We start from the raw sequence: 41,266 nt of genomic DNA, 5'->3' as shown, positions 1-41,266 counted from the left end.
CCCGAGCCACCATCTTAAATTTTATAATTTGCCGACTTAGCTCAATTGGTAGAGCAACTGACTTGTAATCAGTAGGTTGGGGGTTCAAGTCCTCTAGTCGGCACTCTTTAACCGGAGGGGTAGCGAAGTGGCTAAACGCGGCGGACTGTAAATCCGCTCCCTGTGGGTTCGGCGGTTCGAATCCGTCCCCCTCCACCATTTATTTATAGGGGCATAGTTTAACGGTAGAATAGAGGTCTCCAAAACCTTTGGTGTGGGTTCGATTCCTACTGCCCCTGCCAAATAATACTATAATGGCGGTCGTGGCGAAGTGGTTAACGCATCGGATTGTGGTTCCGACACTCGTGGGTTCGATTCCCATCGGTCGCCCCATTTAAATTATAGTAATGATTTCTCAAGAGAGTAATAAAATTAATATTAAATTGAATATAGTATAATAAGTTCTCAATTAATGGGCTATAGCCAAGCGGTAAGGCAACGGATTTTGATTCCGTCATGCCCTGGTTCGAATCCAGGTAGCCCAGCCATTATGCGGAAGTAGTTCAGTGGTAGAATACAACCTTGCCAAGGTTGGGGTCGCGGGTTCGAACCCCGTCTTCCGCTCCAAATTATGGCGGTATAGCCAAGTGGTAAGGCAGAGGTCTGCAAAACCTTTATCATCGGTTCAAATCCGGTTACCGCCTTTTAATTTACTTCTGCCGGGGTGGTGGAATGGCAGACACACAGGACTTAAAATCCTGCGGGGGTTGACCCCGTGCCGGTTCGAGTCCGGCCCTCGGTATCAAAAAAACCTCTTACAAATGTAAGAGGTTTTTGTTTTGTTTAGAAAATTATTTACTCTTTCTCTTGGAGCATATCGTACTGATACGAAGTTGTTGAGGAACGTTTCTAAACTCAAAAATAGGAACAATATTTGAACTATATTGATAAAGTTGTGAACTTCGTTGATATATTGCTTATTCTCGTTGATATATGCTCTATTCTCGTTGATAAACGTCATGATCTCGTTGATATACCTTTTTAGCCACTTAATTCTAGCGAAAACCGGCTTAATTATCGCAGACCCAGCTCAATTATCGTACCCCCGGCATAATTATTCGGGAACCCCAGCACAATTATCGCAGATCCGGCTCAATAATTGCCAGCTCTAGCTTTATTCCAGTTTTAGATTGGACAATTTCTCTTTCATATATTATAATTAATATATAAATTTTGGCGGTGTGGTGGAATGGCAGACACGCCTGACTCAAAATCAGGTATCTTCACGGATGTGCAGGTTCAAGTCCTGTCACCGCTATATTGAAAACAAAGAAAAGGGGTTTTGCAGAAATGCAGAACTCTTTTTTTGATTTAAAAAGTTTAATTAATGTAATACGTATAGATCAAACTCGCTTAAGCTGTTAATATCGCATTCACTGCAAAAAATAAGGCAGCGACTATCTCAATGGTCGCTGCCTATCTTTATTAATTTTTCTCTGCAGCTCACTGCATTTTAACAAATTTAGTTTTTTTCTTTGCATTGTACCAATCATAGTTATTTTCTTTTGTTTTTTTCTTATTCGCTAAAGCAACTACTAAACCAGTTGTTGCTACTAACAGGCTAGCTGCTGCTACTTTAAAAGTAAATTGCTTTGCATTTTTTAATTTCTCATTATTGTAGCGATCAAGCTCCATCAGTGTATCCTGTGTAAAATCAATTCTGTCATTCGTTTCTTCGATTAAACTACAGACCCCTTCTAAACTTTCAACTAACGGATCTTTTTCTTCAATTGCCATAGTATCTGTCATAACAACTCTCCTCCTATTTTTACCTTATAATAGAAGAATTCTATGGGATAATTGGCGATACCTTTATTCAAATTTCTACAAATCTTTCAAATCCCCTTATATAACCTCTTTAATTAAATAATGTTTTGATTAGTATTAGTTCATGTATTTGATACAATGTTAATTTCCGAGAAGAAATAGGATAGCAGATAATATATATCATGCCGTTTCGACAAATTTTGCATTTATTCTTGAATATATGAAATATTTATGATAAATTTAATTACAAGTTCATTAAAAACCTACTAAATACTTATTACATTTGTATTAGTAGCTTAGCACTTATAACTTGATAACAACGCAGTGTATTGATTCAATGAAGAACGATACATTGCGTTTTTTTATATTTAAAAAGAATTTTAAAGAAAGCTTTTGTGTCATAATTAGATAAATAATTAATTTTCTGACTAGAATAGAAAATATAATTTGTAAATTAACAGGCAGTTAGGTGATTCTTGTGAATATTAAAGAATTTCAAAAGGAATTGATTTCATATAGTAAGGAAATCGGAATAGATAAGATTGGTTTTACGACAGTTGATCCGTTTTTAACATTAAAGAGTCGTTTGTATAATCAGCAGGAATTAAATTTTCAATCGGGTTTTGAGACAAAGGATATTGAAAGAAGGGTAGATGCTAGAAAGATTATGACAGAAGCAAATTCAATTATTGCAATTGCTTTAGCATATCCTTCTAAGTTGAAAAATCCTCCTAAAAGCAAAAAAGGTTCTACAAGAGGAATATTTTGTAGAGCTTCTTGGGGCGAGGATTACCATATAGTAGTTAAAAAGAAATTACTACAGCTTGAGTCATTTATTTTATTGCATTATCCAAATGCAAAGGTCCAGTCAATGGTCGATACGGGTGAGTTAGTAGACCGAGCTGTAGCAGAGCGTGCGGGGTTAGGTTGGAGTGCTAAAAATTGCTCTATTATTACTCCTGAATTTGGTTCATATGTTTATTTAGGAGAAATGATTACTTCTTTACCTTTTGAGCCGGATACACCTATTGAGGACCAATGTGGGGAGTGCACAAAGTGTATAGACGTATGTCCTACAAGTGCTATTGTTTCACCAGGTCAATTGAATGCTAAGAATTGTATAGCTTTTCTAACTCAAACAAAAGAAATGATTCCAGTTGAGTTTCGAAAAGAGATTGGAAATCGTATATATGGTTGTGATACTTGTCAGACTGTATGTCCTAAAAATAAAGGCGTTAATTTTACTCATCATGCAGAGATGGAAGCAGATGCTGAGTCTGTTAAACCCTTATTACGTTCAGTATTAAATTTGAGTAATAGAGAGTTTAAAAGTTGGTTTGGTCAAATGTCTGGGTCATGGAGAGGGAAGAATCCTATTCAGAGAAATGCTATTTTGGCATTGGCTCATTTTAAAGACGAATCAGCAATAGAAGATTTAAAACAATTAGCAAAAAAAGATGTGCGACCTGTAATTAGAGGAACTGCTATTTGGGCTATTTCAGAAATAGAAGGAGAGGACGGTACTCCTTTTATCGAAAGTTGTTTACAATTTGAGGAAGACGAGATTGTTTTAAATGAAATTAATGCTATTCTTTCGAAGTAAAGAATAATGAGTGGTATAATCTCCTATTTTTCAACATCGTATAGAATATGAATAAATGTTGAAAAGGGGGATTATCTTGTTTAATCGCGACCTTTTAGAGCGTTATTTAAAAGAGAGATTCCAGCTTTATTTTGGTGAAGGACAAAGAAGCCATCTTATTCAAGAACAAGAGTATCAGACGATTCAACGTAAAGTTGAACTATATAATAAACGCAATGTTTCTTTAGTAAAGGTATATGGAAACCTCGAGGTTAGCAATCTTTGGAGCGAAAATGACATAACGTATATTAATTATACTTTGCATACTAGATATTTTTTAAAGCAAACTGATTTATATTTTGAAGAAGATCAAGAAGAAAGACAAATGGCGATTGAAAAAGAAGCGATTTTATATGATATTGCGTTTCCAGTTGATTATCATCTTGAACCCTTTGAAGTCGAGGAAGAAGAAGACATAGGTGAAAGTGAGTCAATTGATCGAAATAGTGGATATAACCGATTTAATGCTGTTAAATATGCTGAAACTTGGTGGGATGGCCATAATAAGGAATATCCTTTGTATGCCAATGATTGCACTAACTTTATATCCCAATGCTTAAGGGCTGGTGGAGTTAAAATGGTTGGAATGCCAAAACCTGGAGCAGGTTGGTGGTATAGAAATCATTCGAACAGTAGTTATAGTTGGAGAGTTGCACATGCGTTAAGGAGATTTCTGCCAAATGCTAAAAGTGAAATTAAGGCAGAAGAAGTGTCTTCTCAAATGCAGCTTTCATTAGGAGATATTATTATATATGATTTTGAAGGTGATGGAGTTTGGAATCATTGTACAATGGTCGTTGCTAAGGATGAAAATGGTGAGCCATTAGTGAATGCACATACTGTTAATAGTCGTAAAAGATATTGGTCATATTATGACTCAACTGCTTTTACAGAGAATATAAAGTACAAGTTTTTTCATATAATTGATGGATTTTCTAATCCTCCGATGGAATAATACCTTATTAATAATGAATTTGGTATAATAGAGAGCATTGAAACAATATAGAGGTGAAAGAGATGGGAATACACGTTGTATTATATCAACCACAAATTCCAGCAAATACAGGGAATATTGCACGTACTTGTGCAGGAACTGATACAAGTTTGCATTTAATTCGTCCATTAGGATTTTCAACTGATGATAAAATGTTAAAAAGAGCTGGACTTGATTATTGGGAACATGTAGATATTCATTATCATGATTCTTTAGATGATTTATTTGATAAATATAAAGATGGAAAGTTTTATTTTATTACTAAATTTGGCGAAAAAACTTATTCTAACTTTGACTATACAAATTTAGATGAAGAAATTTTCTTTGTATTTGGTAGAGAAACTACAGGTCTTCCAAAGGAATTAATTGAAAAAAATATGGAAACTTGTTTACGTATACCGATGACAGATCATATTAGATCTTTAAATTTATCAAACACTGCTGCAATTTTAATTTACGAAGCTTTACGTCAGCAAGATTTTCGTGAATTGCTAAAAGTAAAGGATTATACGAAATAATAAACAAAAGTCACCTTAAATGGTGATTTTTTTTGTTTGCATTTAATTTGATGTAACTTAATTAAAAGACTTATCAGCAAAAAAAGATGCTTCCATAAAAACGGCTAAAATAAATTAAGATCCGTTTTTAGAAGCATCCTTTGAAATATTATCGGTTTTTCAGTCCAGGTCTGTCATTATATCCAGCTGCGAAAATTGCTGTCAAGAATGATGCTGTAACTAATAAAATTAATACTAGTCTCATCAGTATGTATCCTCCCAATTGAAAAATTCCCAATACCCTAAACTTATTATACAAAAAAAACGTAGAATTATGAAAGGAAATTTATAAAACTAGAATTCAAATGAAGGACAATTACGCTTGCTACCAATTTTCTTTTAAAAAATCTAATAGCTTAGATATAAAAATAAGAATAGTCCATTCAAAATACTGTAAAGCAATTTACTATGATTGCTGTGTTAGAAAGGTACATCAAGCTCCCTAATAGTAGAGGTTATCCATGCTACTAATCGTAAGAAAGGAAGTGATCCGTTCTTAGAATCGTGTGACTTAAGTCATAATACGTTCAACAGATTAGAAATTGATAAAATATATTTTCCTAAAGAAAGATATAGCATGAGTACGGACATCCTTGCATATCCTTTAATAATCTCTCTTACAGATGAGAAGAAGGAGGTACTTGTCCATGGATATTTTAAAGAAACTTGAGCAGCACCGGGACATGGAACAAAGACTGAGATGGGAAGGCACTTTTGCTGAGTATCTTGAAATGTTAAAAGAAGAGCCAATGGTTGCACAAACTGCACATTCTAGAATTTATAATATGATTAAAGACGCAGGTATTGAAGAAGTTAATGGTAAAAAAACCTATAGTTTCTTTAATAACAACCTATATGGATTAGAAGAAGCCTTAGAGAGACTCGTGGAAGAATACTTCCATCCCGCTGCCAAGAGATTGGATGTAAAAAAACGTATTTTATTATTAATGGGACCTGTAAGTGGTGGTAAATCTACACTTGTAACGATGTTAAAGAGAGGTTTAGAATCTTACTCTAGAACAGATCAAGGTTCGATCTACGCAATTAAAGGTTGCCCAATGCATGAAGATCCATTGCATTTAATTCCTAACCATTTAAGAGATGATTTTTTCACTGAATATGGGGTTCGAATTGAAGGAAATCTTTCACCTTTAAATTTAATGAGACTTGAACAAGAGTTTGGTGGAAGAATTGAAGATGTTATGGTAGAAAGAATTTTCTTATCAGAGGATCGTCGAGTTGGAATAGGTACTTTTAGTCCATCAGATCCTAAGTCCCAAGATATTGCAGACTTAACAGGTAGTATTGATTTTTCCACAATTGCTCAATTTGGATCGGAATCAGATCCACGTGCTTATCGATTTGATGGTGAATTGAATAAAGCAAACCGGGGAATGATGGAATTCCAAGAGATGTTAAAATGCGATGAAAAGTTTTTATGGCACTTATTATCCCTGACGCAAGAAGGTAACTTTAAGGCAGGGCGTTTTGCATTGATTTCAGCGGATGAATTAATCATTGCACATACGAATGAAACAGAGTACAGATCCTTTATTAACAATAAGAAGAATGAAGCGTTACACTCGCGTATTATTGTAATGCCAATTCCGTACAATTTAAGAGTAAGTGAAGAAGAGAGAATTTATCAAAAAATGATCTCTGAAAGTGATGTTTCAAATGTTCATATTGCTCCACATACATTACGTGTTGCAGCAATGTTTACAATTCTTACTCGTTTAAAAGAACCAAAACGAGGAGATATTGATTTAGTGAAGAAGATGCGTCTATATGATGGTGAAATGGTAGAAGGCTATAACACGGTTGATTTAGAAGAACTGAAGAAGGAATATTTAGATGAAGGTATGCATGGTATCGATCCACGTTATGTAATTAACCGTATTTCATCTACAATTATTCGAAAAGAGATTCCATCTATTAATGCGTTAGATGTTTTACGTTCATTAAAAGATGGATTGGATCAGCACCCTTCAATTTCAAATGAAGACCGTGAAAGATATATGAACTTTATATCAATCGCAAGAAAAGAATACGATGATATAGCGAAAAATGAAGTGCAAAAAGCGTTCGTGTACTCATATGAGGAGTCTGCTAAAACATTGATGGATAACTATCTAGATAATGTTGAAGCTTATTGCAACAAGAATAAGCTGCGTGATCCTCTAACTGGTGAAGAAATGAATCCAGATGAGAAACTAATGCGTTCAATTGAGGAGCAAATCGGAATTTCTGAAAATGCGAAGAAAGCATTCCGTGAAGAAATCTTGATTCGAATTTCAGCATATGCACGTAAAGGAAAACGATTTGATTATAATTCACATGAAAGATTAAAAGAGGCAATTCAAAAGAAACTTTTTTCAGATTTAAAGGATGTTGTAAAAATCACGACATCCACAAAAACGCCGGATGAGCGTCAGTTAAAGAAAATTAATGATGTAGTAAGTCGTCTAATTGATGAGTATGGATATAACTCATCATCAGCAAATGAATTATTACGCTATGTAGGCTCATTACTAAACCGATAAAATGTTTAAGCGGCTATCTATTAGATAGCCGTTTTCTTTTGCAATTCAAATCGTTTATCCTATAATTATGATAATAAATAATAGAAGGGTGAGTAGCGTTTATGAAAAGAATTCAACTAACTGAAGATCTTGAGTTTTCACAAGTAATCCATGGTTTATGGCGTTTAGGCGAATGGAATATGACATCCGAACAATTAGTAGCGTTTATAGAAGAGTGTATCGAATTAGGCATTACAACTTTTGATCATGCCGATATTTATGGAGGATATACTTGTGAAGAAATTTTTGGGAAAGCTTTAGCATTAAAACCGGAGCTTAGAGAAAATATTCAAATCATTACTAAATGTGGCATCAAGTTAAAATCATCAAAATTTCCGGAATTGAAAATGAATCATTATGATACTAGTAAAGAACATATTTTAATGAGCGTTAACAACTCTTTGAAAAATCTTCAAACGGATTATATCGATTTATTATTAATACATAGACCAAATCCTTTTATGAATCCAAAAGAAGTAGCTGATGCATTTAATCAGCTTCGTGCAGAAGGTAAGGTTCGTCATTTTGGAGTATCAAACTTTTTACCATCTCAATTTAATGCATTACAAGCTCACCTTGAAATGCCTTTAGTAACTAATCAAATTGAAGTTTCACCGATGCAATTAGAGCATTTTGAAAAGGGAACAATTGATTTATTACTTGAAAAAGAGATTGCTCCGATGATCTGGTCTCCATTAGCAGGCGGTCAAATCTTTACAAGTCAGTCTGAGGCTGCGGTTCGTGTGCGAGCGATGCTTGAAGAAATTTCTAGTGAGATTGGCGCAAATTCAATTGATGAAGTAATGTATGCATGGCTATTAGCTCATCCTGCTAAAATGATTCCAATCGTTGGTTCTGGTAAAATTGAACGTGTTAAAACAGCTGTTGAGTCTACAAAATTGAATATGACAGCGGAACAATGGTTAAGAATTTATGTAGCTGGTATGGGACATAATTTACCATAAAAAAAATAAGTGGAGAACTTTTTCTAGTTTTCCACTTATTTTTTGTTTTTTTAGTTCAATATTGTGTAATTTTTCTGACAAAAATTGATTAAAATTTTTATATAAATATATTTAATTTTAAGGACTCGTCCTATTTTCTGAAAAAATGGGTGTAAAATTTAGAAGAAACATTGTCAATTATTGTGTCCTTCTGCATATGATAGAGTAATCCATAAAAAAGGGTAGAAAATCACCTACCGAATTAGTTTATGCAAATGTGTTTTACTGTGTGACGATTTTTTTATTTTTACAAATAAATCAAAACAAGTAAGGGAGGGAAAGAAAATGAGTAATGAAAATAATGAACATGAACAAAAGCATAATTTTACCATTTCACAGGAAGACTGGACCCTCCATCGTAAAGGACACGATGACCAACAGCGACACCAAGAGAAGGTACAAGAGGCGATAAAAAAGAATTTAGCCGATTTGATCACAGAAGAAAGCATCATAATGTCAAACGGACGCGATGTAGTAAAAATTCCAATTCGGTCACTAGATGAGTATAAGATTAGATACAACTATGATAAAAATAAACACGTTGGTCAGGGTACTGGAGACAGTAAAGTTGGCGATGTAGTAGCAAGAGATGGTTCACAAGGTGGCCAGCCGCAAAAAGGTGCTGGTAAAGGGCAAGGCGCAGGAAAAGAATCAGGTGAAGATTATTATGAGGCAGAGGTTTCACTAATGGAATTAGAGGAAGCTCTTTTTAGTCAGTTAGAATTACCTGATTTAAAAAGAAAAGAACAAGATTTAAATACTGTAGAAAATATTGAATTTAATGATGTTCGAAAAACAGGTTTAATGGGTAATATTGATAAAAAGCGTACAATGATGTCAGCATTTAAACGGAATGCCATGAGCGGGACACCGTCATTCTATCCTATATCACCAGAAGACTTAAAATTCCGTACATGGAACGAAATTAGAAAACCTGAGTCTAAAGCCGTCGTACTTGCAATGATGGATACGAGCGGAAGTATGGGCTTATGGGAAAAGTATATGGCACGTAGCTTCTTCTTTTGGATGACTAGATTTTTAAGAACAAAGTATGAGTCTGTAGACATTGAGTTTATCGCGCATCATACAGAAGCTAAAGTAGTTACTGAAGAAGAATTTTTCACAAAAGGAGAAAGTGGAGGAACAATCTGTTCATCTGCATATCGAAAAGCATTAGAAGTTATTGAATACAAATATTCACCTGAAAGATACAATATTTATCCATTCCATTTCTCTGATGGAGATAACTTAACATCTGATAATGCTCGCTGTGTAAAATTAGTTCAAGAATTAATGAAAGTAAGCAATATGTTTGGTTATGGGGAAGTAAACCAATACAACCGACACTCTACTCTAATGTCCGCATATAAAAACATTAATGATGAAAAATTCCGCTACTACATCCTAAAACAAAAATCAGATGTTTTCCATTCAATGAAGAGCTTCTTTAAACAGGAGTATGAGAAGGCAGCGAAATAATCGCATGATAATTCGCTTTAATGCAGTACGATTAAAATAGTAAGTGAAACCAGAAAAGCCCGGTAGAGGGTTTTTCTGGTTTTTTGTCTTATATATTTAGAGTTAAAATCAATAGTTAAGACAGAGTTCTTATTCAACATAATGGCAGGTTAGTTGAACAAGAAATAAAAGAGTTTCTATGGTATCTTAATAATAAATAGCTTCTAAGGGGATTATCAATGAGTTGGTCAAATTATGAAAAGGCTTTAGCACTATTGGAACAAGATAAAGTTAATAGTGAATATATTGGGGAATGTTCAGACCTTATAATTGAGAAGGCGGAAATAACTTTAGGTTTGAAATTTCCAAACATCTATCGTCATTTTATTAGAAAATATGGTTCAGGTGTTTTTGCAACATGGGATATATTGGGTATTACTAATGAAAACTTTTACGAAGCATATAATCCAGACAATCCAGATGCCATTAGGTTCACATTATCAAAAAGAAAAGAGAATAAATTACCTGATAACTTCATTTCTATTATTGATTATGATTACGAAATCTTATATTGTTTGGACTTAAATAAGCTCAATAACGAAGGTGAGCCAGCGGTTGTTTCTTTTAATATAGGAGAGGACTGGGGCAAACAAGAAATGATTGCTGAGGATTTTGGCGATTTTCTTTTAGAGATTATTCATGATGAGTTAGAAGCGTTAAAATTATCTCCAATTGAAATTATATATGATGTAGAGACTTTAAAAGGTACTTGTTATGTAGAAATTAAACCTGGAAAAGATACAGGAAGTCATTGGAATAAAGACTCTATTTACCTTATAGATGAAACTTTTACCTATTTGTCTCGTGCAATCGAGAAAGAGTATAAAGACTATAGCCCTTGGGGAGTTAGTGAAATAGATAAACATACTTGGAATTTAATTTTAAAACAATTAGAAAATGTAAAGCTCTTTTTAAAAGACATTCCAAAAGAAGAAGAGATAAAAACTATGGTCGGTTTTTTGTGGGAAGATACAGAATCAAAATTTAAAGAAAATATTAATCAAAATATTATTGACTTAATAAATCTAATAGCTGAATTTCAATCATGGATTTGCGATCAAAGCAAGAAACATGAGTTTATTACAATTTTAGGAATTTAGACATTAATTAAATAAATACTATTCAACTAACGCATGCGATTCTTCAATAACGAAGGATCGTTTTCTTATTCAAGTAAATGGCAGGATAGTCATATCGTAAAGGATGTGGTTTAGTATTAATAGCTGGGAGCCGGATCATAAGTAACTGAGATTTTTGTAATTGTTTGAGCTTTTCTAAACTGTCACAAAGGGTGGGAATATTACCAAAAGAAATCTTCCACAATCAGGCGCAATTCTGCAGCAAGAATTGTGCTCTTTCTCTATGTAAGAATAACTCTTTATGATTGGCTTGGAAAATTGTGAAGAATACTAGGATGAAAACCACTGGATTTAGCAATAATTTTCTGGAGAAGATTTCACCATAAAAAAACTGCCCCTCCAATTGTTCGACGTATCTAACAATTGGGAGGCAGTTCACCTTTTATAAAAAGGATACGGCTTTTTCTTATCTTTTTAATTCATACAACCTATTTCGTTTCAGGGATAGAGTCGGGACCTTTGACTAACTTGCTGCCTATCCAATAGAAAATGGCTGCAGATACAAGGCCAACAAAAGCTACTGAAAGATGTGGTGCGTAGAAGTTACAGTATACTGCGATGACCGAAGACAAAATCCAGACAACGAATCCCATTGGTCTCCAGCTTACTAAATTTGCCGAATCATTCTTTCGTAGAACCAAGCGGTCCATAATCATAATTGCTCCGATAGGCGGAATGATTACCCCAAGAAGAACGAGCCAGTTGAAAAAGTGATTATAAATTCCAGAAACTGCAACGATTAAACCGACTATACCAATAATAAGCGTGATAGGTCTCATTTTTTTACCAGTCATATGTGACCAGCCTACAGCGCCATTGTATAAGCAATGTGTACCGACAGAACCTAAATTGATAAAGACAAAAAGGATAGACAAGATGGTAAGCAATGGACCATGTCCTGCTAATACTGTCATGAAGTCCCCACCAGTTGAAGCTGGATTTGGGATAACTCCAGTTGCTACAATAATTCCTCCAACCAGCTCGGCAATCAAGTTCCCGATTGGAAAGGCGAAAATGGTTGATAAAATCCCTTCACGGCCACTTTTTGCCCAACGGGTAAAGTCCGCTGTCATTGTACCTGAATCGGCAAACCCAGCGAATACTAACGTTACAGCAGCTCCAAATGACATTGCATTTGAAACTTGAGGATGATAGTTTAAGATATCAGAGTTACCGGTTTTCATTGCCATAACAATTGCAATAATGGCAATTAGAAAATAAAATGGTGCTGCGATCCACCCTAAGAAAGATAAAGCCTTAATACCGATATAAGTTACTGCAACATAGAGAATTCCACCGATGACGGTCATTATTAACAAATTAGCACCAAATGATCCATGCATCGTAGCGCCAGTAAGTCCGACTTGAAGCGCAAACCAGCCGATTACAACTGTAGAAAGTAATCCGGAAATAATATAATAACCCGAGCGTCCAAATGTTTTTTGTGCGGTCAGAGAAAAGTTCAATCCAGAACGGCCGGCATCGTAGCTTAGTAAGCCTACCATAACGAAAAGGAGGAGATTACCAAGCAGCATTGCTAAGGCGCCGGCTTTAAAGCCAAGCTGTGCAGTAATTAGTCCGCCGATTACTGCACTTGTTAATACCATTGGGAAACCAAACCAAACAGCTGCAACGGATGATAATTTTTTGCGGTATTCTTTAGGAACAGGAGTGTGTTCAAACTCTGGATCCAATAATTTCTTTTCATCAACGCTGGTTGACATGAATGTTTCCTCCTAGTGAAACAAATTTTTGGTGAGTCTCCAATCCGATAACAAGGCCAAGAGAAAAGCCTGATTTGGATGAAACTCTTTTTTTTTATACGTACTTTAAAGCTGAAAGTCGGAACGAAAAATTGATGTATACTTTACCTAATAACGCCATTTTTAAGGTCATATAGCAGATATCAATAGTAAAAAGCTTACCTTTTTGTGAAATATTGTTAACGAGTCACATGGGCAATTAGGCAAATAAAAGTTGAATAATAAATAAGTCATCTCAAGAGGGCGTATCCCTTGTATTTAGACTCATTAGACCAATTTCATGATTGACCACATTTGACAAACTAATTTGTTCACTGGTGAGCAAAGAAGCGAAACATGGTGGATCTATGTATGATTGTCGTTTGTGATCCCCCCTTCTTTAATTTGTGAGGTGCATCTTTAATAAAGCGCTTTCATTTGACCGTGCAAGATTATTGTATGAGGTATTCCATTTAATGTAATTGTATAAAATAACCAAAAATGTGGGTTTTCTATTAGGCATTATGAATAAAGATAAAGGATTAATTTAGTAATAATGGAGATACAGAGGGAATTAGTAAATATTTTAGCCATTTAAGGACCAGATTGTTGAACAATGGATTGTAACATAATTCAAAGAAGTTACATTTACAACAGGTGATAATGTAAACCATGTTGTCCTTTATTTAGACGTAGATCATTCTAATAAGAATACTAAGAGTGATACCTATTTCGATAATTTACTATTTGAGGAAAGTGAATCTCTATCTAATCTTTAACAATATTATTTGTGGACCCGGTTTAGTCACCTTTTGTAATATTAGTTCATAAGGGTATATCTTAAACATCTTAATAGGATTTTTAAAAATTGAATACAAAAAACTCAGTCATATCAAAGGGTGTATCCTAAACAAGTAAACCAATACAATCGACACAGTACGCGAAAATATACAAACAAAAGATAAATTCTAGCGATAGTTAAACAAGAAATTCTTTTATAATTTTTGAAAAAAGTCAGNNCTGACTTTTTTCAAAAATTAATATAAAACCTTTGATATTTTCTGGGATAAATATTCAATTCTAGGCATCATTAATGAATCATCAACGGTTGAAAGTTTGTCTGGTTTAAATAGTTGTAGTTTCCTTAGCTGATAAAAATCCAAAAGCGCTTGTTCAATTGAAAATTGATTTTTCATTAAATACTTTAGATCTAGTATTGAAAATAACATCTGATCCTGTAATATCAAGAGTCTTCCATTGATATTATTAAAGACACCGTTTTTCATTCCTTCACTATAAAAAATAAGTAATTGCTGTTCACGAAATTGAATGATGTCCCAAACCTTATCATACATTAACGGATAGGTACTCTGAAGCTCATTAAGAAAATCATCCGTGATAAAAAGCGCGAGTGAAACAGATTGCTCAATGATTAGTTGAAATTTCGAAGCAAAGACTGTATCTTCATTGGGTATATTAGAGGTCATTTCTTTAATGTATTGCACAAATCCATCAGTAACTCTATGGAATAAATCTTCCTTTGCAGGAAAATATTTATACAATGTTGCTCTACTAATGCCAACGATTTTCGCTATTTCATCCATTCGTAGTGTCTGAAAACCATTTGTTCTAATAGTTGGCATCAGTTTTAAGATAATTTCTTCTTGTTTTTGTTTAAATTTTTCATTTGTATTATTTTCGTCGGTCACTATTGTTTCCTCCTCATTATGGGTATTATATCAAAAATCAATCATATCTAATACGTTTTATACACAAAAACTAAAATAGACAAAAAATATCTTTTTTGTTTAGTTTGTATGTTTTTTATGATAAACTGGCCAAGAAGTTAATCTCACTTGAAAGAGAGGAAATAAAATGAAAACAAGAAAGTTAGGAAATAGTGATTTAGAAGTTTCAGCTATTGGACTAGGTTTAATGGGAATGTCACCAGGAATTTATGGTTCCATCAATGATATAGAATCAATTAAAACGATACATCGTGCGATGGACCTCGGCGTTACTTTTTTAGATAGTGCTGACACTTATGGGAATGGGCATAATGAAAAATTACTTGGAAAAGCATTAGCAGGAAGACGTGATAAGGCAATTGTTGCAACTAAGTTTACATTCGGACCTAATTGGGAGTTCATTGGTGGACATCCGGATTACGTAAAAAAAGCAATAGACGAGAGTCTTCTACGCTTGGGTCTGGACTATATCGACTTGTATTATCAACATCGAGTTGATCCTAATGTACCAATTGAAGAAACTGTTGGAGCAATGGCTGATTTAGTTAAAGAAGGTAAAGTTCGCTATCTTGGACTTTCTGAAGCAGGAGCAGATATTATTCGTCGAGCAAATGCAGTACATCCAATCGATGCATTACAAACAGAATATTCACTTTGGAGTCGTGATATTGAACAAGAGATACTTCCAACAGTAAGAGAACTTGGTATCACACACGTGGCATATAGTCCACTGAGTAGAGGATTCATTTCTGGAGAACTTCGAAAGTTTGATGACCTTGAACCAAATGATATTCGCAGACATTTACCAAGATTCCAGGGTGATAATTTCAAAAAAAACGTTGATATTGTTGATAAACTTAATGAAGTTGCGAATGAAAAAAATGTAACTGTTTCCCAACTAGCAATCGCATGGACTATTGCTAATGGTGCGTTGCCAATTCCAGGTACAAAACGAGTTAAATATTTGGAAGAGAATATTGAAGCACTTAACATAGAACTTACAGAAGAAGATTTAAAACACCTTGAAGAAGTCAGCCCTGAGAACTCGGTTCATGGTGGACGTTATTGACGGTAATCTTATGATCAAATTATAAAAATGAATCGAACCTTTAAGGAGCTAATTAAAATGAAAGAAAATATTTCATTAGAAGAAAGAATACAACGTCTAGAAGATATTGAAGCCATTAAGAAACTTCAGGCAATATACGGACACTATGTGGATAAAGGGTGGAATGGTAAAGAAGTTAACTTTGCAGAACTTCCTACTCTATTTACTGAAGATGCGACTTGGGAGTCTGAAGCAATGAAGGTTAACGTTAAAGGCATTAACAACATTATAGACATGTTAAAGAAAGCAACTGCCCATGGTGAACTTGGCATGCATAGCTTTACTAACCCAATTATCGATATCAATGGTGACAGTGCAACAGGAAAGTACTTGCTATGGGTCGGTGTAAAAGGTGGGGGTGTGACAAACCTTGTCTATCAGAGTGAAGATGTCGTCTATTTAAGAACTACTAGTGGGTGGAAAATTAAAGAAATTAAGCTTTATTTTGCTCAATTATTAAATTCTTAATCTTGTTGTGAATTGAGTAAGCAATTCAAATTGTATTATGGTATTTATAGATAATAAAAAAGGATCTTCTGTAGAGATTCTTTTTTTAATGTCTTTAAAATTCATTATAAATAAAAGAGTCTATTGCAGACTCTTTTTTAATGCAGTTTTGACTATTAAAATCAAATATTAGTTGTAGATCTTCTTTTACTTAAATTAAGTAAAATTTAAGTTAAGTACATTACTAAAACATAGTGCATAGGATAGTTTTAATAGCTGTGAAGGGATAGAGAAAATGTATTATGCTCTTGTCTAAAACAGATTAGACAAAGCATTAACGACATCATATGTTAGTTGAATATCATAAAATTTATCACGAATTAGTTGAATATGTGATCCGATCAATTCACAAATTCAAATACTGATAATATTTGGAAGGGATTTGAAAATTGTGTCTAATGAGGAATTGATTTGTAAGGAGTTTGCTAGAATTATCGGTGGCCAAGAGGGGGTTGCGGGTGGTAAATGTGTGGCAACCATAAATCGTTATGAATTGCCAGTAATAATTTTAGGTAAACCATTCAAAGTTACTTCTTCCTTTTCTTTTGAATCGAGAGATAAGCAACCTAAAAAGGCATTGTGCTTAGGTAGAGTAGCACTCTTGCAAAATGAAGTAGAAAAATTTGTTGCCTCTATAACTAAACAAGGAATTATTGTTTCATCGGTTCATAATGAGTGGCTTTTCGATAATCCGAATTTGATATATGTCAATATTGAAGCTGTTGAAGATCCTTTAGCTTTTGCAAGGAAGATAAGAAAAGCTTTGAATTAATAAGTGTACTTAAATGACCGAACACGTTAGTTAAAATATGGGTATATCCTAAACAACTTAATGAGACTTTTAAAAAATGAAATCGAAAAAACTCAGTCAGATCAAAGGGTGTATGCTATACAATTAAACCAATACAACCGACACTCTACTCTAATGTCCGCATATAAAAACATTAACGATGAAAAATTCCGCTACTACATCCTAAAACAAAAATCAGATGTTTTCCATTCAATGAAGAGCTTCTTTAAACAGGAGTATGAGAAGGCAGCGAAATAATCGCTAGACAATAGATTGAAATGATGTACGAATAGAATAGAAATTGAAAAAACAGAAAAGCCCCTTATCGGGTTTTTCTGTTTTTTGTCATAAAGATATAGTGTTTAATCGATAGCAAAGTCAGAGTTCCTATTCAATATAATGGCAGTTTAGTCATATTAATCGAAACGGTGTAGGTTGCAGTTGGCAATCATGAATGTAATCAAAAATTCTAACGAAATGTATCTTCAAACAAATGAGCCAAATTTGAAAAACTCTTCATTCTTTCCAAAATTGTTCTAGTAGTATGACAATCATGGTACCTACTAGTAATCCATTACTTAAAACATATTTAAAAGAAGAAGGGATTCCGCTAAATGCACTTTCTGGAAGAAACATGATTCCTAAACTAATTAATAATGAAATTCCTAATATCGTTAATCGACGTTGATTTAATTCTTCACGTAAAATGGATTGAAATGAAATTCCAATCATTTGAACAAATGTTGCTAAAAGTGCGGCATTTGCAATTGGACCTGGTAGCAAGGATATAAAGCTTACAAATGAAGGGAAAAAAGAAATTCCTGCTAATATGAGATTTGCTATAAGGAACGGCCTCGCTTTTTTTTGTCCAGTTAGTTGAATAAATCCTGCTGATGCAGGTAATGGTACAACTCCAATTGTAGAGAATAACGATGTGAAAACATGTGATATACCTCCGACCCATACACCACGATTCAAAGTTTTTCTTTCATTTTCTTTAGATAGCGGAGCCACTTGTTTTACAGCTGAAATGGCAGCAATTGTGTTTGCAACTAAAAGGAATGTAAATAAAGTTACAGTTAGAGTGATCCCAATATCTAACCTAGGCGTGCCCCATGCAAATACTTCAGGAAAATTAATAAAAGATGTATGAGAAGGAATATGAGACGGTTTTCCAATTAAAGCATACAAAATCCAACCACTTGAAATTCCAAGTAATACAGCGTAACTTTTCATCCATCCTTTCCCTTTAATTGATAAGAATGTAATAATGGCAAAAACTAAGAGTGCAATAGTAGCCAATAGATAATTAGGATGAGTTACAGTTCCTTGTAATCCCATCATTCCTTTTAGTAACACACCACTAAGCTGAAGAGCTAAGATTAAAAGAAATGTTCCTGTAACTAAAGGGGTAAATAAACGTAGAATTCGATGCACAAGCCCTGTTATCCCAAGAACGAAAAGTAAGATACCTGCAATTATTAATCCACCTTCTAAAAGTTGCAGTACTTCTTTTGCACTTTGTCCTTGATGCATAGCTACTTGTCCCAATATAACAAATATACTTACCCATGAACCGGCAGGACCATCGGCAATAGGATAGCGATGCCCTAACCATGCTTGTAAAAATGAACTAACCCCTACAACTAAAAAAGTTCGCTGCATTAAAGTTGAGATGTCTTCTATTGATAAATGGAATATGCCACCAATGATGATTGGCAATGCAATTGCATTAGCTAAAAGAAACACAAACCACTGTAGGATACTAAAACTAGTATTAAAATATTTTTTATTCATATTAATCTCCTTTGCCGAAAAAGGACCTCATAGAAAAATCCACCTTTTCAATATAGGTAAATTAAAAAGGATGGAATACTTAGGTTTATACGGTGTAAGTTTATAAAATTATTTAATTTTAATAGATATATTTTTTAATAATTTACCATTTACGATAAGGTAAGAATTTACCGTTAAGTGTTAGGATTACGCGATCACCATTTGGATCTTCTTTTTTCTCCACACCTAATTCAAAATCAATTGCACTCATGATCCCTTCGCCAACTTTTTCTTGAATTAATTCTTTAATGGTTGGTCCGTACACTAATAACATTTCATATAAACGATATAAGATTGGGTCAGTTGGAGGCATTTGCATTACTTCACCTCTATGTGGAATAATCGTTAATGCTTGAACCACATCTTCATCTAACTCTAATAGTTCAGCCATTTTTTCTGCTTCTGGACGAGTCATTGTAGCCTGTCCTAATAATGCTGTTACAACCCAAGACTCAGAGTTCTCACTTACTTTTGAAATTTCTTCCCATGTTAAACCTTTTGCAATTTTTGCTTCCATAATTTTTTGCGTAGCTTCTTTTCTATTCATATTTAATAACTTCCTTCCATTTAATTAGTAATTATTAATTTTTTACGTCATTCAATGTTTGATATCCATCAACTAATAAATCTAGTTTACCTGTGTGGGGATCAATAGCTAAGCCATGTACAGGAATGTCTTTTGGAATAAATGGATGATTTCTTACTAAATCAATATTAGCTTGAATTGAATCTTCAACATGATCAAATCCAAATAACCACTTTTCAAGGTCAATTCCAGCATATTCAATAGCTGATAAAATTTCTGGTGAAGATACTCCACGATCTATTATTTTTTGAAGTGTTCCTTTTGGATTACTTTGGCTCATTCCACATGCATGATGTCCAATAATATAAATTTCTTCTGCATTTAATTCATATATAGCTGTTACAACACTTCGCATGATACTACCGAAGGCATCTGTAATCGTTCCACCTGCATTTTTGATGATTTTTGCATCACCATTGTGTAAGTCTAAAGCTTTTGGAAGTAGCTCAATTAAACGAGCATCCATGCAAGAGACAAGAACCATACGCTTTTGAGGTATTTTTGTTGCTTCAAAAGGTAGGTATTCCTTGTTTTGTACAAATTGTTCGTTGTACGCTAATATTTCTTGTAATAGCATATTTATAACCACCTTTAAATTTAGATGTTTTTCTTTGTTGATTCCTCTATGGTATAAGTAAAGTGATGAGGATAGATTAAGTATAGTGAATTGGATTGATAAGCAGAATAAGTTGGCGAAACACTATCTGACTTTCTACTTTCATGATGAAAGGATTGATTTATATCATTGATCAAACAGATTTTGAAATACTGAAATTATTAGGAGGAAACTCAAGAATTCAATGGAAAGAACTTGGTCAAAAAATACATATGACAGGGCAGGCTGTAGGAAATCGAATTAGGAGATTAGAGGATTTAGGGATTATTGAACAATATACAATCGCAATAAACCGAATCAAATTAGGACAAATAGTGACTGCATTTGTTACTGTGTTCGTAAAAACTGCTAATCATCAAGGGTTTAAGAATTTCTTTCAAGAGGAAGAAGCAGTTTCTGAAGTACATCGTACAAGCGGTGAAGGATGTTATTTATTAAAAACACATTTTGCTTCGAATGAAGAATTGGATACATTTCTAGAAAGACTATTAGAGTACGGGAATTATCGTGTTAACCTATCAATAGGAAAATTAAAATGAATAGAGTGGATTAATCAAATAATTAACTTCTTGTATGAAGAATTAAAGGAATTAGTGAAAATATCTGGTATAACCTAAACAAGTAAGCAATACAACAGACACTCTACTCTAATGCCCGCATATAAAAACTTTAATGATGAAATATTCCGCTACTATATCCTTAAACAAAAATCAGATGTGTTCCATTCTATGAAGAGCTTCTTTAAACAGGAGTATGAGAAGGCAGCGAAATAATCACCTGTCATTAGACTTTAATGAAATACGAATAGAATATATGTGAAACCAGAATAGCCCAGTAGAGGGTTTTCCTGGTTTTTTTTAGTTCAGGTAAAAAGTTAAAATGCGTAATTGTTTCGACTTATAATCATCTTATAGCATGTTCCTCATTTCTTTCTACGTGAAAGAGATACTAATTTACTTAACTTCTTAAAATAATATTTTCCACCTAATTAAATGACATAGAAATCAACGTTCAACCGTACCATTTCTTGTGACCATAAGAGCAAGATTGAGGACGCGAACAATTAAGATTTGTTGTTACAATTGGTAATAACTTGCTTTGGGAGGAATTAACATGAATAAAATCCAACAATTTAAAGAGCTTCATCAATCCGATGAACTATTATTTTTAGGAAATGCTTGGGATCTTCTTTCAGCACTAACACTTGAAAAAGTTGGATTTAAAGCAATCGGTACAACGAGCTTTGGGATAGCAAATTCAATCGGCCTTACAGATGGCGAACATATTGATTTTAATAGACATTTAGCTATCATAAAATCAATAGTAGACAATGTAGCCATCCCAGTATCTGCAGATATTGAAGCAGGATACGGGAAAACAATTGAAATAATTGTAAATAACGTGTTAAGAACAGCAGATATTGGAGTAGCTGGAATTAATATTGAGGATTCTTTAAAATATGAAAACGGACTTAGCCAAATTGTTCAACATAGTAAACTTTTAGAAAAAATGAGAACGGCCTTGGATCGACATGGTTTTAAAGACTTTTTTATTAATGCCAGAATAGATACTTTTTTTCAATTGGAAAATCCTTTAACAGAAACAATTGAAAGAGGTAAAGTTTATGTCGAGAGTGGAGCCAGTGGGATATTTGTTCCAGGTTTAATAAATGAAGAAGAAATACTAGAAGTTGCAACCACTATTCAATCACCACTGAATATTTTATCTTTACCTGGATTAACAAATTGTAATAAGCTTGAAAAATTAGGGGTAAAGCGTTTTAGTTTTGGAAATGCATTATCAGATAAGATTATTGCTTACTTAGAGTCAAATATAGAGCAAATATTTAGCACGATGGATACCTCTCATCTATATGTTAATCAGTAAGATTAGGAGTGAAATAATGTGCACTATCAATCTTTCATTTGAGGAAATGTGGGAGAAAATTATTGATTGTGATCGTAAATATGATGGCCTATTTTTTACGGCAGTGAAGACAACAAAAATTTATTGTCGGCCTTCCTGTCGATCAAGAAAACCGAAGAAAATAAATGTAGAGTTTTACTATGATTTGAATGAAGTAGAGAAGGCTGGATTTCGTGCTTGTAAACGATGCCAGCCAGAAATAGTTGAATCACCTAAAGTCGTACTTATTAAGAGTGTGATTACGTTTTTATTAAATCACTATAGACATAAGCTTGTACTAAACGATATTTCAAAACATATAGGTATGAGCCCTTTTTATCTTGAAAGAATATTTAAACAAGAAACTGGGGACACCCCTCGAATTTACTTAGAAAAAATTCGTATTGATAAGGCAGCACATCTACTTAAAAACACAAATCAAACAAACCTTGAAATCTGTTATGAGGTCGGATATCAGAGTACTTCAAATTTTTATAAGGTATTTCGACAAATTAAAAATTATTCACCTACCGAATACCGAATTAAGTCACAATCCCTTTAAAACCGACTATAATCTAGACTGCACCCCTTAATTTCTTGCCCAACAGAGGGTTTTTTCAACATCTACTTTAAGGGGTGCTGTCTAGGGTTTTTCTGGTTTTTTTCGTAAAGACTTAAAATAGCAAGAAAGAGTTCTTATTCAACATAATGGCATGTTAGTTGAACAAGGAGTAGTAATAGTAAAAATAGTCCTCTTTTTACATTTGGCATTATATTTGCTCAGCTGTGAATGTAGATTTTGCTACTCTTTCTGGCTTTGTTAAGAAAATAACTGCAATGACGATACATATACCACCTAGTAATTGGTATACTCCGAAAGATTCCTTTAGCCACGTAATAGAAACAATAGTTGCTACAAGTGGTTCTATACTAGATAAAATACTAGTCTCTGTTGCTGATAAATATTTTAGACTACCGATGTAGAGAAGAAAAGAAAGTGTACCAATTATAATAATTAAAATCAGCATGGAGAATGTTGACAACGTAAAGGTTTGTGAATATTGCTTCCATTCAAAAGAGTGATTGTAAATAAATAATGCAATACCTCCGATTAACATACCCCAGCCAATAATAAGAGTTGTTCCCCATTGTTGAATAAGGGAAGTAGGGTGAAGTGTGTAGAAGGTAAAACCAATAGCTGTTAACAGTCCGAATAAGATAGTTTCCTTAGACATGACAATATTGTGGGCAGATCCATTTGTAATAATAAAGTATGTGCCGATCAGTGCAGAGACAATTGCTAGTGCTTGCAAAGTAGAAGGCAGTTTTTTATTTTGTATTGCGACATAAATAGTAATTAGAACTGGCCCTAAAAATTGGAATAGTGTAGCTGTGACAGCGTTGCTAATATGCACCGTTTCAATAAAAGCATATTGTGCGCCAAGCATTCCAAGAATAGAGAAAATGATCAGTTGAAATAGATGGCGTGGTTGTTGCCAAATACGAAATATATTCTGTTTTTTTGTAAGTAAGAAACATAAAATAAAAACCCCCGCAAGTAAGAGGCGAATGACTAAATAGTCGATAGATGAGAGTCTCGTGCGTTGAAAAAGCCACTGAATTAATGGACCGGATAATCCCCATAAAGTAGCTCCTGTAAGAATCATAAATAGTCCAAGACGTCTGCTGTTTTGCATGATCATGATGCTCCTTTCAAAGATTGATTTTATTCAATTTACATGATAAAAATTATTATATATAACAACTGGTACTGCTAGAAGTGTCAGAAATACAATTTTTGAAGGGGTCAGATTTTATGTTAGAGTTAACACCAAATTTGAATATTGAGTCAAAAATCCCGTTGTATGTACAGTTATATGGGTATATAAAAGAAGAAATAAGAAGCGGAAAAATCCCTCCTATGACGAAGCTTCCTGCAAAAAGAAAGTTAGCAGTGCATTTAGAAGTGAGTAAAAATACAGTCGAATCAGCATATGACCAACTTTTGGCAGAAGGGTATATTGAATCAGTTTCACGAAAGGGTTATTTTGTTTGTGAAATTGAGCAAATGTTGCTTACAGGGAAAAAAAGAGGATCCGTTAAGGAAGTATTAGTCAGAGAACAGTTATATAAATATGATTTTACACAAACGGGTGTAGATCCAAAGACATTTCCATTCGCTGTCTATCGGAAAATTTCAAATGAAGTATGGCAACTAGAAAATATGGACCTTCTATTTCTTGGTCATCCTCAAGGTGAATACAACTTGCGTGAAGAGATTGCGAACTATTTATATGAATCAAGAGGTGTTAGCTGTTCGGCGAGTCAAATTGTAATTGGTGCCGGAACACAATTTTTAATAATAATCTTGTTTCAGTTGCTAAAGGGAAAGCATTTTGCAGTTGAAAATCCAGGATATCATCGAAAGTTGGTTGTTTTTGAAAAGGGTGAAGAAAATGTTCAAAAGATTCCACTTGATGAGGATGGAATCAGTATTGCAGCTTTAGAAGCTAGCAATGCGAATGTTATGTTCGTTACCCCGTCTCATCAATTTCCATGTGGAATGATTTTGCCAATTAAAAAGAGAATACAACTATTACAATGGGCACAAGAGAAGTATGGACGTTATATTATTGAAGATGATTACGACAGTGAATTTCGTTACTCCGGAAAACCGATTCCAGCATTGCAGGGGCTTGATACAGAAGGAAACGTAATTTATATGGGAACATTTTCAAAAGCTTTACTCCCGTCATTACGAATGAGTTATATGGTGTTGCCAAAACAACTAATTAACTTGTATCATTCACAATATTTATTCTTCACACAAACTGTTTCGAGAATTGACCAAGAAATCATTAGAAGATTTTTAAACGAAGGTCATTGGGAAAAACATATTCATAAAATGCGAGTTGTTTACAGAAAAAAGAGAGATGTTCTTGTTTCGGCGATCGAAAGATACTTTTCTAATAAAGTGGAAGTGATCGGAGAAGATTCTGGCTTACATATTTTATTAAAAGTTCACAATGGAATGTTAGAAGAAGAGCTAATAAAAAGAGCGGCTGAAAATAGTATTAAAGTATATCCAGTCTCAATGTATTATAGCGAAGGGAATAATCCCAAAAATACAGTTTTACTTGGATTTGCTATTTTATCAGAGGATGAGATTGAAGAGGCTATTCGATTGTTATATAATTCATGGTTCAAAATATAGATTCGAAAATATAACCGGAAGATCCCAGAGGGTTTTTCTGGTTCATTTTATTTAAAGACAAAGAATTATAAGAGCTTAATTAAAAATTCTCTTGAACGAAAGCTTTTGAAAGTGGATAAAATCTTCTTTTTACGCATAGACGGTTACCGATGAATTGTTAATTTAGAAATGACACAAAATGTTCAATAATAATGTGAAATAATTCACAAAGTATATTGTACAATAAATCCGTAAACATCACACACAAGATTCATTAAAACAACTGGAGGGATATAAATGTTTATTAATTTCTTACGTAACAATAAAATCGCTGCTGGTGTCTTAACTATTCTTCGTATATACGTCGGATACGAGTTTATCAGTGCTGGTTGGCAAAAATTATCTAGTGGTGGATTCGATGCGTCAGGTTTCCTTGCTTTTGCTGTAAAAAGTGCAACAGGCGATCATCCAGCCGTTCAAAGTTGGTGGGCAGACTTTTTAACAAACTTCGCCATCCCACATGTGGACTTATTTAATTTCTTAGTACCTATTGGTGAATTTGCTATCGGTCTTGGTTTAATTATTGGTTGTTTTACAAAAACAGCAACATTTTTTGCACTTATGATGAACTTCTCATTTATGTTTAGTGGTACAACAAGCATTAACCCTCAATTAGTTTTACTAAGTATTTTCATTATTGTTGCCGGATCAAATGCTGGTCGCTTTGGTTTAGATTATTTTATTAAAAAATTTGTTCCAAAAATGGGCGAAATAAAGGAAAAAGGCCACGTTGAAAAAAGAGTAGCTTAAGTTTTAAAAGAGAAAGAATTTTGGTTAATAGATAAGTAAAGTAAATAAAATAATATGTAAATTTATATAAATATTAGGATAGAAATGTAGAAGTGAAATCTACTATTTCTATCCTTTTTTTGTACTAAGAACCTATTTATAAAAATCCTGCTAATAAACGTATGAATTAAACAGTAAGTAAATTTAGACATCATTGTCGCAAATGAATTTATTGAAATTATCCAAATATAACCTCTTAAGTATCTTTATGATATTTAGTTTATTTGAAAATAAATATGTTACAATATTGTGTACAAAATTGTAAAAATAAAACTTTTTAAACTTAATATATTTTTTATATTTACATAAAGACAGAAAAAAGGTGAGGGACAGATGAGATATCATTTTGTGATGTTACAAATAACAGTTGCTGCAGGGGTATTAACTACTTTATTAAACAATCTAGAAGAATATAATCTAATGATCATGACTGCATTTGTGTACGTTTCAGTCGTAATCATTAGTTTATGGATGAGGGAAAATCAAAAGAAATTAAAGGATTTAGATGAAAGTGAAAATCAAAACAGATAATGTAAGTGATAGAAGAGGCTATCACTTTTTCTATTTTATAGTTACATATGAAAGCGGGTAATTGTGTAGTGGAGCGGGGAACTAAAATAAAAGAGATCAGAAAAAGAGAAGGGAGTAGGGCTTCTACGACTTTCTCTTTTTGATCTTACTCTTGTACATGCTCCTGGAGAAATTCAATCATCTGTTTCAATGCTTCTTGAACGATCGGGAGATGGAAATCCTTTTCAAATACATGTTCGCCGTTTGGAATTGTAATGAATTTTGTTTTCACATCTTTTTTTAAAAGGGCGGCTCTCATGAATACAGATTGTTCATATGGAACATCTGTGTCTTTCGTTCCGTGTAAAAATAAAGTGGGCGGATAATCTTTTGTAATGTGATGAATCGGACACAATGTAAGAAGCTGATCTTTATTTTTTATTGGATCAAGAGCAGTTAATTTTTGAACCCATACTCCATGCTGTCTGGCGTGTAAATATATTAAAAAACGCTGTTCAATAGTTCCCTCTGTAATAACTTGATTAGACTGAAGCATTTCAGCAATTTCATTTGGAACCATATCCTTTTGCAAATAATAAGGGCTTGGATTTGTAGCCCAACTCGCACTAATATCGCCATAGCCGTAAAAGGAGACGATTGCACGTGGCTTATGTTTAAATGTTCCAGAACATAGAGCAAGAAAACCGCCAGCAGAACCTCCTACTATCACAATTTTATTTGGATCTATCGAAAAATATTTGGGTCCTTCAGCTTCAATCCAACGAAGTGCATCTTGAACATCTTCAAGGATGTCTGGTAGTTTAGACTCGGGAGCCAGCCTATAATCGATCGAAAACAACGAAAATCCGTTGCTAGTGTAAAACTCAATCATATCTTTCGTAATATCTTCTCTTGTTCCCCAAATGAGACCACCTCCATGGATATAAATAATCACAGGAGCATGTTCACGATTTGTTTCATAAAAGTCTGCTTGAAGAGAAAAGCGATCATTTTTTTTGTAAATAACTGTTTGTTTCATTCGTTCACGTCCAATAGTAGAGATAAAATTAGTTAAATTTCATTGTTGATGTGTGGAAGATTTTTTTGTAAAAGTCGGAAAATCTTTAATGCTATCTGGATTTGTAGTAAATCCTCTGCATTCTTTAAATCTGTATTTAATATTTCTTTGATTTTTTCAATTCGATAGATGAGAGTGTTTCTGTGTAAAAACATTGCTTTTGCTGTTTCACTTAAATTTTGGTTGTGATTGAAATAGTTCTCTAGTGTTTGTATATAGCCTGTTTGGTGAAGTTGATCATGTTCATATACTTTTCCGAGAGATTTCATGAAAAAGTTTTCTAACTGCATATCTTTAATATTTGAATCTAGAAGATGATAGACCGCATAATCTTCAAAATGAGATATCCCTTCTTTTTTATCAAATTTCTGCATTAGTCTAATGGCTTCATGGGCTTCAGAAAAACTTTTATGAATTGAACTAATCGTTTTAAACTGGCGGCCTATTCCGATAAAAAAAGTCGTTTTATTAATGTTTTTAGTAAGAACTTCGAGAATTGTATTAGCATTTAGTTTTGCTTCATTTAAGGATATAGAAGGTTTGTTATCACTTTGTCCGATCAAAATAATGAGTCGGTTGTTTCTATGCAAGCATGTAATTTCTCCATCTATTTGATTCGCACACTCATAAACTATGTCTACACATTTTCTTGCTTTATTTTCTAGTTTATATCTCCAATCAACCATGTCTTCAATGTTTGTAAGTTCGTCTGATTCGATATTAATAACCATACAGTAGTACATATAATTTGGATTCAGGCCATGTAAGTCACAAAGCGTTTTAATCGATTCTTTAGATGTTATTTTTCCATTTAATAAATCATCAAAGAAATCATTTCTAATTTTTTGTTTCACACTTTCTATTTCCCTCTGTTTTATCATTTCAAGCGCTATGATCGTAGAGGCCTGTTCTAGTGCAATATAATCAAATTCCGATAATTCATTTACGGTTTGCCAAACAACGATATATCCAAAAATATCGTTTGCAACCCCAATGGGTAGGATTCTACATTTAACTTCTAAATCTTCCAAATAATAGATCCGTTTTATTAGCTTTTTCATTTGGGTAATGCTGTGGGGAATCGAATCGATAAATTCTTTATGGAACACTTGTCTACCTTTTACGAGATTAAGACAATAGGCTAAATAGGTTGGATTATCTTTGTGTTCTGAGAAGTGAATCAAATCCCAATGATCGTCTACAATCAGAATGGGATTATTAACGGTTTCAGATACCGTAGAAGATATTCGTTCAATTCCTCCTCCTTCTAATGCAATCCTAAAGAGCGTATTATGCATGTCCAACGTTTTTCTATTCAGCAAATCATATCTTCCAGAAGCCTTTTCATTAATAATCGATATGACATTTGATAACGTGTATTCAAATGGTAGTTCTAAAAGAGGTAAACCATATTTATTTGCTTGATCAATCATATTTTGAGGAATTTGATCAAAGTATCGTTTCATTTTAATAATGAGACCGGAACAATTTATTTCTGAAAGCTCTTTAATAATTTTATTTTGTAAATCTACCTGACCTTTAAATATATAACCAGTTGATAGAAGTAATTCATTTGACGACAACCAGTCAAACGCATCGGGGTTTTCCATGATATTAACAAGAGAAATAACGTTATTAATCCCCTTTTCTCCTCCAACAAGTTTAATTCCATCAATCGCTTTTATTTCTAATAAATCCTTAATTGTTAACAAATTTTCTCAACTCCTTTGACATAATTTAATCACATATATTTGTGCAATATGCCTAAATGACATCCTTAATTTTTGGTTTTTGTAAACGATGACGATAGAAGGTATTCATTCTAAAATAATTACGTAAGGTTAGCTAATCGTCAATTATTTTGTAGGAAATCTTCGTTTTTACTACAAAGAAAAGTAGGTTTTAGACTGAAAAATATTTTTATAATAGCTTATTTTGTAACAATCTAACAAATTTTATCATAGGCAGGCTGCATATGAGTTTTCAGGAAATTAAGAGTGGGTGTACTGGGTAGAAAATTGCATTTCTTCCAGATTGATGAGGTGACTCGAATGATATTTGCAAAATCTGGTGATGTTGATTTTATCCAAAAAATAAAAAATTCGAATTTGAGTGGTTTTGTTCACAGTATATTTCATAGGACATTCAATTTTCAATGTTTAGAAGATGGTGAACTGTACACAGTCGCCTGCAATGAAATTGATAACGCGCCGAATACACTTGTGATCGATGTCGATTGTTTTGACAGGATGGATCTAAAAATAAAAGACACGATTTATGTAGAAAATCAAATTCTACACATAGCGAATAAATTATCCATTCATATTGTGAATGTTGAACTATGGGAGAGCAAACTTCCTTTATTACCTAATAACATTGAAGGTTTGAAAGCGAATCTCGCATTCATGAAGAATTACATCGACCTTCATGGAAAAAGCGGTGGAATAAAGAAAGCCCCTATATTTCATACCTCTTTTGAAAAGGAAATGTCGAAACTACTTCAAGAAAGAACGGGTTTGCTATTGAATGATTTAGCAAACAACCGGATGACTAGTGCCTTACAGCATGCAGAATCACTAATAGGTCTTGGTTCTGGATTAACTCCATCTGGTGATGATTTTCTAGTTGGAATATTAACTATTTTAAACACGAATTCAGGATTTACCAATAAATCGTTTTGTGAAGAAGTGGTTAAGAAAGCGAAAAGCTTAACAAATGAAATAAGCTATATGGCGATAAAAAAGGCATCAATTGGCAAAGTGAGAGAGTCACTTATTCAATTAATTCATTCCTTAATAAATGGGACAGAAGAGGACTTGATTCTCTCCTTAAACAAAGTATTAAACATCGGTTCTTCATCCGGAACAGATATAGCCTTAGGACTTGTCTGTGGGTTGGAAGCGAAAATTAAAGCTGGAGGTAGATTATGACTGTACAAGTTGTGGTAAAGCCAAATACATTTTTTGATTCAGTTTCTTTAATGTCTTTATCAACGAAAGCGAACCAAATTGAAGGCATAGAACAAGCGATCATTGCAATGGGTACTGAAATGAATAAAGGAGTAATTAAAAATGTAGGTTTGAACACTCCTGAGATTGAAGAAGCAAAAAACAGTGATTTGATTATTGCTGTTAAAGCAGAAACTGATGAACTTATTGAAAACGCTTTCTTAGAAATTGATGAATTATTAACTAAAAAGAATACTTCCAAAGGGAAAAGCGAGATTATTTATTCAACGATTTCTTCAGCTGCTACGAGTATACCTGAAGCAAATCTAGCAGTTATTTCGGTTAATGGTGCCTTTGCTGCAAGAGAAGCAAGAAAAGCACTTGAAAATGATCTTCATGTCATGCTATTTAGCGATAATGTAAGCGTTGAAGAAGAAGTCGAATTGAAAAAGCTTGCTCATGAAAAAGGATTATTAATGATGGGTCCAGATTGTGGAACAGCGATTATTAGTAACGTGGGGTTAGCATTTGCTAATGGAGTAAGAAAAGGAAACATCGGTATCGTCGGTGCATCTGGAACTGGTAGTCAAGAGGTTAGTGTTCGTATCCATGATTTCGGTGGTGGAATAACTCAGTTAATCGGAACTGGTGGCCGTGATTTAAGTGAAGAAGTTGGCGGAATTATGATGTTAGATGCGATTAAAGCGTTAGATGATGATGAGGCTACTAAGGTAATTGTTCTTGTTTCTAAGCCACCTGCACCAAGTGTAGAAGAGAAAGTGTTAGCACAAATTAAACAATGCAAAAAACCAGTTGTCGTTTGGTTCATTGGTGGAGATGAAGAGAAGGTAGTTCAGGCTGGAGGACATTTTGCAAAAATGTCAAAAGAAGCTGCGCTTAAGGCAGTTTTATTAGCAGGAGCTGATGAAAGCAAAATTAACAAACGTGCTTTAAATATTCCTCTAATCGAAGAGGTTCGTGCCAAATTAACACCGGAACAAAAATATATTCGTGGACTATTTTGTGGCGGTACATTATGTGACGAAGCGATGTATGCAGCACTTGATAAGTTTGACAATGTTTATAGTAACATCCAGAAAAATCCTGATTACCTTTTAAAAGACATTAATGTTAGTCAAGAGCATACTTTCATTGACTTAGGTGATGATGACTTTACACAAGGAAAACCTCACCCAATGATTGATCCATCTACTCGAATCGCTAGATTTTTACAAGAAGCGAAGGATCCATCAGTTGGTGTGATCGTTATGGACTTTGTTTTAGGCTATGGTTCACACGAAGATCCAGTTGGCGTAATGCTTCCAGCTATTATCGAAGCGAAGGAATTGGCTGAAAAAGAAGGACGTCACTTAGAGATTATTGGATACGTTCTTGGAACAGATTTAGACCCTCAAAACTTTGATGATCAAGTGAACAAATTATTAGCTGTAGGTGTTACACATGCTAGCAGTAGTACGAACGCAGGACTATTAGCTAGAGAATTCGTAGTGAAAGGAGAATAGTCATGAATAAAATTAACGAACTTTTTAATAGTAAAATTTCTGCTATTAACGTGGGGATTGAATTTTTTAAAGATGATATTTTAAAACAAAATGCAAGTGCAACTCATTTAGAATGGACACCACCAGGTGGAGGAAATCCTGAATTAATTGCAGCTCTAGATAAGTTAGAAGATCCAAGCGTAATGGAAAAAATTGAAGCAGCAAATAAATTAGCTGTAGAACGAATTATTAATTCTCAACCAGTACTAATTGGCTTCGACCAAGCAATCAATTGCGTGCCAGGTATGACTAAGCATACGATTCTTCACTCAGGCCCACCGATTACTTGGGAAAAAATGAGCGGCCCTATGAAAGGTGCAGTTACAGGAGCAATTGTGTATGAAGGCTTAGCAAATAGTTTAGAGGAAGCTTACGAGGTTGCGGCTTCTGGATCAATTACTTTCTCACCATGTCATGAACACAATTGTGTAGGCTCTATGGCTGGTGTAACATCAGCTTCTATGTTCATGCACATTGTTGAGAATAAAACTTACGGCAATATTGCTTATACAAACTTAAGTGAACAGATGGCAAAAATCCTTAGAATGGGTGCAAATGATCAAAGTGTTGTAGATCGTTTAATCTGGATGCGCGATGTATTTGGTCCTATTTTAAGAGATGCGATGAAATTAAATAAGAATGGAATTGATTTACGTTTAATGCTTGCACAAGCTCTTCACATGGGTGATGAGTGTCACAATCGAAACAATGCAGGTACAGCGCTGTTAATTCAAGCATTAACTCCATATATTTTGGAAACAGATTTTACAACTGAACAAAAGCGCGAAGTATTTGATTTCGTAGCTAGCAGTGATTATTTTTCTGGTCCAACATGGATGGCACTTTGTAAATGTGCTCTTGATGCTGCTCATGGTATTGAAAATAGCACGATTGTCACAACGATGGCTCGTAATGGTGTAGAATTCGGTATTCGTGTAAGTGGTATGGCAGGAAACACTTGGTTTACTGGACCAGCACAAAAGGTTGTAGGACCAATGTTTGCTGGATACAAACCAGAAGATTCAGGATTGGATATTGGAGATAGCGCGATTACTGAAACATACGGTATCGGTGGATTTGCAATGGCAACAGCTCCAGCGATTGTTGCACTTGTAGGTGGAACGGTTGATGAGGCAATTGGCTTTTCGACAAAAATGAAAGAAATCACAACTGATGAAAATCCAAATGTCACGATTCCTTTATTAGATTTCATTGGTATTTCAACAGGTATTGATGTAAGAAAAGTAATTCAAACAGGTATCATGCCAGTTATCAATACAGCTATTGCCCATAAAGAAGCGGGTATTGGCATGATCGGTGCGGGTATCACTTATCCACCAGTTGAAGCGTTTGAAAAGGCTATATTAACTTTAAGTGAAAACATTTTATAGTTACACTTTATTCGGATAATTCAGGAGTACGGGCTTTGAATTATTCGAATCTAGTACTCTAAACCACTTTTAAACTGTTGACATCGCCAGGGATTCCCCCCCATATAGATTGTCACACTTAATCATCCTAAAAATTATAAATTATTGCTTGGGGTCTGAATCGAAAGTAAGTGTCAGACCCCACAATTCATTCTTAGATACAAATGGATTTAACTACGCTTTTTTGAGGAAGGAAACCCAGGATTATTTAAATAAAGTGGCCATCCATTTCGTATAAGAAAACAACTGAAGGAGAGAAATGCTATGGAAAATCAATCCTTAAATTCAGAATTAATTCTCGCAAGTGAACGAGGAGATTTACCGACAGTAGAACTGCTTTTATCAAAGGGAGCAAGTGTTGAATATAAAGATGCTGATGGTCGTACAGCTTTAATGGCGGCTACTCAAAAAAATCAAATTGCAATTGTAAAAAGTTTATTGGAAGCTGGCAGTGATGTTAACTCAAGGGACATTACCCAATTAACTCCGTTTATCTGTTCGGGAGCAAATGGATTTCATGAAATATTAAGCATGATGTTAAAGTATGGGGCTGATATAAATAGCGTGAATCGATTTGGTGGAACAGCTTTATTACCATCTAGTGAAAAAGGCTATTTAAAGACTGTACAAATTTGTTTAGAGGCAGGAGTTCCTGTTAACCATGCCAATAAGTTAGGCTGGTCGGCTTTACTTGAGGCAGTTATTTTGGGAAATGGAGGCCGGTTATACTCTGATGTAATTGAACTACTTGTTGATGCGGGTGCGGATGAAAACTTGGCAGACCGTGATGGAAAATCCTCTTTGCAACATGCAATTGAACTGAATCAGCATAAGGTTGTAAAAATACTTAATAAAGAGTATGTGGAACAAAATGAGTCGATTAAAAAAGCAAAAGTACTTGCTAATGAAAATCGATACGAGGAAGCCATTTCAGAGATAAATAGCGCTCTTGAATTAGACAGTAAAAACTTAGATTTAATCTACTACAAAGGGCATTTTTTACAAGAATTAAAAAGATATGAAGAAGCTCTTGAGCAATACAATCATGCGCTAGCTGTTGATCCTACAGATCTTGATTTTTATTTTTACACTGCCAATTGCTTAAGATTAATGAATAGACCAGATGAAGCACTAGGTGAATATGATAAAGCAGTCTTACTTGATCCTAATGAAACTTTCTATCTATACCATAAATCAAATTATTTAAGAGAACTTGGAAGACATAAGGAAGCTGTACATGCCATGGAATATCTTCTAGCTCTTCAGCCAAAAAGATATGATTTTTCGTTTCATAAAGCGAATAGTCTTAGATCGCTAGAAAGACATGAAGAAGCTGTAGAAGCAATTGAAAATGCTATTGAAAATGATCCAACTAATTCGTTATATCAGATGCATAAAGAACAATCTCTAAATTTGTTAAGTATTAACGAGTTTAGACAACTAGGAGGTAAATAATGGGGAATTTAGTGATCGTTGCGATCGGAGGCAATGCTCTAGTTAGAGAAAACGGCCGCAACACAACTCAAGACCAATATGAAGCCGTACAAGAAACGGTTGTAAATATCGTAGACATGGTTCAAGAAGGATATGAAATTGTCATAACTCATGGTAATGGTCCACAAGTTGGATTTGCATTACAAAGATCTGAGATTGCTAGTGAAGTAGCAGGTATGCCGACAGTCCCTCTTGTTAACAACGTGGCAGATACACAAGGTGGTATTGGTTATCAAATACAACAAGCTTTAACAAACGAGTTTGCAAAAAGAGGGATAAATAAGAAAGTAGCGACTGTTATAACACAAGTTGAAGTTAGCGCTGATGATCCTAATTTCAAAAATCCTACAAAACCTGTTGGCTCATTCTTTTCACTAGAACAGTCTGAAGAAATGAAAAAAGATCACCCAAGTTGGGTTTTTGTTGAAGATTCTGGCCGTGGATATCGACGAGTTGTTCCATCTCCAAGACCTACCGATATTGTTGAAAAAGAGGTAATCCAATCTTTAATTGAGGATGGTTACGTAGTAATCGCTGTAGGTGGCGGTGGAATTCCTGTCGTAAAAAAGGACGATAAAACGTACGAAGGAATTGACGCAGTTATCGATAAAGATTTTGCTACAAGTCTTTTAGCAGAACAAATTCAAGCGGAGACATTAATTGTCACAACTGGTGTTCCAAGGGTATGTATAAATTTTGGTAAACCAAATCAAAAAGCACTTGAAAAAATTACTGTAGAAGAGACAAAACAGTATGTCTTAGAAAATCATTTTCCTCCAGGAAGTATGCTACCAAAAATTGAGGCTAGTTTAAGTTTCTTACAAAATAACGGAAAACGAGTAATTATAACGAATCCTGAAAGCTTGAAGGAAGCAATCAACGAGCAAGCAGGTACTCATATTGTAAATGCATAATTTAAAGGCGGCTCTGTATTAAATTACAAACTAGTAAGGAAATCAATTTTTAAATGAGTAAGGGGTGTTAATGATGGAAGAAGCTAAATTAGCAGCCAGTGACCATGAGATCTATCAATCTTATGGGTACTCGGAAGAACTGTTACCTAAAACGCCTAATCAAAGAGATTGGGGAATGTCCAACTATGTTACCGTTTGGATGGGTGCGGTTCATAATATCATGTCTTATATGACAGTAGCAGGTTTTTTTGTCCTCGGTTTAAACACGAAGCAAGTTATTTTAGCTGTTATGCTTTCAGCTAGTATTGTCGCAGTGTTTTATTGCCTTAATGGTTATGCCGCTTCTAAATATGGCTTGCCATTTGCGATGTTACTCCGTGATACGTTTGGAGTAAAAGGAGCTATTATCCCAGCGTTATGTCGTGGTCTAATTGCTGGCTTAGTATTCTTTGGTACCACAACCGTGGTCGGAGCGGAATCTTTAAATGTCATTTTTGCAAGATTTTTCCCAAATTATATGACGCTAGGTGGTGACTTTAATCTACTTGGATTAACAGTCCCAACGATGATTTCATACGCAATACTTTGGACAGTAACTGTTTTACTTTTCTTAGGTGGGATGAATGTTCTTAACAAATTTGGTAGCTGGTCTTCACCGATTGTTTACATCTTTATCATTGGTGCAGCTGTTTGGGCGATTAATATGGCTGGAGGTTTTGGGCCAATTTTTGATTATGTTCCAAAGAACCCAACAAGTAGCCCACTAGTGTTTATTGCCTGTGTGAGTGCTTTAGTATCTAACTGGGCAGGTCCAATCGTAAATATTTCCGATTTTACGAATCGAGCTAAACGTCCAAAGGATGCCATAATTGGATTACCTTTAGGGTTTATCTTGTCTTATATCCTTTTTGCCATTACTTGTGTTGCATTAATTGCAGGTACTGAAATAGCTTTCGGTGAACCAATCTTTAATATTGTTCATGCGATTGATAAAATCGAAAATACATTCTCAGTTCTTGTTTTAATACTTGCATTAAACGTTGGTGCTACAGCATTTTGTGTGTTTGCTAACTTATTACCATCAGGATTACAAATGACTGCTCTTTTCCCAAAAGTGTTTACAGTAAAATCAGCGGGGATTTTAACAGCAATTATTGGAACGTTAATTTTACCTTGGAAGCTTGTAGAAAGCCCAACGACATTATTTTATTTCTATAGCTTTATTGGTTCAATTTTCGGGCCAATCGCAGGTATTATGCTTTCAAGCTTTTATATTCACCGCAAAAGACAGATAAATCTAGATCATATTTATGTTCCAAAGGGCAGTAATGGAGAATATAAGAGCGGTTATAATCCAATTGCCATGATTGTTTTGGCCATCAGCTTTATACTTCCGATGTCAGGTGCTTTCCTTAAGAGTGTGCCGTTTTTTGTGAAAATGAATGAATTTGCCTTCTTTAGTGGATTAATCGTTTCGTTTATTTTATACACCATTTTCGGAAGAATAAGCAAAGCGAATTAGTAAGATTCATAGGACGATTGGGTAACATATAGACACCTATATAGTCATTATATAATAGGAGGATTTAATAATGGATTACATGAAAATGGCAGCAGAAGAAACGATCAAAGGAATGAATAATAAAGTTGGGGGACCATTTGGTGCTACAATTGTTAGAGGCGATGAAATTATCGCAGTTGTAAGCAACACGATGATGAGAGATACTGACCCATCTGCACATGCAGAAATGGTTGCAATCCGAGAAGCTTGCAAGAAGTTAGAAACAATGGATTTATCTGATTGTGAAATTTATGCAACTTGTGAGCCATGTCCAATGTGTGTAGCTGCAATTATTTGGGCTGGGATTAAGAAAGTTTACTATTGCAATACTTCAGAAGACGCTGATGTTCACGGGTTCTCTGATCTACATCTTCGAAAATATTTAACAGGAGAAGATAAAAGCGTTCTTGATCTGATTAAAGTGGACAAAAGGGAAGACTGCGATAACTTATTTGAGCATTTTCACAAACTAAATAAATAATCTTTTTCTACACCATATATTTAAGTGAAGCCAGTATCATCAGAGCTTTACTACTAGATCGTTTACGAAAATAACACAGTCCGGCTCTCTTGTCATTGGAGTCGGATTTTACCATTTTATAAATAAACTTTTCATGAGGAACATGATGTAAAGTGTTTTCTCTTACCTTCAATAAAATGAAATCTCTATTAGTGGAGGGTTACTTCCCGCTAAGTGTAGGGAAAAAGATAAATAACAGGACAGGAGATATCTCATGGATCGTAAAGAAAGATACTTAACACTTTTTAATAAAATTAGTCAATATAACACTGGGGAAAAAGGAATTACAAGACTAGCGTATTCGAATATGGAACAAACTTGTACACATGCTTTTATCCGTATGTGTAAAGCAGAAAAATTAGATATCCAAATGGATCAGTGTGGAAATGTGATAGCAAGAAGAGAAGGCAGAGTAAAAGGGCTCCCTCCTGTTGTAATGGGATCTCATTTGGATTCAGTGTACGAGGGTGGGAAATATGATGGAGTAGTTGGCGTAATTGCGGCACTCGAAGTTATTGCGCGTTTAAATGAAAAGAATATTGTGACTGACCACCCAATCGAAATTATCTCGTTTGCCTGTGAAGAATCTTCTCGCTTTGGGGTATCAACTGTTGGGAGTAAAGCGATGGCGGGGATCATTGAAAAAGAGAAGTACCGTCATTTAGAAGATCGTAATGGCATTACGATGGAGAAAGCATTTGCTCACTGTGCACTTGATTTCAATAGTATTGATGAAGCTAGTAGAGCAGATGAAGAATTTAAAGCGTTTTTTGAGCTTCATGTTGAGCAAGGTCCAATATTGAAAAATAATCATAAAAAAATTGGAATTGTTACTGGAATTGCAGCACCTATTAGACTTCTAGTTAACATAAACGGAAAAGCGTCTCATTCTGGAACCACTCCAATGAATATGAGAAAAGATGCACTTCTTGGAGCTTCTGAGATCGCTTTAGAGCTTGAAAAAGTTGCAATACATGAACAAGAACATGGCACTGTTGCGACAGTTGGTGTATTGGATATCCATTCTAGTGCGATGAACGTAGTTCCAGGAGAAGTGCTGATGAAAATCGACATTCGATCATCTTCAGTACAATCAAGAAAGTTTGTTTTGGATTATTTATTAAAAACGATCGAAAAGGTTGAAAAAAATAGAAAGCTAGAAATAGAAAGTAAAATCATCAGTACAGAAGAACCTGTATTGCTTTCGCCTAAACTGATTGATGGATTACAAGCTATTTGCGTTGAAAAAGAACTTCCTTTTGAAGTGATGCAAAGCGGTGCAGGACATGATGCAATGAATATGACAAAGCTTGCTCCTGTAGGTCTCATTTTTGTTCCATCTGAGGATGGTCTTAGCCATCATCCAGATGAATTCACGGATATTGATGATATTTTAATTGGAGTAGATGTTTTAGAAGAAGCAGTTCTACACTATTCAAAAGCAGATAGTTTTGTATCAAATTAATTAAGGTATTCCAAATGAAAAATATATTTTTTGAGCAATACGAGTAAAAGAGGGAAAAATCCATGTTACGAAAAACTGCGTTACCGTTTTTACTGATTTATATGTTTCTTGCAATGCTTGGAATTGGACTTGTTATTCCAATTCTTCCAGAGCTTTTAATAGATTTTGGAGCAGGTGGAAAAGCAGCGGGATATTTAGTATCCGCATTCGGCTTAACACAATTTTTGTTCTCGCCAATAGCTGGTAATATCTCAGACAAATACGGACGGAAGCCGATGATTGTTGTTGGACTGTGCCTATTCGTTTTATCTAACCTATTGGCTGCTACTGCAGATCATTTTTCGCTTTTTCTTGTCTCACGATTAGTTGGTGGGATGGGGGCAGCAGCCTTGATTCCTTCTATTATGGCTTATGTTGTTGATATTACAACAGAAGAACAAAGGCCAAGAGCAATGTCATTTCTAGGCGCATCAATGTCATCTGGTTTTATTGTTGGACCAGGTATAGGAGGACTACTTGCTGAGTTTGGAACGAGAACTCCTTTCTTTGCGTCTGCAAGTATTGGATTTTTGGCAGTACTTAGTTGCATACCATTACTAAAGGAAGCCAAAACTGCAGAGGAACGTCTAGTGCTTCTGAAATCAAAACCAAAGAAGGATAATATTTTTCGCCAACTTGCACAATCGGTTAAATCTCGCTATTTTATCTTATTGTTATTAATATTCGCACTTAGTTTCGGACTTACTCACTTTGAAGCAATATACCCATTGTTCGTTACTCAGAGCTATGGATTTACAACTAGAGAAATATCCATCCTGTTTATGGTCTGTTCATTTATCGGTACATTCAACCAATTAGTACTGACGAACAGGCTAACACAAAGATTTGGGGAAAAGCCAATTATTAGCAGTATGCTCTTGTTGTCCGGCGTTGCACTTGTTTTCTTGCTATTTTCAGGGAATTTCTTTTATGTAATGGCCATTACAATGTTGTACTTTACATTTAATAACATACTGCGTCCGACGATTAACACATTACTTTCCAGGGAAGCTGGAAATGAACAAGGTTTTGTAGCAGGACTGAACAATGCATATATGAGTCTCGGTCAGATTTTTGGACCAATACTTGCGGGCTTTTTATTCGATATTCATATCAATCTACCTTATCTATTTGGAGCATTTGTATTACTTGTTAGTAGCTTCGTGTCTGTCAGATGGATTGGGAATAAGAAGGGAGTAATAGCTAAAGAAAATAGGGGAGTAGAGGATCGGGCATTATAGTACCTCATTAGGTTATATAACTATGTTTTTATATCTATATATTCCTTGCAAGGATGGCTTTTTGATACTAATGCAATAAGAGTTAGCTGAAAATGAACTTCCACCACCAGAAGGATTGAACACTATATAAACACTATAAAAACAATTTTAGCTATCTAAAAAAACTATGAACAATTTTAAATGGGATAAATCGACTATTTAGTCGATTTTTTTCATGTCGTTGAAATAAAACCTAGTCTATATTGAAAAATAAATCATTCATACTCAAGAAAGATCTACGTGATCATAAAATACCGAGAATATGAAAATTGCTTACACGAGTATGGTTCATGAGTTAAAAAATGAGAGGGAATACGAAATTAATTAACTCATAAAGGGTTCA

The 41,266-nt window shown here is 34.3% G+C and carries 34 protein-coding genes, 9 tRNA genes and 2 pseudogenes; 36 read left to right on the top strand and 9 right to left on the bottom strand.

Annotated features, from left to right (window positions below; all coding sequences use genetic code 11):
- Positions 1–30: 30 nt before the first annotated feature.
- The 9 genes from CN601_RS16705 to CN601_RS16665 all read left to right on the top strand — a co-directional run bounded on the left by CN601_RS16705 (position 31) and on the right by CN601_RS16665 (position 1,297).
- Positions 31–103: transfer RNA gene (locus CN601_RS16705), tRNA-Thr, on the top strand.
- A 10-nt stretch (positions 104–113) separates the two neighbouring features.
- A tRNA-Tyr gene (locus CN601_RS16700) sits at positions 114–198 on the top strand.
- A 9-nt stretch (positions 199–207) separates the two neighbouring features.
- Positions 208–281 (top strand) — tRNA-Trp (locus CN601_RS16695).
- A 15-nt stretch (positions 282–296) separates the two neighbouring features.
- Positions 297–372: transfer RNA gene (locus CN601_RS16690), tRNA-His, on the top strand.
- A gap of 80 nt (positions 373–452) precedes the next feature.
- Positions 453–527: transfer RNA gene (locus tag CN601_RS16685), tRNA-Gln, on the top strand.
- A 4-nt stretch (positions 528–531) separates the two neighbouring features.
- Positions 532–606 (top strand) — tRNA-Gly (locus CN601_RS16680).
- Positions 607–612: 6 nt separating this feature from the next.
- Positions 613–683 (top strand) — tRNA-Cys (locus tag CN601_RS16675).
- Between the two features lie 14 nt (positions 684–697).
- Positions 698–781: transfer RNA gene (locus CN601_RS16670), tRNA-Leu, on the top strand.
- A 433-nt stretch (positions 782–1,214) separates the two neighbouring features.
- Positions 1,215–1,297, top strand: a tRNA-Leu gene (locus tag CN601_RS16665).
- Between the two features lie 185 nt (positions 1,298–1,482).
- Here CN601_RS16665 and CN601_RS16660 read toward each other — a convergent pair.
- The gene (locus CN601_RS16660) at positions 1,483–1,788 is read right to left on the bottom strand and encodes a hypothetical protein (protein WP_098171708.1); all 306 of its coding nucleotides are present in this window, start codon (positions 1,786–1,788) and stop codon (positions 1,483–1,485) included.
- A 496-nt stretch (positions 1,789–2,284) separates the two neighbouring features.
- On the opposite strand from CN601_RS16660, the gene queG reads away from it, so the two are divergent.
- The 7 genes from queG to CN601_RS16625 all read left to right on the top strand — a co-directional run bounded on the left by queG (position 2,285) and on the right by CN601_RS16625 (position 11,203).
- A complete protein-coding gene (queG, locus tag CN601_RS16655; RefSeq protein WP_098171707.1) occupies positions 2,285–3,409 on the top strand; it encodes a tRNA epoxyqueuosine(34) reductase QueG in 1,125 nt (374 codons plus the stop codon).
- Positions 3,410–3,485: 76 nt separating this feature from the next.
- Positions 3,486–4,403 carry an amidase domain-containing protein gene (locus CN601_RS16650; protein ID WP_179865584.1) on the top strand — a complete coding sequence of 306 codons (918 nt, stop codon included), beginning with the start codon at positions 3,486–3,488 and terminating at the stop codon, positions 4,401–4,403.
- Positions 4,404–4,465: 62 nt separating this feature from the next.
- Positions 4,466–4,960 carry a tRNA (uridine(34)/cytosine(34)/5-carboxymethylaminomethyluridine(34)-2'-O)-methyltransferase TrmL gene (trmL, locus tag CN601_RS16645; protein WP_098171705.1) on the top strand — a complete coding sequence of 165 codons (495 nt, stop codon included), beginning with the start codon at positions 4,466–4,468 and terminating at the stop codon, positions 4,958–4,960.
- A 686-nt stretch (positions 4,961–5,646) separates the two neighbouring features.
- Positions 5,647–7,542, top strand: coding sequence for a PrkA family serine protein kinase (locus tag CN601_RS16640; protein ID WP_098171704.1), 1,896 nt, complete (start codon positions 5,647–5,649; stop codon positions 7,540–7,542).
- Positions 7,543–7,643: 101 nt separating this feature from the next.
- A complete protein-coding gene (locus CN601_RS16635; RefSeq protein ID WP_098171703.1) occupies positions 7,644–8,546 on the top strand; it encodes an aldo/keto reductase in 903 nt (300 codons plus the stop codon).
- A gap of 324 nt (positions 8,547–8,870) precedes the next feature.
- Positions 8,871–10,064: a sporulation protein YhbH gene (gene yhbH, locus CN601_RS16630; protein WP_098119849.1), complete on the top strand. Its 1,194-nt coding sequence runs from the start codon at positions 8,871–8,873 to the stop codon at positions 10,062–10,064.
- Positions 10,065–10,282: 218 nt separating this feature from the next.
- Positions 10,283–11,203, top strand: a complete 921-nt coding sequence (locus CN601_RS16625; protein WP_098171702.1) for an SMI1/KNR4 family protein — start codon at positions 10,283–10,285, stop codon at positions 11,201–11,203.
- A gap of 467 nt (positions 11,204–11,670) precedes the next feature.
- On the opposite strand, the gene CN601_RS16620 is transcribed toward CN601_RS16625, so the two are convergent.
- Entirely contained in the window at positions 11,671–12,966 is a 1,296-nt protein-coding gene (locus tag CN601_RS16620) for a purine-cytosine permease family protein (protein ID WP_098171701.1), read from the bottom strand.
- Between the two features lie 1,055 nt (positions 12,967–14,021).
- Positions 14,022–14,693 (bottom strand): TetR/AcrR family transcriptional regulator, encoded by a 672-nt coding sequence (locus CN601_RS16615; RefSeq protein ID WP_098119852.1) that lies wholly within the window; start codon positions 14,691–14,693, stop codon positions 14,022–14,024.
- Between the two features lie 166 nt (positions 14,694–14,859).
- Between CN601_RS16615 and CN601_RS16610 the strand changes: the two genes are divergently transcribed.
- The 4 genes and pseudogenes from CN601_RS16610 to CN601_RS16595 form a co-directional block, all read left to right on the top strand.
- Entirely contained in the window at positions 14,860–15,801 is a 942-nt protein-coding gene (locus tag CN601_RS16610) for an aldo/keto reductase (RefSeq protein WP_098171700.1), read from the top strand.
- Between the two features lie 57 nt (positions 15,802–15,858).
- On the top strand, positions 15,859–16,308 hold the full coding sequence (locus CN601_RS16605) for a nuclear transport factor 2 family protein (protein ID WP_179865583.1): 450 nt from the start codon (positions 15,859–15,861) through the stop codon (positions 16,306–16,308).
- 427 nt (positions 16,309–16,735) lie between these two features.
- On the top strand, positions 16,736–17,119 hold the full coding sequence (locus CN601_RS16600; RefSeq protein ID WP_098171710.1) for a DUF1259 domain-containing protein: 384 nt from the start codon (positions 16,736–16,738) through the stop codon (positions 17,117–17,119).
- A 120-nt stretch (positions 17,120–17,239) separates the two neighbouring features.
- A pseudogene (locus tag CN601_RS16595) lies at positions 17,240–17,395 on the top strand (sporulation protein YhbH); the annotation flags it as partial.
- A 258-nt stretch (positions 17,396–17,653) separates the two neighbouring features.
- Here CN601_RS16595 and CN601_RS16590 read toward each other — a convergent pair.
- From CN601_RS16590 to CN601_RS16580, 3 genes are all read right to left on the bottom strand, one after another.
- The gene (locus CN601_RS16590; RefSeq protein WP_098171698.1) at positions 17,654–18,934 is read right to left on the bottom strand and encodes a purine/pyrimidine permease; all 1,281 of its coding nucleotides are present in this window, start codon (positions 18,932–18,934) and stop codon (positions 17,654–17,656) included.
- Positions 18,935–19,076: 142 nt separating this feature from the next.
- Positions 19,077–19,520, bottom strand: a complete 444-nt coding sequence (gene cynS, locus CN601_RS16585; RefSeq protein WP_098171697.1) for a cyanase — start codon at positions 19,518–19,520, stop codon at positions 19,077–19,079.
- Between the two features lie 34 nt (positions 19,521–19,554).
- Positions 19,555–20,136 (bottom strand): beta-class carbonic anhydrase, encoded by a 582-nt coding sequence (locus tag CN601_RS16580; protein ID WP_098171696.1) that lies wholly within the window; start codon positions 20,134–20,136, stop codon positions 19,555–19,557.
- 146 nt (positions 20,137–20,282) lie between these two features.
- Between CN601_RS16580 and CN601_RS16575 the strand changes: the two genes are divergently transcribed.
- The 4 genes and pseudogenes from CN601_RS16575 to CN601_RS16560 all read left to right on the top strand — a co-directional run bounded on the left by CN601_RS16575 (position 20,283) and on the right by CN601_RS16560 (position 22,642).
- Positions 20,283–20,714 carry an Lrp/AsnC family transcriptional regulator gene (locus CN601_RS16575; RefSeq protein WP_098119921.1) on the top strand — a complete coding sequence of 144 codons (432 nt, stop codon included), beginning with the start codon at positions 20,283–20,285 and terminating at the stop codon, positions 20,712–20,714.
- Between the two features lie 87 nt (positions 20,715–20,801).
- Positions 20,802–20,948: pseudogene (locus CN601_RS16570) on the top strand (sporulation protein YhbH); the annotation flags it as partial.
- 340 nt (positions 20,949–21,288) lie between these two features.
- Positions 21,289–22,062, top strand: coding sequence for an isocitrate lyase/PEP mutase family protein (locus CN601_RS16565; protein WP_098171695.1), 774 nt, complete (start codon positions 21,289–21,291; stop codon positions 22,060–22,062).
- 16 nt (positions 22,063–22,078) lie between these two features.
- Positions 22,079–22,642, top strand: a complete 564-nt coding sequence (locus CN601_RS16560; RefSeq protein ID WP_179865582.1) for a bifunctional transcriptional activator/DNA repair enzyme AdaA — start codon at positions 22,079–22,081, stop codon at positions 22,640–22,642.
- A 208-nt stretch (positions 22,643–22,850) separates the two neighbouring features.
- Here the strand turns inward: CN601_RS16560 and CN601_RS16555 are convergent, their stop codons facing one another.
- Complete coding sequence (locus tag CN601_RS16555; protein ID WP_098171694.1) at positions 22,851–23,777, bottom strand: DMT family transporter; 927 nt, start codon at positions 23,775–23,777, stop codon at positions 22,851–22,853.
- 119 nt (positions 23,778–23,896) lie between these two features.
- Between CN601_RS16555 and pdxR the strand changes: the two genes are divergently transcribed.
- The 3 genes from pdxR to CN601_RS16540 all read left to right on the top strand — a co-directional run bounded on the left by pdxR (position 23,897) and on the right by CN601_RS16540 (position 26,653).
- Positions 23,897–25,294, top strand: a complete 1,398-nt coding sequence (pdxR, locus tag CN601_RS16550; RefSeq protein WP_098171693.1) for a MocR-like pyridoxine biosynthesis transcription factor PdxR — start codon at positions 23,897–23,899, stop codon at positions 25,292–25,294.
- A 276-nt stretch (positions 25,295–25,570) separates the two neighbouring features.
- Positions 25,571–26,083, top strand: coding sequence for a DoxX family protein (locus tag CN601_RS16545; protein WP_098171692.1), 513 nt, complete (start codon positions 25,571–25,573; stop codon positions 26,081–26,083).
- A gap of 372 nt (positions 26,084–26,455) precedes the next feature.
- Entirely contained in the window at positions 26,456–26,653 is a 198-nt protein-coding gene (locus CN601_RS16540; RefSeq protein ID WP_098171691.1) for a hypothetical protein, read from the top strand.
- 145 nt (positions 26,654–26,798) lie between these two features.
- Here the strand turns inward: CN601_RS16540 and CN601_RS16535 are convergent, their stop codons facing one another.
- Together CN601_RS16535 and CN601_RS16530 are read right to left on the bottom strand one after the other, a co-directional pair.
- On the bottom strand, positions 26,799–27,671 hold the full coding sequence (locus CN601_RS16535; RefSeq protein ID WP_098171690.1) for an alpha/beta hydrolase: 873 nt from the start codon (positions 27,669–27,671) through the stop codon (positions 26,799–26,801).
- A gap of 32 nt (positions 27,672–27,703) precedes the next feature.
- The gene (locus CN601_RS16530; RefSeq protein ID WP_098171689.1) at positions 27,704–29,422 is read right to left on the bottom strand and encodes a PucR family transcriptional regulator; all 1,719 of its coding nucleotides are present in this window, start codon (positions 29,420–29,422) and stop codon (positions 27,704–27,706) included.
- A 339-nt stretch (positions 29,423–29,761) separates the two neighbouring features.
- Between CN601_RS16530 and CN601_RS16525 the strand changes: the two genes are divergently transcribed.
- The 9 genes from CN601_RS16525 to CN601_RS16485 all read left to right on the top strand — a co-directional run bounded on the left by CN601_RS16525 (position 29,762) and on the right by CN601_RS16485 (position 40,884).
- The gene (locus CN601_RS16525; RefSeq protein WP_098171688.1) at positions 29,762–30,640 is read left to right on the top strand and encodes an oxamate carbamoyltransferase subunit AllH family protein; all 879 of its coding nucleotides are present in this window, start codon (positions 29,762–29,764) and stop codon (positions 30,638–30,640) included.
- Positions 30,637–32,181, top strand: coding sequence for an acyl-CoA synthetase FdrA (gene fdrA, locus CN601_RS16520; RefSeq protein WP_098119865.1), 1,545 nt, complete (start codon positions 30,637–30,639; stop codon positions 32,179–32,181). The genes CN601_RS16525 and fdrA overlap by 4 nt, the downstream gene beginning before the upstream one ends.
- Before the next feature lie 2 nt (positions 32,182–32,183).
- A complete protein-coding gene (locus CN601_RS16515) occupies positions 32,184–33,611 on the top strand; it encodes a YlbE family protein (protein ID WP_098171687.1) in 1,428 nt (475 codons plus the stop codon).
- Between the two features lie 303 nt (positions 33,612–33,914).
- Positions 33,915–35,105, top strand: a complete 1,191-nt coding sequence (locus tag CN601_RS16510) for an ankyrin repeat domain-containing protein (RefSeq protein WP_098171686.1) — start codon at positions 33,915–33,917, stop codon at positions 35,103–35,105.
- Positions 35,105–36,058, top strand: coding sequence for a carbamate kinase (arcC, locus tag CN601_RS16505; RefSeq protein WP_098171685.1), 954 nt, complete (start codon positions 35,105–35,107; stop codon positions 36,056–36,058). The genes CN601_RS16510 and arcC overlap by 1 nt, the downstream gene beginning before the upstream one ends.
- Before the next feature lie 73 nt (positions 36,059–36,131).
- Complete coding sequence (locus tag CN601_RS16500) at positions 36,132–37,580, top strand: cytosine permease (protein WP_098171684.1); 1,449 nt, start codon at positions 36,132–36,134, stop codon at positions 37,578–37,580.
- A 70-nt stretch (positions 37,581–37,650) separates the two neighbouring features.
- Positions 37,651–38,100: a nucleoside deaminase gene (locus CN601_RS16495; protein ID WP_098171683.1), complete on the top strand. Its 450-nt coding sequence runs from the start codon at positions 37,651–37,653 to the stop codon at positions 38,098–38,100.
- A 253-nt stretch (positions 38,101–38,353) separates the two neighbouring features.
- Entirely contained in the window at positions 38,354–39,604 is a 1,251-nt protein-coding gene (locus CN601_RS16490; RefSeq protein WP_098119871.1) for a M20 family metallo-hydrolase, read from the top strand.
- Positions 39,605–39,666: 62 nt separating this feature from the next.
- Entirely contained in the window at positions 39,667–40,884 is a 1,218-nt protein-coding gene (locus CN601_RS16485) for an MFS transporter (protein WP_098171682.1), read from the top strand.
- The last annotated feature ends 382 nt before the right edge of the window (positions 40,885–41,266 follow it).

Source organism: Bacillus sp. AFS017336 (assembly GCF_002555445.1).
Classification (GTDB): Bacteria; Bacillota; Bacilli; order Bacillales; family Bacillaceae_G; genus Gottfriedia.
Note: the sequence above shows the minus strand (reverse complement) of the source record. Positions and strands in the feature narration are given on the sequence as shown.

Bases quoted from the DNA above. Each gene is read 5' to 3' on its own strand.
- CN601_RS16485 (WP_098171682.1), top strand. From the start codon at position 39,667: ATGTTACGAAAAACTGCGTTACCGTTTTTACTGATTTATATGTTTCTT.
- CN601_RS16610 (WP_098171700.1), top strand. From the start codon at position 14,860: ATGAAAACAAGAAAGTTAGGAAATAGTGATTTAGAAGTTTCAGCTATT.
- CN601_RS16510 (WP_098171686.1), top strand. From the start codon at position 33,915: ATGGAAAATCAATCCTTAAATTCAGAATTAATTCTCGCAAGTGAACGA.
- fdrA (WP_098119865.1), top strand. From the start codon at position 30,637: ATGACTGTACAAGTTGTGGTAAAGCCAAATACATTTTTTGATTCAGTT.
- CN601_RS16590 (WP_098171698.1), bottom strand. From the start codon at position 18,934: ATGAATAAAAAATATTTTAATACTAGTTTTAGTATCCTACAGTGGTTT.
- CN601_RS16660 (WP_098171708.1), bottom strand. From the start codon at position 1,788: ATGACAGATACTATGGCAATTGAAGAAAAAGATCCGTTAGTTGAAAGT.
- pdxR (WP_098171693.1), top strand. From the start codon at position 23,897: ATGTTAGAGTTAACACCAAATTTGAATATTGAGTCAAAAATCCCGTTG.
- CN601_RS16540 (WP_098171691.1), top strand. From the start codon at position 26,456: ATGAGATATCATTTTGTGATGTTACAAATAACAGTTGCTGCAGGGGTA.
- CN601_RS16545 (WP_098171692.1), top strand. From the start codon at position 25,571: ATGTTTATTAATTTCTTACGTAACAATAAAATCGCTGCTGGTGTCTTA.
- CN601_RS16560 (WP_179865582.1), top strand. From the start codon at position 22,079: ATGTGCACTATCAATCTTTCATTTGAGGAAATGTGGGAGAAAATTATT.
- CN601_RS16620 (WP_098171701.1), bottom strand. From the start codon at position 12,966: ATGTCAACCAGCGTTGATGAAAAGAAATTATTGGATCCAGAGTTTGAA.
- cynS (WP_098171697.1), bottom strand. From the start codon at position 19,520: ATGAATAGAAAAGAAGCTACGCAAAAAATTATGGAAGCAAAAATTGCA.
- CN601_RS16495 (WP_098171683.1), top strand. From the start codon at position 37,651: ATGGATTACATGAAAATGGCAGCAGAAGAAACGATCAAAGGAATGAAT.
- trmL (WP_098171705.1), top strand. From the start codon at position 4,466: ATGGGAATACACGTTGTATTATATCAACCACAAATTCCAGCAAATACA.
- CN601_RS16635 (WP_098171703.1), top strand. From the start codon at position 7,644: ATGAAAAGAATTCAACTAACTGAAGATCTTGAGTTTTCACAAGTAATC.
- CN601_RS16490 (WP_098119871.1), top strand. From the start codon at position 38,354: ATGGATCGTAAAGAAAGATACTTAACACTTTTTAATAAAATTAGTCAA.
- CN601_RS16640 (WP_098171704.1), top strand. From the start codon at position 5,647: ATGGATATTTTAAAGAAACTTGAGCAGCACCGGGACATGGAACAAAGA.
- CN601_RS16500 (WP_098171684.1), top strand. From the start codon at position 36,132: ATGGAAGAAGCTAAATTAGCAGCCAGTGACCATGAGATCTATCAATCT.
- CN601_RS16555 (WP_098171694.1), bottom strand. From the start codon at position 23,777: ATGCAAAACAGCAGACGTCTTGGACTATTTATGATTCTTACAGGAGCT.
- yhbH (WP_098119849.1), top strand. From the start codon at position 8,871: ATGAGTAATGAAAATAATGAACATGAACAAAAGCATAATTTTACCATT.
- CN601_RS16625 (WP_098171702.1), top strand. From the start codon at position 10,283: ATGAGTTGGTCAAATTATGAAAAGGCTTTAGCACTATTGGAACAAGAT.
- CN601_RS16535 (WP_098171690.1), bottom strand. From the start codon at position 27,671: ATGAAACAAACAGTTATTTACAAAAAAAATGATCGCTTTTCTCTTCAA.
- CN601_RS16525 (WP_098171688.1), top strand. From the start codon at position 29,762: ATGATATTTGCAAAATCTGGTGATGTTGATTTTATCCAAAAAATAAAA.
- arcC (WP_098171685.1), top strand. From the start codon at position 35,105: ATGGGGAATTTAGTGATCGTTGCGATCGGAGGCAATGCTCTAGTTAGA.
- CN601_RS16580 (WP_098171696.1), bottom strand. From the start codon at position 20,136: ATGCTATTACAAGAAATATTAGCGTACAACGAACAATTTGTACAAAAC.
- CN601_RS16515 (WP_098171687.1), top strand. From the start codon at position 32,184: ATGAATAAAATTAACGAACTTTTTAATAGTAAAATTTCTGCTATTAAC.
- CN601_RS16575 (WP_098119921.1), top strand. From the start codon at position 20,283: ATGAAAGGATTGATTTATATCATTGATCAAACAGATTTTGAAATACTG.
- CN601_RS16565 (WP_098171695.1), top strand. From the start codon at position 21,289: ATGAATAAAATCCAACAATTTAAAGAGCTTCATCAATCCGATGAACTA.
- CN601_RS16605 (WP_179865583.1), top strand. From the start codon at position 15,859: ATGAAAGAAAATATTTCATTAGAAGAAAGAATACAACGTCTAGAAGAT.